The sequence below is a fragment of the Nonomuraea sp. MG754425 genome (assembly GCF_021699195.1).
Lineage (GTDB): Bacteria > Actinomycetota > Actinomycetes > Streptosporangiales > Streptosporangiaceae > Nonomuraea.
Window position 1 is genome coordinate 56,920 of the sequence record NZ_SSXE01000006.1, and the last position, 43,238, is coordinate 100,157.

40 protein-coding genes (1 of these 40 running past the window's edge) are annotated in these 43,238 nt (G+C 71.2%); 21 read left to right on the top strand and 19 right to left on the bottom strand.

Features of this window, described 5'->3' with window-relative positions; all coding sequences use genetic code 11:
- On the bottom strand, positions 1 to 1,369 hold the 5' portion of the coding sequence (locus tag FAF44_RS03710) for a DEAD/DEAH box helicase (RefSeq protein WP_237101554.1). 512 nt of this gene lie to the left of the window's left edge; 1,369 of the gene's 1,881 nt are visible here — the first part of the coding sequence; its start codon is at positions 1,367 to 1,369; its stop codon lies beyond the left edge, outside the window.
- A gap of 350 nt (positions 1,370 to 1,719) precedes the next feature.
- Between FAF44_RS03710 and FAF44_RS03715 the strand changes: the two genes are divergently transcribed.
- Entirely contained in the window at positions 1,720 to 2,364 is a 645-nt protein-coding gene (locus FAF44_RS03715; RefSeq protein ID WP_237101555.1) for a ferritin-like fold-containing protein, read from the top strand.
- Between the two features lie 123 nt (positions 2,365 to 2,487).
- On the opposite strand, the gene FAF44_RS03720 is transcribed toward FAF44_RS03715, so the two are convergent.
- The 5 genes from FAF44_RS03720 to ligD (FAF44_RS03740) all read right to left on the bottom strand — a co-directional run bounded on the left by FAF44_RS03720 (position 2,488) and on the right by ligD (FAF44_RS03740) (position 5,682).
- A complete protein-coding gene (locus FAF44_RS03720; RefSeq protein WP_237101556.1) occupies positions 2,488 to 2,721 on the bottom strand; it encodes a DUF3107 domain-containing protein in 234 nt (77 codons plus the stop codon).
- Between the two features lie 88 nt (positions 2,722 to 2,809).
- Complete coding sequence (locus FAF44_RS03725; protein WP_237101557.1) at positions 2,810 to 3,430, bottom strand: TetR/AcrR family transcriptional regulator; 621 nt, start codon at positions 3,428 to 3,430, stop codon at positions 2,810 to 2,812.
- 218 nt (positions 3,431 to 3,648) lie between these two features.
- Complete coding sequence (locus FAF44_RS03730) at positions 3,649 to 3,855, bottom strand: hypothetical protein (RefSeq protein ID WP_237101558.1); 207 nt, start codon at positions 3,853 to 3,855, stop codon at positions 3,649 to 3,651.
- A 43-nt stretch (positions 3,856 to 3,898) separates the two neighbouring features.
- Entirely contained in the window at positions 3,899 to 4,771 is an 873-nt protein-coding gene (gene ligD / locus FAF44_RS03735) for a non-homologous end-joining DNA ligase (protein WP_237101559.1), read from the bottom strand.
- Positions 4,768 to 5,682: a non-homologous end-joining DNA ligase gene (gene ligD, locus FAF44_RS03740; RefSeq protein WP_308193276.1), complete on the bottom strand. Its 915-nt coding sequence runs from the start codon at positions 5,680 to 5,682 to the stop codon at positions 4,768 to 4,770. The genes ligD (FAF44_RS03735) and ligD (FAF44_RS03740) overlap by 4 nt, the downstream gene beginning before the upstream one ends.
- 48 nt (positions 5,683 to 5,730) lie before the next feature.
- Here ligD (FAF44_RS03740) and FAF44_RS03745 point away from each other — a divergent pair, with 48 nt between their 5' ends.
- Both FAF44_RS03745 and FAF44_RS03750 read left to right on the top strand, forming a co-directional pair.
- On the top strand, positions 5,731 to 6,651 hold the full coding sequence (locus tag FAF44_RS03745) for a Ku protein (RefSeq protein WP_237101561.1): 921 nt from the start codon (positions 5,731 to 5,733) through the stop codon (positions 6,649 to 6,651).
- A gap of 664 nt (positions 6,652 to 7,315) precedes the next feature.
- Positions 7,316 to 7,642 carry a hypothetical protein gene (locus FAF44_RS03750; RefSeq protein ID WP_237101562.1) on the top strand — a complete coding sequence of 109 codons (327 nt, stop codon included), beginning with the start codon at positions 7,316 to 7,318 and terminating at the stop codon, positions 7,640 to 7,642.
- Between the two features lie 131 nt (positions 7,643 to 7,773).
- On the opposite strand, the gene FAF44_RS03755 is transcribed toward FAF44_RS03750, so the two are convergent.
- A complete protein-coding gene (locus FAF44_RS03755; RefSeq protein WP_237101563.1) occupies positions 7,774 to 8,649 on the bottom strand; it encodes an SDR family NAD(P)-dependent oxidoreductase in 876 nt (291 codons plus the stop codon).
- A gap of 84 nt (positions 8,650 to 8,733) precedes the next feature.
- Between FAF44_RS03755 and FAF44_RS03760 the strand changes: the two genes are divergently transcribed.
- Positions 8,734 to 9,330, top strand: coding sequence for a TetR/AcrR family transcriptional regulator (locus FAF44_RS03760; protein ID WP_237101564.1), 597 nt, complete (start codon positions 8,734 to 8,736; stop codon positions 9,328 to 9,330).
- Between the two features lie 130 nt (positions 9,331 to 9,460).
- Here the strand turns inward: FAF44_RS03760 and FAF44_RS03765 are convergent, their stop codons facing one another.
- Both FAF44_RS03765 and FAF44_RS03770 read right to left on the bottom strand, forming a co-directional pair.
- On the bottom strand, positions 9,461 to 9,721 hold the full coding sequence (locus tag FAF44_RS03765) for a hypothetical protein (RefSeq protein ID WP_237101565.1): 261 nt from the start codon (positions 9,719 to 9,721) through the stop codon (positions 9,461 to 9,463).
- A 411-nt stretch (positions 9,722 to 10,132) separates the two neighbouring features.
- Positions 10,133 to 10,438: a hypothetical protein gene (locus FAF44_RS03770; protein WP_237101566.1), complete on the bottom strand. Its 306-nt coding sequence runs from the start codon at positions 10,436 to 10,438 to the stop codon at positions 10,133 to 10,135.
- A 698-nt stretch (positions 10,439 to 11,136) separates the two neighbouring features.
- Between FAF44_RS03770 and FAF44_RS03775 the strand changes: the two genes are divergently transcribed.
- The 9 genes from FAF44_RS03775 (at position 11,137) to FAF44_RS03815 (ending at position 21,032) form a co-directional block, all read left to right on the top strand.
- Complete coding sequence (locus FAF44_RS03775) at positions 11,137 to 12,042, top strand: alpha/beta fold hydrolase (protein WP_237101567.1); 906 nt, start codon at positions 11,137 to 11,139, stop codon at positions 12,040 to 12,042.
- Between the two features lie 43 nt (positions 12,043 to 12,085).
- A complete protein-coding gene (gene moeZ, locus FAF44_RS03780; RefSeq protein ID WP_237101568.1) occupies positions 12,086 to 13,267 on the top strand; it encodes an adenylyltransferase/sulfurtransferase MoeZ in 1,182 nt (393 codons plus the stop codon).
- Positions 13,268 to 13,306: 39 nt separating this feature from the next.
- A complete protein-coding gene (locus tag FAF44_RS03785) occupies positions 13,307 to 14,026 on the top strand; it encodes a hypothetical protein (protein ID WP_237101569.1) in 720 nt (239 codons plus the stop codon).
- On the top strand, positions 14,020 to 15,240 hold the full coding sequence (locus FAF44_RS03790; RefSeq protein ID WP_237101570.1) for a S8 family serine peptidase: 1,221 nt from the start codon (positions 14,020 to 14,022) through the stop codon (positions 15,238 to 15,240). Before FAF44_RS03785 ends, FAF44_RS03790 begins: the two co-directional genes overlap by 7 nt.
- A 158-nt stretch (positions 15,241 to 15,398) precedes the next feature.
- On the top strand, positions 15,399 to 16,199 hold the full coding sequence (locus FAF44_RS03795) for a hypothetical protein (RefSeq protein ID WP_237101571.1): 801 nt from the start codon (positions 15,399 to 15,401) through the stop codon (positions 16,197 to 16,199).
- Complete coding sequence (locus tag FAF44_RS03800; RefSeq protein ID WP_237101572.1) at positions 16,193 to 17,350, top strand: S8 family serine peptidase; 1,158 nt, start codon at positions 16,193 to 16,195, stop codon at positions 17,348 to 17,350. Before FAF44_RS03795 ends, FAF44_RS03800 begins: the two co-directional genes overlap by 7 nt.
- 45 nt (positions 17,351 to 17,395) lie before the next feature.
- A complete protein-coding gene (locus FAF44_RS03805) occupies positions 17,396 to 17,755 on the top strand; it encodes a hypothetical protein (protein WP_237101573.1) in 360 nt (119 codons plus the stop codon).
- A complete protein-coding gene (locus FAF44_RS03810) occupies positions 17,743 to 18,057 on the top strand; it encodes an MGMT family protein (protein ID WP_237101574.1) in 315 nt (104 codons plus the stop codon). The genes FAF44_RS03805 and FAF44_RS03810 overlap by 13 nt, the downstream gene beginning before the upstream one ends.
- 227 nt (positions 18,058 to 18,284) lie before the next feature.
- Positions 18,285 to 21,032: a CDP-glycerol glycerophosphotransferase family protein gene (locus tag FAF44_RS03815; protein ID WP_237101575.1), complete on the top strand. Its 2,748-nt coding sequence runs from the start codon at positions 18,285 to 18,287 to the stop codon at positions 21,030 to 21,032.
- A 55-nt stretch (positions 21,033 to 21,087) separates the two neighbouring features.
- On the opposite strand, the gene FAF44_RS03820 is transcribed toward FAF44_RS03815, so the two are convergent.
- Positions 21,088 to 21,714: an NUDIX domain-containing protein gene (locus tag FAF44_RS03820; protein WP_237101576.1), complete on the bottom strand. Its 627-nt coding sequence runs from the start codon at positions 21,712 to 21,714 to the stop codon at positions 21,088 to 21,090.
- A 242-nt stretch (positions 21,715 to 21,956) separates the two neighbouring features.
- Between FAF44_RS03820 and FAF44_RS03825 the strand changes: the two genes are divergently transcribed.
- The gene (locus tag FAF44_RS03825; RefSeq protein WP_237101577.1) at positions 21,957 to 25,202 is read left to right on the top strand and encodes an ATP-dependent DNA helicase; all 3,246 of its coding nucleotides are present in this window, start codon (positions 21,957 to 21,959) and stop codon (positions 25,200 to 25,202) included.
- A complete protein-coding gene (locus tag FAF44_RS03830) occupies positions 25,196 to 28,477 on the top strand; it encodes an ATP-dependent DNA helicase (RefSeq protein ID WP_237101578.1) in 3,282 nt (1,093 codons plus the stop codon). The genes FAF44_RS03825 and FAF44_RS03830 overlap by 7 nt, the downstream gene beginning before the upstream one ends.
- Here FAF44_RS03830 and FAF44_RS03835 read toward each other — a convergent pair.
- The 4 genes from FAF44_RS03835 to FAF44_RS03850 are packed head-to-tail and all read right to left on the bottom strand — an operon-like array spanning position 28,437 to position 33,695.
- Positions 28,437 to 29,513 (bottom strand): type III PLP-dependent enzyme, encoded by a 1,077-nt coding sequence (locus tag FAF44_RS03835; RefSeq protein ID WP_237101579.1) that lies wholly within the window; start codon positions 29,511 to 29,513, stop codon positions 28,437 to 28,439. The genes FAF44_RS03830 and FAF44_RS03835 overlap by 41 nt on opposite strands.
- Positions 29,510 to 31,042, bottom strand: a complete 1,533-nt coding sequence (locus FAF44_RS03840) for an IucA/IucC family siderophore biosynthesis protein (protein WP_237101580.1) — start codon at positions 31,040 to 31,042, stop codon at positions 29,510 to 29,512. Before FAF44_RS03840 ends, FAF44_RS03835 begins: the two co-directional genes overlap by 4 nt.
- 2 nt (positions 31,043 to 31,044) lie before the next feature.
- Positions 31,045 to 32,559, bottom strand: a complete 1,515-nt coding sequence (locus FAF44_RS03845; protein WP_237101581.1) for an IucA/IucC family protein — start codon at positions 32,557 to 32,559, stop codon at positions 31,045 to 31,047.
- The gene (locus FAF44_RS03850) at positions 32,556 to 33,695 is read right to left on the bottom strand and encodes an acetyl-CoA carboxylase biotin carboxylase subunit family protein (RefSeq protein ID WP_237101582.1); all 1,140 of its coding nucleotides are present in this window, start codon (positions 33,693 to 33,695) and stop codon (positions 32,556 to 32,558) included. Before FAF44_RS03850 ends, FAF44_RS03845 begins: the two co-directional genes overlap by 4 nt.
- Positions 33,696 to 33,843: 148 nt before the next feature.
- Between FAF44_RS03850 and nudC the strand changes: the two genes are divergently transcribed.
- Positions 33,844 to 34,815 (top strand): NAD(+) diphosphatase, encoded by a 972-nt coding sequence (gene nudC / locus FAF44_RS03855; protein ID WP_237101583.1) that lies wholly within the window; start codon positions 33,844 to 33,846, stop codon positions 34,813 to 34,815.
- 5 nt (positions 34,816 to 34,820) lie between these two features.
- On the opposite strand, the gene FAF44_RS03860 is transcribed toward nudC, so the two are convergent.
- Together FAF44_RS03860 and FAF44_RS03865 are read right to left on the bottom strand one after the other, a co-directional pair.
- Positions 34,821 to 35,069: a mycoredoxin gene (locus tag FAF44_RS03860; protein ID WP_237101584.1), complete on the bottom strand. Its 249-nt coding sequence runs from the start codon at positions 35,067 to 35,069 to the stop codon at positions 34,821 to 34,823.
- Positions 35,070 to 35,159: 90 nt separating this feature from the next.
- The gene (locus FAF44_RS03865; protein WP_237101585.1) at positions 35,160 to 36,062 is read right to left on the bottom strand and encodes an alpha/beta hydrolase; all 903 of its coding nucleotides are present in this window, start codon (positions 36,060 to 36,062) and stop codon (positions 35,160 to 35,162) included.
- A 164-nt stretch (positions 36,063 to 36,226) separates the two neighbouring features.
- Here FAF44_RS03865 and FAF44_RS03870 point away from each other — a divergent pair, with 164 nt between their 5' ends.
- The 5 genes from FAF44_RS03870 to FAF44_RS03890 all read left to right on the top strand — a co-directional run bounded on the left by FAF44_RS03870 (position 36,227) and on the right by FAF44_RS03890 (position 40,266).
- On the top strand, positions 36,227 to 38,272 hold the full coding sequence (locus FAF44_RS03870) for an ATP-dependent DNA helicase UvrD2 (protein ID WP_237101586.1): 2,046 nt from the start codon (positions 36,227 to 36,229) through the stop codon (positions 38,270 to 38,272).
- A 99-nt stretch (positions 38,273 to 38,371) separates the two neighbouring features.
- Positions 38,372 to 39,256 (top strand): acyl-CoA thioesterase II, encoded by an 885-nt coding sequence (locus FAF44_RS03875; protein WP_237101587.1) that lies wholly within the window; start codon positions 38,372 to 38,374, stop codon positions 39,254 to 39,256.
- 114 nt (positions 39,257 to 39,370) lie between these two features.
- The gene (locus FAF44_RS03880; protein ID WP_237101588.1) at positions 39,371 to 39,637 is read left to right on the top strand and encodes a hypothetical protein; all 267 of its coding nucleotides are present in this window, start codon (positions 39,371 to 39,373) and stop codon (positions 39,635 to 39,637) included.
- 129 nt (positions 39,638 to 39,766) lie between these two features.
- Complete coding sequence (locus FAF44_RS03885) at positions 39,767 to 40,036, top strand: WhiB family transcriptional regulator (protein ID WP_237101589.1); 270 nt, start codon at positions 39,767 to 39,769, stop codon at positions 40,034 to 40,036.
- Between the two features lie 65 nt (positions 40,037 to 40,101).
- Positions 40,102 to 40,266: a hypothetical protein gene (locus tag FAF44_RS03890; protein ID WP_237101590.1), complete on the top strand. Its 165-nt coding sequence runs from the start codon at positions 40,102 to 40,104 to the stop codon at positions 40,264 to 40,266.
- Between the two features lie 545 nt (positions 40,267 to 40,811).
- Here FAF44_RS03890 and FAF44_RS03895 read toward each other — a convergent pair.
- The 3 genes from FAF44_RS03895 to FAF44_RS03905 all read right to left on the bottom strand — a co-directional run bounded on the left by FAF44_RS03895 (position 40,812) and on the right by FAF44_RS03905 (position 43,082).
- A complete protein-coding gene (locus tag FAF44_RS03895; RefSeq protein ID WP_237101591.1) occupies positions 40,812 to 41,021 on the bottom strand; it encodes a hypothetical protein in 210 nt (69 codons plus the stop codon).
- Positions 41,022 to 41,265: 244 nt separating this feature from the next.
- On the bottom strand, positions 41,266 to 42,600 hold the full coding sequence (locus FAF44_RS03900; protein WP_237101592.1) for an AarF/ABC1/UbiB kinase family protein: 1,335 nt from the start codon (positions 42,598 to 42,600) through the stop codon (positions 41,266 to 41,268).
- Between the two features lie 62 nt (positions 42,601 to 42,662).
- Positions 42,663 to 43,082 carry a hypothetical protein gene (locus FAF44_RS03905; protein ID WP_237101593.1) on the bottom strand — a complete coding sequence of 140 codons (420 nt, stop codon included), beginning with the start codon at positions 43,080 to 43,082 and terminating at the stop codon, positions 42,663 to 42,665.
- Positions 43,083 to 43,238: the final 156 nt, after the last annotated feature.

Below are 43,238 nucleotides of genomic sequence, written 5' to 3' on the forward strand. Positions count from 1 at the left end.
CGTCCGTGGTGAAGATCGCCGGGGTCTCCTCGCTCTTGGCATCCACGAGTTCGACCTCCGGCCTCTCGGGTGCGGACTCCGCCAGCTCCCTCCCGCCGCGGGTGCGGCGGCGCTGGCGGGACGTACGGGCAGGGCGGTCCTCGCGCTCACGCTCATGCTCACGTTCGCGCTCGTCACGGCGTCGGCCGCCACGTGCGCGGACCCGGCCGGTCTCGCCGAGGTCCTCGATGCGCTCCGCCGACAGCCCGGCGCGCGAACGCGCCGCGTGCGGCAGCACGCCCTTGGTGCCCTTCGGGATGTTCAGCTCGGAGTAGACGTGCGGTGAGGTCGAGTACGTCTCCTCGGGCTCGGCGAAGTCGAGCCCGAGCATCTGGTTGATCATCTTCCAGCGGGTCAGCTCCTCCCACTCCACGAACGTGACCGCGATGCCCGTGCGCCCGGCCCGGCCGGTACGGCCGATGCGGTGCACGTAGGTCTTGTCGTCGGTGGGGCAGTCGTAGTTGACCACGTGGGTGACGTCGTCGATGTCGATGCCGCGGGCGGCCACGTCGGTGGCCACCAGGACGTCGATCTTGCCGTTGCGGAAGGCGCGCAGCGCCTGCTCGCGCTGGCCCTGACCGAGGTCGCCGTGGACGGCCGCGACCGCGAAACCACGCGTGTCGAGCTGCTCGGCGACCATGTCGCAGGCCCGCTTGGTCTCGCAGAAGACCATGGTGAGCCCGCGACCATCGGCCTGCAGCAGGCGCGAGACGATCTCGATCTTGTCCATGCGGTGCGCGCGCCACACGATCTGGCGCACCTGCGGCGTGGCCTCGCCCTCGCCGCTGTCGAACTCCGCCCGCACGTGCGTCGGCCGGTTGAGGTACTTGCGCGACAGCGCGACGATCTCGCCCGGCATCGTGGCCGAGAACAACATCGTCTGCCGCTCCGCGGGGATCAGCTTGAAGATGCGCTCGATGTCGGGCAGGAAGCCCAGGTCGAGCATGCGGTCGGCCTCGTCGAGGACGAGGGTGGTGATCTGGCTCAGGTCGAGGTGCTTCTGCTTGACCAGGTCGAGCAGACGGCCCGGGGTGCCGACGATGACGTCGACGCCTGCCTTGAGCGCCTCGATCTGCGGTTCGTACGCGCGCCCGCCGTAAACGGTCAGGACCCGGGAACCGAGCTTGCCGGCCGCGGTCACGAGGTCCTCGCTGACCTGGACGGCCAGCTCACGGGTCGGCACGATGACCAGCCCGCGGGGCTTCTTGCGGTTCTTGCGCGGCTTGCCGATGCTCTGCAGCATCGCGATGCCGAACGCGTACGTCTTTCCCGTGCCTGTGCGGGCCTGACCGATCAGGTCCTGGCCGCTCAGGGCGAGCGGGAGTGCCATCTCCTGGATGGGGAACGGTGTGACGATACCCTCGGTCTCGAGGGCATCGGCGATCTCTGGTGTGACTCCGAGGTCTCGGAAAGTCGTCAGCGTGGCCTGCCTCAGTCTCAAATGAAGGCGGGCCTGCCGGGACCGACGGGCCGAAAACAGCCCCGTTTCGTGGGTCCTCGCGGTAGAGCCAGCCCTCTCGCGTCATCGCGACCGCGCACCCGGGGAATCGGGGGGTAATCGGGGGAAACCCCCGAATTAACACAGTGCGGTCGCACTTTCACAGAGCAGTGTACTCGATACCACAACGCTGGCCGAGCTTGCGTATGTTCCCGAAGATTCACCGAAGTACGCTGCCTTCCATGAAGGAGTCTCCTGGAGTCGTCGACCTGCTGGGTGTGCTGGCCTACGCGGAGCTCAGCGCGTACGCGCGCATGACCGAGGACGCCGCCACGCTCGCGCCGTCGCTCGCCGACCGGGCCGCGCTGAGCGAGCTGGCCGTCACCGAGTACGCCCACTTCCGCCTCCTGCGCGACCGGCTGGCCGAACTGGGGGCCGATCCCGACGCGGCGATGACGCCGTTCGTGGGCGCGCTGGACGCCTGGCACGCGCAGACCAAGCCGGCCGACTGGCTGCAGGCGCTGATCAAGACGTACGTGGGCGACGGCATCGCGCTCGACTTCTACCGCGAGGCCGCCAGGCTGCTCGACCCCTCCATCGTCAAGCTCGTGGACGAGGTGCTGGTCGACGAGGAGCGCTCGCAGTTCGCGGTCGAGCGGGTCAGGGCCGGTGTGGAGGAACGGCCGGCGGACGCCGGGCGGCTGGCCCTGTGGGCGCGCCGGCTGGTCGGCGAGGCGCTCAGCCAGGGCCAGCAGGTGGCCTCGGCGCGGCCGGAGCTGGCGCTGCTGCTGATGGAGTCCCAGGGGGAGGGGCACACCGACATCTCACGCCTGTTCGCCAAGCTCACCGAGGAGCACAACAAGCGCATGACGGCGATGGGCCTCTGAGCCGATCCCGTTCAGCGGGGGGCGTACGGCGGCCGGCGGTTGTGCCCCCGGACCCGGTACCACGCCGGTGCGGTGGGGCGCTTGGGGGTACGGCGGCCTGCCGTACCCCCGCAAGCGCGAGGTCTAGAGGGTGCCGCCGAAGCCGACCGGACGGGCTTCGTCCTCGCCGATCTCGACGAATCCGAGCGCGGCCACCGGTATCACGACCCGCCTGCCCTTCACGTCGGTCAGCGCGAACACACCGCCGCGATCGACCGCCAGGGCGTTTCTGATCTCGTCTTCGACCTGCTGGGCGCTCAGATCGGTCTCGACAATGAGTTCGCGGTGTACGGAGCGTACGCCGATCTTGACTTCCATCGTGGCTCCCTAATGGACGGGGCTGGCTCACCTTCATGGTCGCCGGTCGGGCCCGTGAAAGGGCGGATGATCGCGCCCAGCGAACGGGTTATGCCGTACGCGGAAAACCGCTGATGCCCCGCCAGGCGAGCCGGGCCATGAGTTGCTCGGCCGCGTCCTTGGGGATCGAGCCGTGCGTGGTGACCCAGTAGCGGGCGCTCACCTCCGCCATGCCCACCAGCCCGACCCCGAGCAGGTGCGCCTCGTCGCTGGTGCAGCCGGTATCCTCCTGGATCAGCTCGCTGACCATCTCGGCGCACTCGCTCAGCGAGCGCTCCACCCGCTGGCGCACCGGGGCGACGTTGCGCAGGTCGGACTCGAAGACCAGGCGGAACGCCTCGCCCTGGCTGGAGACGAAGTCGAAGAACGCGCTGAACGTGGCCTGCACGCGCAGCTTGTTCTCGTGGGTGGCGGCCAGCGCCTCGCGGCAGCGGTTGACCATGTCGTCCACGTGCAGGTCGAGCAGCGCCAGATACAGTTCGAGCTTGCCGGGGAAGTGCTGGTAGAGCACCGGTTTGCTGACTCCGGCCCGGTCGGCGATCTCGTCCATGGCGGCCGCGTGATAGCCGTTCTCCACGAACACTTCCTGCGCGGCGCTGAGGAGCTGCCGGCGTCGGGCCAGTCGGGGCAGCCGGGTGCCCCGGGGTTTGGCATCCGGGGTTGCGGTCACGCGGGTCTCCATTGCTCTCTCAGGCTGGCTGTGCGTGTCATGCGTGCGCACGCAGCGCACATCCTACGTGCCGGTAAGCCACGCGGCTGTGACAGCCGACAGGGACGGGACAGCCTACGGCGACGGGCCGCCGTGCGGGTCGCCGTTTCAATCATCGGGCCGGCCGGCATGCGGGTCACCGCCGCCGGGCCGGGCGTCGGGCCGGCATCGCGGGCCGCTCAGCGATAGTCGTCGTCGTCGAGGTCGACCACGCGATCCTGGTCGGTCGCGTCGGCCGGATCCACGTCGAGCGGCAGCTCACGGCGCACCCGGCCGACGGTCTGGAGCACCTCGCGGTGCTGCTCGGCGGCGTCGGCCTCGGGCGTCTCGATCGACCTCTCGTCCTCCTCATCGCTGAAAGGGCCCTCGTCCCCGCGTATGTCCATCTCCGACATCTTCAGGTCCCCTCTCGGTACGGACGGAACCAGCCTACGCCCGGCCGAAAAGGTCGCCGCGTTTCTCGACCCTGGCGAGTACGTCGGGCGCGGTGAACACCAGATCCTCAGGGCGTTCACAATCTTCGACCTCTTTCCACGCCAGCGGTGTCGAAACCGTGGGCCGCTCCCTGGCGCGCAGCGAGTAGGGGGCGACGGTGGTCTTGGCCGGGTTGTTCTGGCTCCAGTCGATGAACACCTTGCCGGGCCGCAGCTTCTTCGTCATCACGCTGACGACCTGGCCGGGGTGCTCCTTCTCCAGGCGCTGGGCCAGCCTCCTGGCGTACGCGGACGGCTCCTCGCGGCAGTCCCAGTCCGCGTAGAGCTGCATGCCCTTGTTGCCGCTGGTCTTCGGTACGGCCTTGAGGCCGTCCCGCTCCAGGGCGTCGCGCAGCATGACCGCCACGCGGGTGCACTCGACGATCGTCGCGGGGGCCCCGGGATCGAGGTCGAAGACGAGCGTGTCGGGGGGCAGCGCCCGCCCGTCGTCGTCCACGCGCCACTGCGGCACGTGCAGCTCCAGCGCGGCCAGGTTGGCGTAGTAGACGAGGGTGGGCAGATCGTCCACGACGGCGAAGTCGATGCTCTCGCGGTTCTTGGTGCTGCCGGGGACGGGCAGGCTCACCCGCCGCACCCAGCCGGGGGTGTGGTCGGGAGCGTTCTTCTCGAAGAAGAACTGGCCGGTGACGCCGTTCGGGTAACGCTTGACGGTCAGCGGACGGCCCCGCAGGTGCGGCAGCAGCACGGGCGCGACGCGGCTGTAGTAGTCGATCACCTCGGCCTTGGTGAAGCCGAAGTCGGGGTAGAGCACCTTGTCCAGGTTGCTCAGGGTCAGCTCGCGCCCGTCCACTTTGACCGGCACCTTCATCGGGTCACCTCCGCGGGGAGTTTGTCGGGGCGCAGCCCGCGCCACACGGTGTGCCGCAGCCGTTGGTCGTGGGTCCACATCGTGTAGGCCACCTCCCCGACGAGATCCGGCCTGACCCATCGATTGCGCCACGGGACGTCGTTGGAGAAGGGGCTGGCCGGGATCTCCATCGGCAGCAGCATCCGGTGCAGCTCGTCCAGGACGGCGTCGGTGAACCCGGTGCCGACGTGCCCGACGTACCTTAGCCCAGCGTCCGTGAACACCCCCATGACCAGCGAGCCGATCCCGTTCGCGCGCCGCCCCTTGCCGGGCTTCCAGCCGCCGATCACGACCTCCCGCGTGGTCAGGTTCTTGACCTTGATCCACCAGGGCGACCGGACGCCCGCCCGGTAGGGGGAGTCGAGCCGCTTGGCGACCACGCCTTCGAGCCCCTGCTCGTAGGTGGCCGACAGCAGGTCGGACTCGCCGGGGAAGTACGGGGGCGCGCCGATGTCCAGCTCGTCGAGCAGCGCCCGGCGGTCGCGGTAGGACAGCTCGAACAGCGGCTTGCCGTCGAGGCAGAGCAGGTCGAACGGCATGTACGTGATCGGGTAGCGCTCCAGCATGACCGGCTCGGGGTCGATCAGGTGCATGCGCCGCTGGAGACGTCCGAAGCTGGGACGTCCGTGTCGGTCGAGTGCCACGACCTCGCCATCGATGACCGCATTCTTCAGCCCGAACCCAGAAATTTCCGGATATCTACGTGTGTATTCAGCTCCATGCCTACCCGTCACCCTCTTCCCACCGTCAAGATGGAGGATGGCGCGGATGCCGTCCCACTTGACCTCGAGGCCGTACTGATCGCGATCGGCGGGTAGTTCGCCGGGTACGGCAAGCATTGGTTCGATTGGGTATGGCATTGGTAGCCCCATGACGGGTATGTGCCCATTGGTGAGCAGAGTCAGAGCTGAGGAGTGCCGATGCGCAGCATCTGGAAGGGTGCGATCTCCTTCGGGCTGGTCACGATCCCGGTCAAGCTCTACTCCGCGACCGAGCAGAAGGACGTGACGTTCCACCAGGTGCACCGCGCCGACGGCGGCCGGATCCGCTACAAGCGGGTCTGCACCCAGGACGGCGAAGAGGTGCCCTACGCCGACATCGCCAAGGGCTACGAACTCGCGACGGGCGAGATCGTCGTGCTCACCGACGAGGACTTCGAGGACCTGCCGCTGAGCACGTCACGCAGGATCGACGTGCTGCAGTTCACCCCGGCCGAGCAGATCGACCCCATCTACTTCGCCAAGTCGTACTTCCTGGAGCCCGACGCCCAGGGGGCCAAGCCGTACGTGCTGCTGCGCAACGCGCTGGAGAGCTCCGGGCAGGTGGCGGTGGTCAAGGTCGCGCTGCGCCAGCGCGAGTCGCTGGCCACGCTGCGGGTCAGGGACGGCGTGTTCGTCCTGGAGACGATGCTCTGGCCGGACGAGATCCGCACGCCCGACTTCGCCTTCCTGGAGGAGGACATCGAGGTCCGCGCGCAGGAACTCAAGATGGCCGAGTCCCTCATCACCACCATGGAGGCCGACTTCGACCCGGCCGAGTACCACGACACCTACCGCGAGGCGTTGCAGCAGGTGATCGAGGCGAAGGTGGCGGGCAAGGAGGTCGTCCCGGCCCGCGAGGAGGAAGAGGCCGGTCCGGCCGTCGACCTCATGGCGGCGCTGCGGGCGAGCGTGGACGCGGCCAAGCGGGAGCGCGAGGGCGGAACCGCCGGGGCGAAGAAGGCGGCGGCCAAGCCCGCCAGGGCGTCCAGGTCCGCGAAGTCCGCCAAGGCCGAGGAGAAGGCCGAGGAGAAGGCCGAAGAGAAGGCCGCTCCCAAGCGGAAGACCCGCAAGTCCGCCTGACGTTCGGCCGCGGCGCTCCGAACACGGGTCAACGGCCATGTGCGGGGCGATCGTGGGTGCTTCACCCGTGGGTCGGCAGCCGGGTGTGCCTCATCTGTGTGTCCCGGCCACGTGCGGGTCGCAACCACGTGCGCGGCACCGGCCCCCGTGCATGTGGCACGGCCTTGTGCGGTCGCAGCATGCCCTGAAAGGTACGCACGGGGGACGCCCGGCGGAGGGCTTGCGGTGCGACCGGATGCGGCGGTCGCCGTCGTGGGCGATGAGCGGACCGGATCGCCGCAGGCATGCCCCGAGGTCGCGTGGTGCCGGCTTGTGCGGCCCGGCCGCCCCCCGGTGACCTCGCTCCGGGCCGTCGGCGACGAGCGAGCCCGGTGTCCGGTGGGCCCTTCTCCGGGGCCTCGGCGGCATGGCCGCCGCCCTTCGTGATCTCTCCGCCCAGCCGAATGCGACATATCCGGATATCTTAGGTTATTTCATTTGATAGGCATTTAATGCAAGCAATAATATTGTTAATGTAGAGCAAAATGGAGTGGTGACCGTTTGCCCGCCCATCTGCCGGAAATGACACATCGTGGATAGCCCTTCAATGGGCGTCCGGTACCTGTTTCCGGGAAATCAGGAAACAGGGAGAACGGGGCAATCGATCCTTTAGGGGGAAAACGCAATGCCCAAGCTCAAGAGTGTCATCGCCGGCCTCGCCATCGGCACCGCTCTGACCGGTGGGGTCGTGAGCGCGGGTGCGGCCACCACCATGGCCAGCGCCGACGCCGCCACCCAGGTCAGCACGGGCTCCTCCGTCCTCGCGGGCTGCGGCAACTGGGGTTGGCGCCGCTGTGGCTGGGGCTGGGGCTTCCGCCGTCACCACCACCAGAGGCTCAACGTCCGGGTGAAGGTGCACAACAACAACTACAACCGCAACCACTTCCCGCATCACGAGCACCGCCATCACCACCGCGAGGCTCCGAGCACCCTTGAGGGTGTCGACAACTGATAATCAGCGGGCGTTGATCGGGGAAGAATTCTTCCCGTCTGAATGGCGCTTCTGAGGAGGGCCCTCCGGCATCGGCCGGAGGGCCCTTTGCCATTCCTCTCGGTCCGGCGCGGAAATCGCCGCCGGGGAATTCAGGGTTCCGGGGGAAGCCCCACGAGGCGGGCGCTTTCGTCCCAGAGTCGATCGCATCGGCCGGCGTCGGTGGTGTGCGGGGCCGTGGGCACCCGCTCGCGGCGGACGAAGAAGCCGCCCGTGACGTCACTGACCTGCTCCGAGGTGGCCAGCCAGACCGGTGTGTCGGCCCCCGTGCCCGGGGCGGGCGTCAGCCGGTTGAGCACGGCGCCGAACAGCCGGAGCGCGCCGCGGTTGTCCCGGCCGAGCCCGGTGTCCCTGATGACGCCGGGGTGTGCGCCGTTCACCGTGATGCGCGTGCCGTCGAGCCGGCGGGCGAGGGCGTAGACGAACATCGTGTTCATGTTCTTGGTACGCGCATAGGCGATGAACGGCCGGAAACTGGGCAGCGCGCCCAGCCCGCGGCCGGCCCGGCAGTTCAGGTCCGCCAGATCGACCGGCGTCCGGGCCAGCCCCTGGGGAGAGGCGCCCACGACGACGAAGCGCGCGGGGCGGGAGCCGATGGGGCCGATCAGCGAGCGCAGCAGGAGGTAGGGCGCGAGGTGGTTGGTGGCCAGGGTGCGTTGGATGCCCTCCGGGGTGTAGTCGTCGAGTTCGGCGATGACGGCCGCGTTGCTGATCACGATGTCGGGCGCGGGCTCCCGGGCGAGCCGTTCGGCCAGGCCGCGGACGTCGGTGAGCAGGGACAGGTCGGCGAGTTCGAGGCGCAGGTCGGCGTCCGGGACGGCGGCGAGCACCCGTGCCCGCGCCTCGTCGAGCCGCCGGGCGCTGCGCCCGACCATGACGACGGTCGTCCCGGCCGAGGCGAGCGAACGCGTGATCGCCTCCCCGATGCCGCCGCTCGCCCCGGTCACGATCGCTCGTTGCTGGTGCATCTTCGTCGCTTCCGGTCGATCAAGGTTGACGTTGTCAACCTAACGCCCGTGGTTGACAACGTCAACCGCGGTTAGGATGGCCCGATGCCGCTGAACACCCGTGACCAACTGGTCGAGATGGCGGCCCGCCTCCTCGACGAGGGCGGTGTGGAGGCCGTGACGCTGCGTGAGGTCGGCCGGCTGGCCGGGGTGTCGCACAACGCCCCGTACAAGCACTTCGCCGGCAAGGAGGCGCTGCTCGCGGCGATCGCCGCGCGCGAGCTGGCCCGCCGGCACGTGGAGCTCGCCGAGGAGATCCGGCGAGGCCGCTCGCCGGAGGAGGTCCTGCGCGCGGCGCTGCGCGGCTACGTCGCCTGGGCGCGGGAGCGTCCGGCCCGGTTCAAGCTGACGTTCGGCGCCTGGACGATCGACGCCGAGGACCTGCGCGTGGCCGCGCACGAGGCGCAGGAGATGCTGGTCGGCATCGTCGCGGCGGCCCAGGAGGCGGGCCTCCTGCCTCCCGGCGATCCGGTGCGCATGGCCTCGCTGGTGCGTGCGCTGGCCCACGGGGCGGCCGACCTCGCCTCGGCCGGGCACCTCGCGTCCGACGGCAAGGGCCACGCGAGCCCCGGCGACCTGGTGGACGACCTGCTGCGCTACCTGCGCGCCGCCGCGACCGCGCGTCACGGCCGCACGCCGTAGCGACCCATCGCCTCCGGACGGTTGGTGCGGGCGACGCCAAAGTGCCCGCGTCCACCAGGTGGACGCGGGCACCTCATAGGCATGGCCGGAGCTCATCGCCCGTCGGCGGGCTCGTCAGCCGGATGCGCTATTAGTCGAAATCACGGTCCCCGCGACGGTGCTCGTGGCCGTGGTTGTCGTTGTGGTTGTAGTTCCGGTTGACGATGACGACCCGGACGCGGCCGTGGCCGCCGTGGCGGTGGCCCCTGCCCCAGCGGTTCCAGCCCCAGCCGCGGCCGCCGCAGCGACGCCAGCCCCAGCCGCCGCAGCGGCCGTTGAGGACGGACGTGCCGGTGCTGACCTGGGTGGCTGCCTCCGCGCTCGCGACGGTGGTGGCGGCACCAACGCTCACCGCTCCACCGGTCAGCGCCGTGCTGATGGCGAGGCCTGCGATAACACTCTTGACCTTGGGCATTGCGCTTTCCCCCTAAAGGATTCGATTGCCCTGTCGCGGAGGACGACTAGCATGTTCTCCGCACAGTGCATATTTCCTGCCTAAAGGGCGAAAAACCGGACTTGTCCTTTTTTGTCCAGTACCAGACCGGCGCAAAAGAAAAAGCCGTCCGCGATGTCGCGGACAGCTCAATGCCCGGCCCTGGAAGTCGGGCCGGGAAACGACGCAGCGAGGGCCCCCCGGCTGCCGCCGGGGGAGCCCTCACCAGGTTTCCGTGGAGACGAGGAGAAATGAAACCTCAGGTGCGATCGCGACCGAAGAACGGACCGCTCCCGAGAAATCTCTGCGCCATCAACTCACGGTTGTTGCTCAGCGCTCGTCACGGTGCTCGCGCTCGTGCTCGTGGCGCCCGCCCTCGTTCTCGTTGAAGTTGTCGTTGCGGATGACGATGCACACCCGGCCGCTGTTGTGGCGACCGCAACGCTGGTGGTGGCGGTTGTTGTGGTGGTGGTGGTGGTGCTCACGGCCCCAGCCCCAGCCGTCGTCGGTACGGACGGACGTGCCGGTGTTGACCTGGGTGGTGGCGCTGGCCGTGGTCGTCGCAGCGCCCACGAGACCACCGGTCAGCGCGGTGCTGATGGCGAAACCTGCGATGACACTCTTGAGCTTGGGCATTGTGTTTCCCCCTAAAGGATCGATTGCCCCGTTCTCGCCGTTTCCGGATTTCCCAGGAAACAGATCTTGGACGGCTGCTGAAGGCTCATCCACGGAATGTCATTTCCGGGCCGGTGGGCGGGCAAACAGATACGACTCCATTTTGCTCTGCATTAACAATCTTATTGCTCGCATTACATATTTATCAAATGAAATGAGATGATATGTCCGATTGCGCTGCATATGGAGTGGTGGGCGCGCGAGACATGCGGTGGCTCACCAGGTCGTTTCCGTGCGCCGCCGTTATGGGGCGGTGTGACGCGCGTGCGGCGGGCGGCCCTCCGGCGCGAAAGTCGAAAAGCGAAAAGAAATGCCCGGACGTCGGCCGCGGTCATCATGAAAGCGGGCTGTATTCCGGCCCTCTCCGATGATGCTCCGCCGCATTGCGGTAATTCCCGACGATGACGATGGTCCGGCCCGCGGATCGACGACGGCCGCCTGTCACGTTCGGTATCGGGATGCTTTCCGAGGGTGACCAACGCAAACGGCGGGCGGCGACATTTGCCCCGTCCTTGGGGTGTCATATCCAGATTTGGGGCGTTGGTTCCGGTCGATCTTCCTCGGCGGGAGTGTCCGAGGGACAGCCCGCCGGACCCTGCCCGGAGGCGATGGTTATCGTGGAAAGACCGGGAAGAGACGTTCGACGAGGAGGACGGCCGATGACCGCGGCGCCGATCCCGCACTGGCCAGGGAAGATGATCGGCTCGGTGCACGTCCGCAGCACGCCGGGCGACGGCCCCGCCGAGCAGGCGGTGTTCGTGCACGGACTGGCGGGCTCGGCCACCAACTGGACCGACCTCATGGGCGAGCTGAGGGAGACGGTCACCGGCCACGCCATCGACCTGCCGGGCGCCGGGTTCTCACCCGCCCCCGCCGACGGCGACTACTCGATCGCGGGCCACGCCGGGGCGGTGATCGGCCTGCTGGAACACACCGGCCCGGCCCACCTGTTCGGCAACTCGCTCGGCGGCGCCGTCGCCGTCAGGGTCGCCGCCGCCCGTCCCGACCTGGTCCGCTCGCTGACGCTCGTCTCGCCCGCCCTGCCCGACCTGCTGCCCCGCTACGGCCCCGTCCACGTGGCCGCCGCCGCCGTGCCCGGTGTCGGCGAATGGGTGGCCGCCAGGCTGCGCCTCATGGTGCCGGCCGAGCAGCGCATCACCGCCTCCATGGCCAGGGTGTGGGCCGACATCGGCGCCGTGCACCCCCTGCGCCTGCGCGACGCCATCGAGGAGGAGCGCAGGCGCGACGACCTGCCCTACGTCGACGCCGCCGTGATCGGCTCGGCCCGCGGCATCGTCGCCGAGTACTTCCGCCGTGGCCAGGACACGCTGTGGCACCAGGCGGCGAAGGTGCGGGCGCGCACCCTGATCATCCACGGCCGCCGCGACCGCCTGGTGCGTCCGGCCATGGCCAGGAAGGCGTACCGCACCTTCCACGAGGTCCGGCTCGTGCTGCTGCCGATGGCGGGACACGTGGCGATGATGGAGATGCCGCAGGTGGTCGCGGCGGAAGCACGCCGTCTGATCGGTGAGACTCGATTGGGGAATGCCCCACTGCCGGGCTAGGTTTCACAGTGAGATAAGACCCCTGAAACGGGAGCGTAGAAAAGTGTCGTTGCCACCGCTGGTCGAGCCGGCCGCAGAGCTGACTGTTGACGAAGTGCGCCGCTACTCACGCCACCTGATCATTCCCGACGTGGGCATGGCGGGGCAGAAGCGGCTGAAGAACGCCAAGGTGCTGTGTGTGGGCGCCGGGGGCCTGGGCTCGCCCGCGCTGATGTACCTCGCGGCGGCGGGCGTCGGCACCCTCGGCATCATCGACTTCGACGTGGTCGATGAGTCCAACCTGCAGCGCCAGATCATCCACGGCCAGTCCGACGTGGGCAGACTGAAGGCCGAGAGCGCCGCGGCGTCCGTCCGCGAGATCAACCCGCTGGTCGACGTGGTGATCCACAACGCGGCGCTGACCACCGAGAACGTCATGGAGATCTTCTCCGGGTACGACCTCATCGTTGACGGCACCGACAACTTCGCCACGCGTTACATGGTGAACGACGCGGCGGTGCTGCTCGGCAAGCCGTACGTCTGGGGCTCGATCTACCGCTTCGACGGCCAGGCGAGCGTGTTCTGGGCGGAGCACGGGCCGTGCTACCGCTGCCTCTACCCGGAGCCCCCGCCCCCCGGCATGGTGCCGTCGTGCGCCGAGGGCGGCGTGCTCGGCGTGCTGTGCGCGTCGATCGGCTCCATCCAGGTCAACGAGGCCATCAAGCTGCTGACCGGCATCGGCGACCCGCTGGTCGGCCGGCTGATGATCTACGACGCCCTGGAGATGAAGTACCGCGACGTCAAGGTCCGCAAGGACCCCGAGTGCGTCCTGTGCGGCAAGAACCCGACGGTCACCGAGCTGCTCGAGGACTACGAGGCGTTCTGCGGCGCGGTCTCCGAGGAGGCCGCCGAGGCCGCCAGCGGCTCCACGATCACGGCGCTCGAGCTCAAGGGCATGATCGACCGCGACGAGAACATCTACGTCGTCGACGTCCGCGAGCCCAACGAGTACGAGATCGTCTCGATCCCCGGCGCCACGCTGATCCCGAAGGGCGAGTTCCTGAACGGCTCGGCCCTGGAGAAGCTGCCGCAGGACAAGAAGATCGTGCTGCACTGCAAGTCCGGAGCGCGCTCGGCCGAGGCGCTCGCGGTCGTCAAGAACGCCGGCTTCGCCGACGCCGTGCATGTCGGCGGCGGTGTGCTGAGCTGGGTAAAGACGGTCGACCCGAGCCTGCCCAGCTATTAAGCGGGTTTCTGCCGGGAGCTCCCGGTTAAGGTCGTTGCCGTGAACTCCGACCGTCCCTGGCCGACACTCGTGGTGGCCTCCGCGCTGACGCTGATCTGCGCGGTGGCCGCCGGGGTGGCGGGCAGCGCGGCCGGTACGGAGCTCACCCGCGGCCCCACCACGGCCGAGTTGCAGGCGGCGGCCAGGCACGAGGTCGCCGACCGCTGGCATACCTGGCCCACGGGCCGTATCTTCCCCGCCACACTGCCGTACTCCGCCGAGCAGGGCGGGCGGGAGCACGCGAGCCGCATCGGCATCTCCCCGCGCACCTCCTGCGGCGACTCGGTGGACGCCAAGGCGGTCAAGGCCCTGCGCAAGGCGGGCTGCCGGGGCGTGCTGCGGGCCACCTACATCGACGCGCTGCGCGGGGTGCTCGTCACGATCGGCGTGGTCGCGCTGCGCGACGAACTGGCCGCCGTACGGGCCAGGACCGCTTTCGCCGAGACCGGCAAACCCGCTCCCGGCCTGCGCCCGCTGGCCTTCCACCACACGGTCTCCGACCGGTTCACGGCCGCCGTACGGCAGTCGGGCTCGGTCCGGCAGGCGGGTCCGTACGTGGTGCTGACCACGGCCGGGCAGGTGGACGGCCGGCCCGCGGACGCGGCGGGCGAGCCCCGGCCGGCCATCTTCGCCTTCGCCGCCGAGTTGTCCGAGCACGTGCTGTCCGAGCTGAGCACGCCCAGGCTGCCCGACTGCGCGGCCGAGGAGTGGCGGTGCTGACGGCGGGCCGGCGGCTGGTGGCGGTCGCGGCGACGGGGATGCTGCTGTTCGCGGTCCTGCCCGCGCGGGCCGACGACGTACGCGGCGGGCAGCGGGCGGTGATCGAGACGTTGTCGCTGACCGAGGCGTGGCGCACCAGCAAGGGCGCCGGCGTGACGGTGGCCGTGCTGGACTCCGGCGTCGATCCGGGCCACCGCGACCTGGCCGGGTCGGTACGCGTGGGCAGGGATTTCACCGAGGGCGCGAACCCGCCCGGCACCCCTCCCAGCAGGTTGCACGGCACGTACATGGCGTCGCTGATCGCCGGGCACGGGCACGGGCCGGGGCGAAAACTGGGGATCATCGGCGTCGCGCCCGAAGCGGACGTACTGTCGGTAAGGGTCATCCTCGAGGACGAGGAGCCGGGCTTCCGCGAGTTCAACTCGGCCGAGCGCTTCGAGGACGTGGTGGCCCGGGGCATCCGCTACGCGGTGGACGAGGGGGCGGACGTGATCAACATGTCGATCTCCAAGGAGCTGGCGACCAGGGAGGAGCGGGCGGCGGTCCGCTACGCCATCTCCAAGGGCGTCGTGCTCGTCGCCGCCGCGGGCAACGACGGCGAGCGGCGGATCGACAGCGACTACGCCCCCTACTCCTATCCGGCGGCCTTCCCCGGCGTGGTCTCGGTCGGGGCCACCGACCTGCGGCTGCGGCGGGCCGCGTTCTCCAACTGGAATTCCTCGGTGCTGGTGGCCGCGCCCGGGGTGGACATCATGGGCGCGGGCCCCGGCGACGAGTACTGGGTCGGCAGGGGCACCTCGCAGGCGACCGCGCTGGTGTCGGGGGTCGCCGCCCTCGTCAAGAGCCGGCATCCGGACCTGTCGCCGCCGCTGGTGGCGCGGGCCCTGGCCGCCGGAGCCACCGACCGGCCGCCGGGCGGCTACGACATCGCCACCGGCTACGGCGTCGTCAACGCGGCCAAGGCGCTGACCGAGGCGTCCAGGCTGGCCCGGCACACCGAGACGGCCACGGGCGGGCAGGCCCAGGACCCGGCCAGGCCGGTGTCCGCCGGCGGGCAGGCGGGCCCGGTCCGGGTGATCACCAGGGACGAGCAGCGGGTCACCGTGTTCGCGGCCATCGCGGGCGCGGCGGCCCTCGGCGCGCTCGCGTCGCTGAGCGTCATATTCATCCTGGTCAGGCGGGTACGACGGGCCCACAACGCGCAAGAGGCATGAAGCGCCCCCGTACGGGGACGAAAGAGACACGAAACGATCGCGGGAACGAGGCCGTGGTGAGGGCACGTAGGTCGACCACAGGGCTACCGCGCGCCGGGGAGGACGCCACGCCGGGACGGAGGAATCCGCTCGGCGCCGCCACCGGCCGCCGATCACGTGTGCGCTCGTGGCCGGCGGCGGACTCCCGCAGGCGCACGGCCGCCAAGGAGCGGGCCGAGCTGTACGCCCTGCAACAGGGCATCCGCTACCGCCGCGCCTTCGTGGTGCTGCTCGGCGTCGTCATCGCCGTCTCGGCCGTCGTCGTGCTGCTCGGCACCGTCGGGCTGTTCGCCGAGACCCGTTCGCGCCCGCTCACCTCCGACGAGCAGAACCAGTACAAGCAGGAGGAGATCGCCCGGCGCTGGCAGGCGTGGCCCGCCACGGGCGTCTTCCCCGACGAGGTGAAGTACGTCGGGCTCGACCGCGCCCAGCAGTACGCCAGGCGCGTCGGCATCGCCCCCGAGACCGACTGCGGCAAGGCCGTGGACGCCTCCGTCGCCGGGGTGCTGCAGAGCCACGGCTGCGTCACCATGCTGCGGGCCACGTACGTCGACCAGACGGCCTCCTTCGTCTTCACCGTGGGCGTGGCCGTGCTGAAGGACGAGGAGTCCAGGATCTCGGCCGGCGAAGAGCTCACCCAGGACGACCGCGTGGGCGTGCTGCCGGTGCCGTTCCCCGCCACGGTCGCCGAACGTTTCGGGCCCGACCAGCGCCAGCGCACCGGCTGGGTGGGCGCGGGGCCGTACCTGGTGTTCTCCACGGGCGGCTACACCGACGGGCGCACCAGGGCCGCGATCCCGCCGGAGGAGATCCTGCACAGCGAGCTGTGGCCGGCCGCCAAGTCCATCGGCAACCAGATCGCCTACTTCCTGGCGGACCCGCCCAAGGTGCCGCCCTGTACCCAGGGGAACGTGTGCTGACTGCCGTTCGCGTGCTCACGGCCGCGATCCTCGCCCTGTCCGGGACCGCCGCCGACCCCGTCAGGGAGCAGCAGCAGTGGGTGCTCGACGCGCTCAACGTCGAGCAGGCGTGGACGGTCACCAAGGGCGAGGGCGTCACCGTCGCCGTCGTGGACAGCGCCGTGGACACCGGGGTCAAGGAGCTGAAGGCCCGCGTGGACAGCGGCCCCGACATGACCAGCGGCACGAGCACGCGCGACCTGCCGCCCGGCAGGCACGGCACCGCCATGGCCGGGCTGATCGCCGGCTCCGGCGCGGGCGGCGGCTTCGTCGGCGTCGCCCCCGGCGCGCGCATCCTGTCGCTGCCCATGGTCATCGACGACGAGCCCGCCGTGAGCGTGCCGCCGCTGGACAGCGAGCAGACGGTGACGGAGAGCCCGCTGGCCCGCGCCCTGCGCTACGCCGCCAACCACGGCGCCCAGGTCATCAGCATGTCGATCGGCTCCTACGGGCCGCTGCGGTCGGAACGCGAGGCCGTCTCGTACGCGCTGGGCAAGGGTGCGGTGCTCGTCGCCGCCGTCGGCAACGACGGCCAGACCCAGTACGCCAAGGAGAAGAGCACCTCCTACTGGAGCTTCCCGGCCGGCTACCCCGGTGTCATCGGCGTGGCGGCCACCGACAAACAGGGCAGGCGGGCCACGTTCAGCAGCGACAACCTCTCCGTGCTGGTCGCCGCGCCCGGTGTCGGGGTGCCCGTGCTCAAGCGCGACAGCGGCTACGAGCTGTCGGAGGGCACCAGCTCGGCCGCCGCATTGGTCGCCGGGGTCGCCGCGCTGGTCAAGTCGCGCTACCCGGACCTGCCGCCCGAGCAGGTCGCCCAGGCGCTGGCGTCTAGCTCCCGAGGCCGGCCCGCCACCGGATACGACGACCAGATCGGCTTCGGGGTCGTGGACGCCGCCGCCGCGCTGAACGCCGCCGACCGGCTGACCGGGGCCAAGCGCAGCATCGTGCCGGGAATGGAGCACTTCGGGCAGGGTGCGGACTCTCCCGTGCCGACCCCGCCGGGGCCCGATCCGCTGCGCCTGTGGCTCTACGGGGGCGGGGTGCTGGTGGCGCTGGTCGCCTTCTGCGGCGCGATCATCGTCCTCAACCAGCGCAAGGAGCAGGGATAACGACCGGTTTCATGATGAGGAGAAGATCCGCTATGGTCCCCCGTCATGGGATACGAGCTGCGGGTGGTGCGCGAGTCGCCACTCGCCTTCGCGGAGCTTGCGAAGGCCATCGCGCCGGCCGGTTTCGAGCTGCACGGAACTGACGAGATCGTGATCGGTCACGGGGGCGACGCGCACCTGGTGGCCCGCTGGCAGGGCCAGCTCGTCGGCGAGCCCGGCTCCGACTGGCAGGTGGCCCAGCTCCTGCGCCTGTCCACCGCGCTCGGCGCCCGCCTGGTGGGCGAGGACGGCGAGGTGTACACGCTGAACGACGGCGTCATCGAGGTCTCGGCGGCCGGCGGCGTGGTGGAGATCGGCAAGTTCGAGGAGATCATCGACGCCGGGCCGGCGGCGTGGAGTCCGTGAACCCCTTCGCCGAACGGGTGCTCGACCTGGTCGAACGCATCCCGCCCGGCAAGGTGCTGGCGTACGGCGACATCGCCGAATACCTCGGCGAGGGCGGCCCCCGCCAGGTCGGCAAGGTGATGTCCACGTGGGGCGGCGGCGTGCCGTGGTGGCGCGTCGTCCACGCCGACGGCACCGCCGCCGCCCCCGACCACCTGCGACGATGCCTGGCCCACTGGCGCGAGGAGGGCACTCCGCTGCGCGGCGAGCGGGCGGACATGCGCCTGGCCCGCTGGGACGGGCGCACAGGGAATGTTCAGTAATTCAGTAGATTTTCAGTAACCCATCTGACCTGCGGTTTCGCTGAACGGGCGATTCTGTGACATGTGACGGCCCTTACCATGGGCAGAACACTGATGGCGGCCCGAAAGGCGGTGCCTCCCTTATGGCAACCGGCGTCACAGCCCAAAGCCAGGGCGGCGATTCGCTCGCCGACCGCCTGAAGGCTGTCCAGGATCTCTGCGATCGTGGCGAGCCTCTCGAAGCGGTCATGCGAGCGGTCGGCCCCGGCGGCCGCGACGCGGCGTTCGACACCGAAGTGCTCAGCGGCCCACTCGGGAACCGCATCGAGCTGGCGGTCAAACGCGGCGCCGCGCGGCGGCGGGAAATGCTCGACCTCGTGCGTCCTTATCTCAAGGGCGTCGACTCGGGCGTCAAACGCGACCTGCCGGTCGCCCGTCGCGTCCTCTGCCACCTGATCGAGCACCGCCCCGACGGCGAACTCGTCGAGGGCGAGACGCTCGCGACGGTGGTCACGGCGGCGGCGGAGCCGTCCAAGCGCATCCGCAAGGGCCTGCGCTGGTACGCCGACCTGCCCTTCCGCGACGAGCTGCCACCCGATCTGTACCGTCTGCGGCGCGCCGACCTGGTGCCGGTGACCCACATCGACGACATCGTCTGGGCCGACGGCAAGCTGCGCGTGACCGGCTTCGCCTACCTCGCGGGCCTGTCGGTCCGCAGCCGCAGGTTCAACTGGGCCACCGTGGTGCTGCGCGGGCCGCGCTGGCTGCCGCCGATCCGCATGCGCACCCGCCGCGTCCTCGCCCCCGAGGCCACCCACGGCGCGCGCGAGCCCGGCTGCAACTACGACTGGTCGGGCTTCACCGCCGAGCTGAGCCCGTGGCCGCTGCGCTGGCGCGGCGCGGTGCGCGGCGTGGTGCACGGGGTGCGGCGGCGCATGCGGCACCGGCCCTCCGTGCCCGACGCGACCACGTGGCGGGCCGAGATCGTGTTCTGGAGCCGGGGCGCGCGGGCCACGGGCCTGCTGCGCGGCTCCTCGGCCGGCCGTCCCGAGCGGCCCTCCGGGCTCAGGCTGCGGCCCGGCTGGTGGGTGCGGCCGGTCTGGACCTCCGACCGGGCGCTGCAGGTCGTGCTCCAGCCCAACCGGGCCGAGCTGACCGGCGTGCGGCTCGACGGCGACCGCCTCGAACTGAAGATCTCCCTGCCCGGACGGCAGGTCACCAAGGGTCACGCCCGGCTGGGCGGCCACCGCATCGCCGCCGACTTCACCCCGTCGGGCGGCGGCACCGAGGTCCTGGTCGGCCTGGCCGTGCCCGCCCTGCTCCAGGAGAAGGACGGCCGGCGGCTCTGGGTCGAGCCCAAGGGCGACCCGGCGGCCTCCGTCATGCTGGCCGACCTGGTCGAGACCCGCACGCCCGTGGGCGACCGCGAGATCACCGTGCTCGGCGACCGGCGCGACCGCGTCGTGGTCTCCGCCCACCGCATCCGTCCCGTGATCACCTCAGCGGTCTGGGAGGGGTCGGCGCTGGTCCTGCGCGGCGACTACCCCGACGCCCCCGGCCCGCGCGCGCTCACGCTGCGGCACCGGTCGGGGCTGTCCTACCTGCTGCCGATGGAGCGCTCCGGCGCGCAGTTCTCCGTGCGGGTGGAGCCCGGGGGCATGGACCGCTTCGGCGAGCCGGTGCCGCTGTCCTCCGGCACGTGGAACATGTCGCTGCGGCATCCGTCGGGCGAGATCGTCCCGCTGCGGGTGGACCACGCGGCCCTGGCCGGCCTCGACGAGGAGCCGCGCACGATCGGCGGCCACGTCTTCCGCATGCTCTCGACCCGGTTCGACGTGCCGGTGATCAACGTGGAGGAGGCCCGGCCCGCCGACGAGCGCGGCGTCGCGGGCACCCACGTGCTGCGCCGCGTCTTCTACCCGGCCCAGCGCACCGAGCCGCTGCGCGACTCGACCGTCTACGTCGTCAACGACGGCCGTCACTACTCCGACAGCGTCCGCGCGATCTACGAGGAGCGGCTGCGCAGGGGCGACGACCGTGAGCACATCTGGATCGTCAAGGACGGCGCGTTCGTGCCGCCCGGCGGCGCCACCGTTGTCCGCGCGGGCAGCCGTGAGCACCATGAGGCGCTCGCCCGCTCCCGCCACATCGTCGCCAACTCCTTCCTGCCCGCCTGGTTCCGCGCCAGGGAGGACCAGGTGGTGCTGCAGACCTGGCACGGCACGCCGGCCAAGACGATCGGCAACGACCAGTCCCACATGAACCGCGACCCGAAGCCGCCCATCTGGCACCGCCAGGCGGCCGAGGTGCGCGGCTGGGACCTGCTGCTGTCGCAGTCCGCCTGGGCCACGCCGGTGCTGCGCAAGGCGTTCGGCTACAAGGGCGAGGTGCTGGAGAGCGGCCTGCCGCGCAACGACGTGCTCAACGCGCCCGACCGCGACGCCCTGGCGGCGGCCGTGCGCGAGCGGCTGGGGCTGGCCGAGGGCAAGCGCGTGGTCCTGTACGCGCCCACCTGGCGCGACTACGACCGCAAGAACGCCATGGTCAAGCTCGACCTGGCCAAGGCCCGCGAGGCGCTGGGCGCCGACCACGAGATCCTGGTCCGCGCCCACCCGATGCAGGCCATGCCCGCCGTCCCCGACATCGCCCACGACGTCACTTCTTATCCGGACATGGCGGATCTGCTGCTGGTGGCCGACGTCCTGGTGACCGACTACTCCTCGGTCATGATCGACTTCGCCTGCACCGGCAAGCCGATCGTGCTGTACGGCTACGACCTGGCCAAATACTCCGCCAAGCGCGGCCTCTACCTCGATCTGCCCGAGCTGGCTCCCGGGCCGCTGCTCTCGACGTCGGCCGAGGTGGTGGCGGCGCTGCGGTCGATCGACGAGGTGGCGGCGGCGCACGCCGACCGCTACGACGCCTTCCGCGCCACGTTCGCCCCGCGCGACGACGGCAAGGCCACGGCCCGCGTCGTCGACCACCTGTTCTCCTGAGCCGCCCCTCTCCCGCTCCGGCGGGGGAGGGCGCGGGAGGGCGCTGCCGGGCGCGTCAGAAGAGGTCGGGGAGGTTCCCCGGCAGCGGGTAGGTCTTGTTCGGGTCGTAGTCGAACAGGAAGCTGAGGTCGGCGGTCTTCAGCAGGATGTCGTCCGGCAGGCTCTCGACGAACAGGTAGAGCAGCGCCGACAACGTGGTGCCGCAGACGATCTCCCCGGAGCCGATGAGCTTGCGGATGTTGGCCAGCGGCACCCACTCCACCCGCTCGGCCTCCCAGGGGTCGGACGGCGGGCCGATGCGGGTGGCCGACTCGGCGCGGTAGAGGTGGTTGAGACCGTCGGAGAAGCCGTTGCTGGGCTGCACCGACAACATCGGCCGCAGCGGGCCGGGACGCCAGCCGGTCTCCTCCTCGACCTCCCGCGCGGCGGCGGCCATCGGCATCTCGCCGTCCTCCACCCCGCCGAGCGGGATCTCCCACCCCCAGGTGTCGGTGATGAACCGATGCCGCCAGATCAGCAGCACGCGGTCCTTGTCGTCGGTGACGACGGCGCCCGCTCCCGGGGCCGTGCGGACGAGGCGGTGGTCGAGGCGGCGCCCGTCGGGCAGCTCCACGTCCGCGACCCGTATGTCCAGCCATTGGTCGAGATAGAGGGACTTCTCGGAGTGGACCTGCCAGCGCATCTGATCAGCTCCCGCGCGTGTAATGTTTACTCTACGTTACTAGTCATTACGCTCCGTGCGCGACCGATCGGCGTGACTCCCCTGCACGGCTCGCCGGACGGCTCCGGTGAAGCTCCTGGCGAACAAAGCGCCCGGCGTGTCACGAGAAAACTGGCATTTGCCTAGATACGGTAGGCGGATCGCTGGAGGAGACCGGGCAAGTCGGCACGATCTACCCCTGTGGTCTGGTGGAATCTAGTGCTGTGAGTGCTCAGACCTGGCGGTTGGTGCGAAGAGGCAGTGGCGGGCCCGATGTGCCCCCTGCGCTGGATGAGCACCAGCGTGCCGTGGTCGAGCACGAAAGCGGGCCGCTGCTCGTCCTCGCTGGTCCGGGCACCGGCAAGACCACCACGATCGTCGAGAGCGTGGTCCACCGGATCGAGCGGCGCGGCCTCGACCCCGAGCGCGCGCTCATCCTGACCTTCAGCCGCAAGGCCGCCGAGGAGCTGCGCCGCCGCGTCACGGGCCGGCTGCGCCGCACCACCCGCACCCCGGTGGCCATGACCTTCCACTCCTACGCGTACGCGATGCTGCGCCGCGAGTGCGTGCTGGCGGGCAAGGCCCCGCCGCGCCTGCTCACCGGGCCGGAACAACTGCTGGAGATCCGGCGGCTGCTCCACGGCGAACTGGAGCTCGGCGCGCCCGACTGGCCCCCGTCGCTGCGCGAGCCGCTGCGCACCCGCGGCTTCGCCGAGGAACTGCGTGACTTCCTGTCCCGCGCCCACGAGCGGGGGCTCGACGCCGCGCGGCTGATCGCGCTCGGCCGCGTGCACGGGCGCGCCGACTGGGCCGCGGCCGGGCTCTTCTACGAGCGTTACCAGGACCGCTTCGACCTCGCGCCGGAGGAGACCTACGACTACGCCGAGCTGGTCGGCGCCGCCGCCGCGCTGCTGGCCGCGCCGCAGGCGCGCGAACGCGAGCGGGCCGCCCACGACGTCGTGTTCGTCGACGAGTACCAGGACACCGACCCGGCGCAGGAGATGCTGCTGACCCAGCTCGCCGGCGACGGCCGCGACCTGATCGCGGTCGGCGACCCCGACCAGTCGATCTACGGGTTCAGGGGCGCCGACGTGCAGGGCATCATGAAGTTCCCCGAACGCTTCCGGACGCTCGACGGCCGCGAGGCGCCCGTGGTGGCGCTGCGCGTGTGCCGCAGGAGCGGATCCGAGCTGCTGGCGGCCTCCCGCCGGGTGGCGGCCAAGCTGCCCGTGGCCCCCGCGCCCGAGCACGACCAGCGTCACGGTCACCGCGACCTCGTGGCGCCGGTCGAGGCCGAGGCCGGCGAGGCACGCGTGCTGCTGGCCGACAGCACCAGCCAGGAGGCCGCGATCGTGGCCGACACGCTGCGCCGCGCCCACCTGATCGACGGGGTGCCGTGGCACCGGATGGCGGTGCTGGTCCGCTCGGCCAGGCGGCAGGTGCCGCTGCTGCGGCGAGCGCTGGTCAACGCCGGGGTGCCGACGATGATCGCGGGCGACGAGGTGCCGATCGCGCAGGAGCCGGGCGTGCGCCCGCTGCTCACGATGTTGCGGGTGGCGCTCGACCCGCCCTTCCTCGACGAGGGGGTGGCCGAGGAACTGCTGACCGGCCCGCTCGGGGGCACCGACATGATCGGCGTGCGCCGCCTGCGCCGCGCCCTCAAGATCGCCGAGAACGAGGCCACGGCCGTGGCCGCCGCCGAGGCCGCCGCGCACCCCGAGGACCCGGTGTCCGGCGAGGTTCCCGAGGAGGTCGAGGGGCTGCCGTTCAAGGCGCGCTCGTCCGGTGAGTTGCTCGTGGCGGCCGTCAAGGACGTGCGCGAGCTGACCCGCGTCGAGCCGCACGTCGCGCTCCCCGCCGAGCGCGTGGCGAAGCTGCTGACCGCCGCCCGCGAGGCCGCCCGCCAGGACGGCACCGCGGAAGACCTGCTCTGGAGGATCTGGCACGAGAGCGGCCTGGGCTCCCGCTGGAGCGAGCAGAGCCTGTCGGGCGGCCCCAGGGGCGCGCAGGCCGACCGCGACCTCGACGCGGTGGTGGCGCTGTTCGACCACGCGGCCAGGTTCGTCGACCGCATGCCGATGGCGGGCCCCGAGGTGTTCCTCGACGACCTGGCCGCCCAGGAGATCCCCGGCGACACGCTGGCCGAGCGCGCCCCCGACGGCGACGCCGTCCGCGTGCTGACCGCCCACCGGGCCAAGGGCCTGGAATGGGACGTCGTGGTGGTGTCGGGCGTCCAGGAGGGCGTCTGGCCCGACCTGCGCCTGCGCGGGTCGCTGCTGGGCGTGGAGGACCTCGTCGAGGTGGTGGAGGGCGGTGAGCCGAACAAGACGTCGCTGGTCTCCAAGCTGCTGGCCGAGGAGCGCAGGCTCTTCTACGTGGCCGCCACCAGGGCCAGGCTCCGGCTGGTGGTCACGGCCGTGGGCGGCGAGGACACCGACGAGCGCCCGTCGCGGTTCCTGTCGGAGCTGCTGCCGGGCGCGGTGGAGTCGGCCACGGTCGACGACCACGCCCGCTGGCTGAACATGCCGGCTCTGGTGGCCGATCTGCGCAGCGCGGTCACCGACCCCACCAAACCGCGCAGGGTGCGCCACGAGGCCGCGCGGCAGCTCGCCCGCCTGGCCGCCGCCGGCGTGCAGGGCGCCCACCCCAACGACTGGTACGCGCTCACCCCGATCTCCGACGACCGCCCCCTGAGCTGGCCCGGCGACGTCGTGAGCATCTCGCCGTCGGCGGTCGAGAGCTTCACCAAGTGCGGCCTGCGCTGGCTGCTGGAGACGGCCGTCGGCGCGGCGGGCACCAGCACCGCCCAGGGCCTGGGCAACATCATCCACGCCCTGGCCGTGCTGGCGGCCACCGATCTGCCCAGCGAGGACCTGCTGGGCGAGCGCCTCGACCGGATCTGGAACGACCTCGACTTCGGCGGCGTCTGGTACAACCGCAAGCAGCGCCAGGTGGCCGAGCAGATGATCGGCAAGTTCCTGCGCTGGCACAAGGAGAACCCGCGCGAGCTGGTGGCCCTGGAGGAGGCGTTCACGGCGATGGTGTCGGAGGGCGTCCAGATCAAGGGCCGCGTCGACCGGGTCGAGCGCGACTCCGACAACCGCGCGGTGATCATCGACCTCAAGACGGGCGGCTCCAAGCCCAAGGCGGGCGACATCGAGCGCCATCCGCAGCTCGGCGTCTACCAGCTCGCCGCGCTGCTGGGCGCGTTCGCCCGCCACGGCATGACCGAGCCGGGCGGCGCGGCGCTGGTGCAGGTCGGCAAGGCGGCCGGCAAGAACGACGCGCTGGAGCAGAAACAGGGCCCGCTGGGCGACGACAAGGACCCGGGCTGGGCCGGAGACCTGGTCGACACCGTGGCCACCGGCATGTCGGGCCCGTTCTTCCAGGCCAAGGTCAACGACGGCTGCCGTACGTGCGCGGCCAGGGCGAGCTGCCCGGTCAACGACAGCGGGGGTCAGGTGTGCTGAACCCCGCCGAACTCGCCGGCAAGCTCGGCGTCCTCGCGCCCACCCCCGAGCAGGCGACGGTCATCGAGGCCCCGCTGGAACCGATGGTCGTCATGGCCGGGGCCGGCTCGGGCAAGAGCGAGACCATGGCCGGCCGGGTGGTCTGGCTGGTCGCCAACGGCCTGGTCAAACCGGAGAACGTGCTGGGCCTGACCTTCACCCGCAAGGCCGCCGCCGAGCTGGCCACCAGGGTCAGGGAGCGGCTCGCCGGCCTGGCCGAGGCCGGGCTGGTCGAGCCGGGCGCGCTCGACAACGAGCCGACCGTGTCCACCTACCACGCCTACGCCGCCCGCCTGGTCACCGACCACGCGCTGCGCGAGGGCATGGAGCCCACCATGCGGCTGGTCACGCCCGCCGTGTCGTGGCAGCTCGCCTCCCGCGTGGTGGCCGGGTACGACGGCCCGATGGACCGCGTCGAGCTGGGCCCGCCCTCGGTCACGGCCGCCCTGCTGGAGCTGGCGGGCGAGCTGTCCGAGCACCTGCGCTCGCCCGCCGACGTGCGCCGGATCGGCGAGTGGCTGCACGGCGCGCACGAGCTGCTCCCCGGCCGGACCACGCTGGCCCAGCGCAAGCCGCTCAACGTGCAGGCGGCCAGGCAGCAGTTGCTGCCGCTGGTGGAGGCGTACGAGCGGCTCAAGCGCGCCCGCGAGGTCATCGACTACGGCGACCAGATGTCGCTGGCCGCCCGGATCGCCGCCAACCATAAGGAGGTCGGCGAGATCGAGCGCGGGCGCTACTCCGTGGTCCTGCTCGACGAGTACCAGGACACCAGCCACGCCCAGCTCGTCCTGCTGCGCGCGCTCTACGGCGGCGGCCACCCGGTCACGGCCGTGGGCGACCCGTGCCAGTCGATCTACGGCTGGCGCGGCGCCTCGGCGGGCAACCTGCGACGCTTCGCGCGTGACTTCCGCACCGCCGCCGGCGACCCGGCCCCGGTCCGTCAGCTCAGCGTCAGCTTCCGCAACGGCGACCGCGTGCTCGACGTGGCCGCCCGCGTGCAGCTCCCGCTGCGCATGGAGGCCCGCGAGGTGCCGGTGCTGGTCCCCGGCGCCAACCGGGTCGAGCGGGGCCGCGTCACCTGCGCCTTCCACGAGACCGCCGAGGACGAGGCCAGGTGGATCGCCGACGGCGTCGCCCGCCTCCTCGGCCAGGAGACCGCCCCCGACGGCCTGCCCTGGGGCGAGAAGGAGCGCAAGAAGACGCTCGCCCTGCAACCCCAGGACGTCGCGATCCTGGCCCGCAAGCGCTCGCAGTTCCCCGCCCTGCGCCGGGCGCTGGAGGATCGCGACATCCCGGTCGAGGTGGTCGGTCTGGGCGGTCTGCTGACCGTGCCCGAGGTGAACGACATCGTGGCCACCCTGCGCGTCCTGTACGACCCCACGGCGGGCGACGCGCTGGCCCGGCTGCTGGCCGGGCCCCGCTGGCGGATCGGCCCCGCCGACCTGCGGGTGCTCGGCGAGCACGCCCGCACGCTGGCCCGCGAGCTGAGCGAGAGCGGGCGCGAGTCGGACCCGCTCGACCAGGTGGTGGCCGACCTCGCCGAGGAACGCGGCAGCCTGGTGGACGCCCTCGACGAGCTGCCCGACCGGGAGGAGTGGCTGGAGCCGTTCTCGCCGCTGGCGCGCACCCGGCTCGTGGCGCTCGCCCAGGAGCTGCGCCACCTGCGCGCGCACACCGCGCAGCCGCTGCCCGACCTGATCAGCGAGGTGGAGCGCAGGCTCGGCCTCGACATCGAGGTGGCCGCGCGCAGCGGCGCGGTGGGGGCGTTCGCGGCGCGGGCCGACCTCGACGCGTTCCTCGACGCGGCCTCCCGGTTCGCCGGCGACGCGGAGGACCCGACGCTGGGGGCGTTCCTGGCCTACCTCCAGGCGGCCGAGAGCGAGGAGTTCGGCCTGGAGGCGGGCCGGGTCGGCGAGAGCAACAGCGTCAAGCTGATGACCGTGCACGCCTCGAAGGGCCTGGAGTGGCCGGTCGTGGTGGTGCCCGGCCTGTCGCAGCTCGTCAGCTCGAAGGGGACGATCGCGATCGGCAGCATCTTCCCCGCCACGCCGGTCATGAACAGCCGGTGGACCGAGAACCCGCGCAAGCTCCCGTACGCGCTGCGCGGCGACGTGGCCGACCTGCCCAGGCTGTCCGGGCTGAGTAAGGAGGAGCTGGCGGCGTTCGACGAGCACTGCCGCGAGCGCGACCTGATGGAGGAGCGCCGGCTCGCGTACGTCGCGGTGACCCGCGCCCACTACCACCTGATCGCCTCCGGCTACCGCTGGGGCAGCGCCACCAAGCCGCTGGAGCCGTCCGACTTCCTGCTGGAGATCCGCGACACCGCCGACCGTGTCTCGGTCTGGGCCGCGGACCTCGAGGAGGGGGCCTCCAACCCGCTGCTGGCCGAGCCCGCGGAGGCCACCTGGCCGGTCACCCCCGAGGGGCTGCGCTACGAGTCCGTGCTCGACGGCTCCCACCTGGTCGAGGCCGCGCTGGCCGGCACGCTGGGCCCCTACCAGGACGAGCCGATCAAGCCGTTCGAGGAGGAGCGGCTGCGGGCCTGGGAGCGCGACACCGAGCTGCTGCTGCGCGAGCGGGAGCTGCACCGGCGCAGGCCCGCCACCACGGTCGAGCTGCCGATGAAGCTGACCGTGTCCTCGCTGGTCACGCTGGCCGCCGACCCGCGCGAGCTGGCCCGCCGGATCCGCCGGCCCGTGCCGGTCGAGCCCGCGCCGCTGGCCCGCCGGGGCACCTCGTTCCACAAGTGGCTGGAGACGCGGTGGGACCAGCAGCGGCTGATCGACGACCTGGAGCTGTACGACGAGGAGCTCGAAGAGGCCGACGTGCGGCTGGCGGAGCTGCAGGAGCGGTTCGAGGAGAGCGAGTGGGCCGACCGGCGGCCGCTGGATCTCGAGGTGCCGTTCGAGACCATGATCGCCGACCGGCTGGTGCGCGGGCGCATGGACGCCGTCTTCGAGCGCTCCGGCGGCGGCTACGAGGTCGTCGACTGGAAGACCGGGCAGCCGCCCAGGGGCAAGAAGGCCGCGAAATCCGCCTCCGTGCAGCTCGCCGCGTACCGGCTGGCCTGGTCGCACCTGGCGGGGGTGCCGCTGGAGGAGGTGGGGGCGGCCTTCCACTACGTGCGCGCCAACCGCACCGTCCGCCCGGTGGACCTGCTCGACGAGGCCGGCCTGGTGGCGCTGATCGAGCGCGTCACGCCCGCAGATAGGCGAAGGCCGGCTTCGGGTGCATGAGGAAGTCGTGGTGGGAGATGTTCCAGGCGTAGGCGCCGGCCATCTCGAACACCACGGTGTCCCCGACCCGCACCGAGGTCACGACGTTCCGGGCGAGGACGTCTTTCGGGGTGCAGAGCTGGCCCACGAACGTGACCGGCTCCCCGCCGAGCCCGGCCCCGTCCGCCGCGCCCGTGGGCAGCACGGTCAGCGGCTGGTCGTGCCCCTTGGTCGCCGGCGTCCGCAGGTGGTGGGTGCCGCCCAGCAGGATCGCGTACGCCTGGCCGCGCACCCGCTTCACGTCCACGACCCTGGTCACGTAGTAGCCGCAGTAGACGGTCAGCGCCCGTCCCGGCTCGATCCGCAGCCGCCTGCCCCGCCCCAGCCCGGCCAGCCCCGCCCCGTACGCGGCCCAGTCGAAGCGTGACCCGGGCGACTCGTACGACACCGCCATCCCGCCCCCGAGGTTGACCTCCTCGTAGGCGTCGATCGGCAGCCGGCGCGCCAGATCGAGCAGGGGCCCGGCGTCGAGCCCGCTGGCCAGGTGGGTGTGCAGGCCGCGCAGCCGGACGCGGTCGCCGAACAGCGGCAGGCACTCCGCGACGCCGTCCTCGTCCATCCCGAACGGGCCGCTCATCGTCAGCGCCGCCCCCTCGACCGGCAGATCCGGGTTGAGCCGCAGCAGCACGTCGGCCGCCAGCCCGGTGGCCACGAGGCGGCGCAGCTCGTTCGGGGACTCGACGTGGATGCGGTGGTGCGGCAGGCGCAGCTCGGCGTCGGTCTTGCCGGGGCCGCCGAGCGCCACCCCGACGTCCGGGAACAGGCCCGTGACGTGCGCGTGCTCGCCCGCCGACGACACCTCGAACCCGTCCACGTGCCCGGCCAGCACCCGCAGCACCTCGGCGTCGGGGTTGGCCTTGACGGCGTAGTACAGCTCGGTCGCCCCCAGAGCGCGCCGTACGGCCGTCAGGTGCGCGTCCAGCGCGGGCAGGTCGTAGAGATAGGCGGGTACGGCGGGAAGGGCCGCAGCGGCCTCCAGGACGCCGGAGCCGATCATGCGAGGGGGTTCGCGATCGGGACGTAGCCGGCCGCGCGGTCGGCGCTCCTGGCCCAGCGCACCCCCAGGTTCGCCTTGGCCGGCAGTGGCGCGCCCGCGAGCAGGTCCGACAGGGGCAGCGGCCACCCGAGTCCGGCGGCCTGCCGGGCGATCAGCTCACGGGCGTCGAGCCACAGCTCACGCAGCAGCAGGTCGTCCGGGCCGGCGAGGGTGGCGGCGATCTCGGTGAGGTGGTTGACGAGCAGGCAGTAGACCACGCGGGCCCAGCCGCGCTCGGCGTCGTGGGTCAGCGCGCGGGCCACCTCGGGCTGCAGCCCGCCGAGGTCGTGGCGGCCCGCGACGAGCTTGGTGCCCTCCAGGTCGCGGAAGACGGCCTGCGTGGGCGTGTCCGAGTCGTCCAGCCCGACCAGCACGTTCTGCAGGTGGGGCTCCAGCACCACGCCGTGCGCGAAGTACAGGTCCAGGACCGGCAGCGCGACCACCGTCACGTACGCGCGCCACCACGCGCGCGGGTCCTTGGCCGGCGCGTCCACCGCGAGCGCCCCGGCCAGGACCGGGGTCACGCCGGGGGAGCAGACCGCCCAGGGGCTCTGCCTGACGATCACCCCCAGCCCCTCGTGCAGCCGGCTCCCGGGCACGGCCGACCGGTACCCCGGCTCGGGCAGCCAGCGGGTCTCGGGATGCCTGGTCGCGATCTCGGCGAACACCGGCCCCAGCCGCTCGGTCAGCTCCACCGCCCCGGTCAGCTCGTACCAGGCGTTCTTCCGCACGCAGTTGGTGATCCGCACGTCGAGGGAGAACTTCAGGCAGACCTCGGCCTCCGGGACGTACACGGTCCGCACCGACGACGTCGGCACCGCCACCGGGCCCGGCCCCAGGTCGATCAGCTCGTCCCCCAGCGCGGGCCTGAGCAGGTCGAGCTGCCACGGATGCGCGGGCAGCACGCGGTACCCGTCGGGACCGCGGCCGATCCCGTCCAGCGCCGAGGTGTCGCCGCCCTCGGCCAGCACGTCCTCCCGCACGCCGAGCAGCCTGAGGGGGAAGCGGGCGTGCGCCTCCGGCGCGTAGGCCAGCCAGCCGGCCCCGCCCCGCGCCTTGGGGCTGGGGTGGAACGGATGCCCGTACACCAGCGCCTGCTCCGAGGCCAGCCACGGATCGGCGGGCGGCACGGCCCCCGCCCTGGCCCGCAGGATCGCGGCCACGGCGTCCCTGCTGGCCGCCACCTGCCCGGCGAACTCGCCGTTGTGCCCCTGCAACTCCGTCTCGACCAGCCGGATCAGCTCGCCGGTCGAAAGCGGGCGCCAGGAGCCGTCCTCCAGCCGCTCGGGCGGCCCCTCGAAGCGCAACGCCGCCCCGCCGTGGGTGCGGGCCCGCAGCAGCGTGCCCGCCACCCGCAACAGCACGTACGGCGGCGCCGGCCACACCAGGCCGCGCGGCCCGGCCACCTCCCGCACGCAGCAGCGCAGCAGGGCCGCCAGCGTCGCCTCCTCGGCCGGGCCGCAGGGCGCGTCGATGGCCAGTCCGTGCATGTTCAGGCTCTCCTCAGGTAGTTCGGCCCGCTGGTGCCGTAGAACTTGTTGACGTCGCCCGCGCCGGAACGCTCCCTGGCGACGAGCGTCCCAGCGGTGATCATGGACTTGCCGGTCAGCCTGGCCGCGTCGAGCGTCCTGGCGCGCAGGAGCCTGGCCATGGGGTCGTCGCCGTACTCGTCGAGCGCCTCGGCCAGCGTGTCCCGCAGCAGCGCGGACGCCCGGTCGTGGGGCAGCGCCCCGAACACCACGGCGGCGGCCGACAGGTGCAGCGTGATGGTCACGAAGACGTCGGCCAGGGCGTGGGGGTCGTCGTTCAGCATGCGCCGGTCGGCGAACTCCGGCACCCGGGCCCCCGACGCCCGCAGCCTCGACGGGGAGGCCAGCAGGCCGTCGTTGTCCTTGACCAGCAGCCGCATGCGCCCGCCCTGGAAGAGCAGCGCCAGGTTCTGCTGGTGGGCCTCCAGGGCGACACCGTGGCGGACGAAGAGCCGCACGTTCCAGCCCAGCAGCAGCCGCAGGTAGTCCGGCAGCACGTCGCCCGGTTCGCCGCCCGGTTCGTCGGCCAGTTCGTCGAGCACCCCGGGCACGCCGAGCGCGGCGACGGGCACGATCTTCCCCTCGGGCAGCCGCCTGACCATCCAGGCGAGGTACTCGTGCCCGCCGTGCGCGTACGTCTGCTCGTCGGCGAGCACCACGCCGGGCCCGGCCAGCTCCCGCAGCAGCAGTTCGGCCCGCGCGCCGTCGGCCAGCGTGCCCGGCTTGATCGAGCGCCGGTTCCTGACGCCCAGGGTGCTGATCGGCAGCGGCAGCTTGACATGCAGGCGCGGCCCCACCTCGACGGTCCGCATGGACAGGGTCGGCCGCACCGTGACGGCCGCCCGGTCCAGCATCCGCACCCCGCCGATCCGGCGCACCTCGGCCACGGCCAGTGGATGCACCGGGAACAGCACCTCGTCCGGCCCGGCCAGGCCGGCGTGCCCGTCCGGCAGGACGTCAGCCGGCAGGCACGCGGCGGAGCCCGGCGCGAGCGCGGCGCGCGGGACGGCCGCCCACCGCAGCTCGAAGGCGGGCCCGAACTCCGGCGCGTAGGCGAGCAGGTCGCTCTCGCCCAGCCCCATCCGTGCCCGTGACGTCGGATAGACCGGATGGTCGACGGCCGCCGCCGACGTCTCGTACGAGGGCCGCGCCACCTGGTGCCCGCGCTCGTCGTGCAGCTCCAGCGCGGCCAGCGCGGTCAGGCACTCCTCGAAGAAGGCCGCCACCCCTTCGGCGTCGGCCGGGTCGGCGACCTCGGCCAGCGTCTCCAGCACCTGTTCCAGCCCCAGCCGCTCGTCCGCGGCCACCACGAAGTCCTGGAACAGCACCCCGGGAGCCAGCCGCACCCAGCGCCCGTCCGCCAGCGGCAGCCCCACCCCTTCCTTGGTCCTGGTGACGCGGGAGGCCATGCCGCCGTAGTTCTCACGCAACAGGGCGTTCAGCACCCGGGCGGCGAGGTAGGCCTCCCGGGAGCTCATTCGACCACCCACGGCCGCGCGGCCCGGTACTCCTCGACGGCGGCGTCCACCCGCGCCCTGGAGGGTCCCACGGCCCGGATCACGCCCAGGTAGTCGCGATTGGTGCCGGTCAGGGTGACGACGTCGCCCACAGACCGCAGCGGACGGTGCCACAGCCGCACGTCCCCGTCGGTCACGGTCTCGTGGACGGGCGCGTCCTTGATCGTCCCGGCCCGGTCGGCGACGAGGCTGACCGCGCACCCGAAGCCCGTGGCCCGCGGCGGGGCGGGCACGGCGGACCCGAGGTGCGCCCGCAGGATCCACTCGAACAGCGGGACGCCGAGCACGTCCCCGAGCAGGAAGTCGCAGTGGTCCCCGATCGCCCGGTAGTTGACCTCGACGATCCGGGGCCCCGCCGCGGTGAGCACGTACTCGGTGTGGCAGGCGCCGAACCCCACGCCCAGCGCCCGCAGCGCCGCCAGCACGTGGTCGCGCGACTCGTCCGGCCGCGCCCAGTCGAGCCGCTCCTCGACGAAGTGCGGCAGCGCCCCCAGCGTGGTCTCGAACCCGCCCAGCACCCGGGGGCCGTCCTTGTCGCCCAGTGTCTCGAGCGTGCGCAGCGGCCCTTCGAGGTACTCCTCCACGACCAGCGCCGCGCCGGGCCGCCGCCGCCTGATCTCGGCCACGGCCCGGCCCAGGTCCCGCTCGACCAGCATGACGTCCTCGCTGGCCACGCCCTCGCGGGGCTTGACCACGACCGGGTACGGCACGTGCGCGGGCACCGGGTCGAGCGGCCCCAGCCGTACGGAGAAGACCCGCTCGATCCCGGCCTCCGCCAGCCTGCGCCGCATCAGGAACTTGTTCTTGGCCGCCGCGCACGCCCGCCAGTCCTTGCCGGGCAGCCCGAAGTAGTCCGCGGCCAGCGCGGTCTCGGTCTGGAGGTGGTCGGAGTTGGAGAAGATCGCGTCGGGCCTGCCGAGGTGCTCGATCGTGTCGATCAGGGCACGCGGATCCCGTACGTCGCAGAGCACCGCGGACGGATGCCGTCGCGGCCGGTCGGTCAGGATCGTCACCTCGCACCCGAGTGCCTGCGCCGCCGGGAGGAAGCCGTCCGTCACGGAATCGGTTGGTTTGAGCGCGGTCAGGTAGAGCCGCAACGCGAAGGCACCCCCGATGGATCAGGTAAGGCTAACCTAACCCGTCGAATCTTAGCCCCACGGAGATCACTACGGGGCCGGGAAACCGTAATCGTCGGCTAACTGCGAGGTCATAGGATGGCATGGGACTCAGGAGGGGGCGGCACCAGTGGAGACCGCGGAAGAGCAACTCATCGGCCCGCTACTGCTCGCGCGGGGCACCATCGACCGCTCCTCGGCGCTGCGCGCCGACGGCCGGTGGCTGGAGCGGGCCTGGTCGGCGCCCACGACACGGGTGCTCGTCATCGACAACGGCCACACGCTGGTCCGGCGGGTGGCCGACGACGTGCAGGCGGTGCTGTTCACCCCTGACGACGCGCCGCCCGGCCAGCGTTACCTGCTCGGCGTCGAGGACGACGTCGCCTACTTCGCGGTGGCCGCGCCGCTGCCCGGCATCCCCAAGGGCGACGTCAACGGCCGCGTGACGATCCCCATGTCCCTGCTCGACACCCCCGAGGGCGAGCCGGTCGCGGCCGGGCTGCGCCAGGTCGGCGGCCTGCTCGGCGACCGCGACGCCGGCCTGCTGGTCTACGCGGTAGCCCTGGAGGCGTGGCACGCGACCCACGAGTTCTGCCCGCGCTGCGGCGCGCGCACCGACGTGCAGGCCGGCGGCCACATCCGGGTGTGCCCGCGCGACTCCAGCCAGCACTTCCCGCGCGTCGACCCGGCCGTGATCATGCTGGTGCGCGACGAGCACGACCGCTGCCTGCTGGCCCGCGGCCCGCAGTGGCCGGAGGGGCGGCTGTCGATCCTGGCGGGCTTCGTGGAGCCGGGCGAGTCGCTGGAGGCGGCCGTCGTGCGCGAGGTGGCCGAGGAGGTCGGCGTCGTCGTCGCCAACCCGCGCTACCTCGGCAGCCAGCCCTGGCCGTTCCCGCGCAGCCTCATGCTCGGCTTCTTCGCCGAGGCCACCACCACCACGATCACGCCCGACACCGAGGAGATCGCCGAGGCGCACTGGTACTCCCGGCAGGAGCTCGCCCGCGCGCTGGAGTCGGGCGAGCTGCGCCTGCCGCCCCCGGTGTCGATCGCCCGCCGCCTGATCGAGACGTGGTACGGCGGCGAGCTGACCGGCGACTGGTGAACGGCTCAGGCGGCGTCGATCAGGGCCTTGACCTCCGACGCCGACGGGTTCGTCCGCACCACGCGGCCCTTGGCGGTCTCGATCACCACGGTCGGCACCACCTGGTTGCCGTTGTTGACGCTCATCACGAACTCGGCGGCGGAGGGGTCACGCTCGATGTCGACGTCGTCGAAGCTGATGCCCTCGCGGGTGAGCTGGGCCTTGAGCCGCTTGCAAGGGCCGCACCACGTGGTGCTGTAGACCGTGAGCGCCATGTCGGGAGATCCCTCCGAGATCGGGTTACGAAGCGATCCGTGCAACAACGCGCGACGCGCGTCTAATCCCTTCTGCCGTTCGCCGGAGCCCTACCCGATCCGCGAGGCGATCCACGCCTGCACCCGCTCGGCCACGCCCGGCTCCCGGTACAGCGGCGAGCTGTGGTTGGTGCCCGGCTGCGTGAACACCGTCACCGGCACGCCCACCTGCCCGAGCATCTGCTTGAGCAACTGGCTCTGCACCGGCGGCACGAACTCGTTCTGCGAGTGGATGGTCAGCATCGGGGCGTCCTTGCGGCTGGCGTGCCAGGCCACCTCCATGCTGGCCCACACCCGCGAGCACTTGCCCTTGGGCTCGCAGCCGCCGGCCAGCTTGATCGCGGCCTTGCGCAGCCTGCGCTTGTCGGGGTCGGAGGAGCCCGCCCCGTCGGCGTAGGCCCGCAGCGGCGAGATGATCGGCGACAGCCCGACCACGCCCTTGAGCCCGTTGACGCCGTCGCCGTACGTGCCCACCGCCGCCGCGATGTGGCCGCCGGCCGAGAAACCGACCAGCACGTAGTTGCCCGAGTCGAGCGCCCAGCGGTCGGCGTGCCGGCGCGCCATGGCGATGGCGGCCAGCGCGTCGGTGCGCTGCGCGGGCCAGGCCGCGTCGCCGGACAGGCGGTAGTTGAGGTTGAAGACCGTGTAACCCAGCTCGGCGTAGCCGCGGGTGATCTCCTTCATGTACTTCTTGTCGCCGCCGGACCACCAGCCGCCGTGAATGAGGAAGATGCCCGGCCGCTGCTGCCCGTCGGGAGTCCACCAGACGTCCATGGTCTGGCGCTTGTGCGAGCCGTACTGGACGGTCTCCACGGACAACCCGCCGATCCCGTTGGCGTCGACCGGGTTGTCCACGGTGGGGGCGGGAGCCGGGTCCATGGACGCGCCCGCGCTGACGGGTGTGAGCGCGACGGCAGCGAGCGCCAGAGCGCTCACGAAAACCGCAGTTCGCACGGCCTTCCTTTCCCCCATGCACATGGTCGGGCCCCATTGTGGGGGAAAAGACCAGTTCTTTGCACCTTCATGACGACGTACCTACGAAGCCCGGACGAACATACGTCGGGCCGCATGTTGCCAGAATAAAGTGGTTCACCGCCAGCGGCTGGGAGGATACACGGGTGAGCGACGCGGACGACGTACTGATCGGACTCGACCCCGAGCAGCGTGCGGTGGCCGAGGCCGTGCGCGGTCCGGTGTGCGTGCTGGCCGGGGCGGGTACGGGCAAGACCAGGGCGATCACCCACCGCATCGCGTACGCGGTGCGCAGCGGGGTGGCCGACGCGCAGAGCATCCTGGCTGTGACATTCACCACGCGTGCGGCGGGGGAACTGCGCCAGCGCCTGCGCGCGCTCGGCGCGCCCGGGGTGCAGGCCCGCACGTTCCACGCCGCGGCGCTGCGCCAGCTCACCTACTTCTGGCCGCGGGTGATCGGCGGCTCGGCCCCGTCGATCATCGAGTCCAAGCTGCCGATCCTCGGCGAGGCGTGCCGCCGCCTGCGCCTCACCCCCGACCGCTCCGAGCTGCGCGACCTCGCCGCCGAGGTCGAGTGGGCCAAGGTCATGCAGATCGGCCCCGAGGACTACCTCGCCTCCGCCGGCAAACACCACCGCACACCGCCGCTGCCGGCCGAGCGGGTCAGCCGCGTCTACGAGGCGTACGAGCAGATCAGGCGCGAGCGCCACCTCGTCGACTTCGAGACCATCCTGGAGCTGACCGCGGCCGTGATGACCGAGCACCAGGAGGTGGCGGCGCAGATCCGCCAGCAGTACCGCTACTTCGTGGTCGACGAGTACCAGGACGTCAACCCGCTGCAGAAGCTCCTGCTCGACACCTGGCTGGGCGGGCGCGACGACGTCTGCGTGGTCGGCGACCCCAACCAGACGATCTACTCCTTCACCGGAGCCAGCCCGCGCTACCTGACGGGGTTCGGCGTCGAGCACCCCGACGCGGCCGTCATCAAGCTGGTGCGCGACTACCGCTCCACCCCGCAGGTCGTCGACCTGGCCAACCTGGTGATCGCCAAGGGCCGCTCCCCCCACCGCCTGGAGCTGGTGGCGCAGCGGCCCGACGGGCCCAAGCCGGTCTTCGACGAGTACGACGACGAGCCGGCCGAGGCCGCCGGGGTGGCCCGCGCCATCAGGAAGCTGCTCGACAAGGGCGTCCCGTCGCGCGAGATCGCCGTGCTGTTCCGGGTCAACTCCCAGTCGGAGTCGTACGAGGAGGCCCTGTCCAAGGCCGAGATCCCGTACATCCTGCGCGGGGCCGAGCGCTTCTTCGAACGGCCCGAGGTCCGGCAGGCGGTCGTGCTGCTGCGCGGTGCGGCCCGTGCCGCCACCGGCGAGCCCATGGCGTCCGAGGTGCACGTCATCCTGGGCGGCGTCGGCCTGACCCCTTCGCCGCCCGGCGGGGGCAAGGCGAGGGAGAAGTGGGAGTCGCTCAAGGCGCTGGCCGACCTCGCCGAGGACATGGCGGCCAACGGGGCCGACCTGCCCGCGTACGTCGCCGAGCTGGAGCGCCGCGCCGCCGAGCAGCACGCGCCGCCCGTGGAGGGCGTCACCCTGGCCTCGCTGCACGCCGCCAAGGGCCTGGAGTGGGACGCCGTGTTCCTCGTCGGGGTCACCGACGGCATGCTGCCCATCATCTACGCCGAAGGCCCCGAGCAGATCGAGGAGGAGCGCCGCCTGCTCTACGTGGGCATCACGCGCGCCAGGGAGCACCTGTCGATCTCCTGGGCGCTGGCTCGCGCGCCCGGTGGCCGCAAGGGCCGCCGCCAGTCCCGCTTCCTCGACGGCCTGACCGGCCGCGGCTCGGCCCCGCCGCGCCTGACGCCGTCCGGCCGCGAACGCCGCCAGGTGGCCACGCCCGTGAGCTGCCGCGTGTGCGCGAAGACGCTGGTGAACGCCACCGAGCAGAAGCTCGGCCGGTGCTCGGCCTGCCCGGCCGACTACGACGAGGGGCTGCTCGAAAGCCTGAAGTCCTGGCGCACGGCCACCGCGAAGGAGGCCAAGGTGCCGCCGTACGTCATCTTCACCGACGTGACCCTCCAGGCCATCGCCGAGCGCGCCCCGACCACCGAGCAGGAACTGCTCTCGATCGCCGGAGTGGGCAAGGTCAAGCTCGACCGGTACGGCGAGGCCGTCCTGACGCTCTGCCGGGCCGCGTAACCGCCGCGAAACCGAACCGGGCCATCATCGAACAAACCAGACCCCCACTTGGGGTGGGATGGGTGGCAAGTCAAACTTGTCCCAGGGACCGGAGACCACATGGGGGGCGGACGCGTGAACTCGGCGCTGAAAGAGCTGCTGGACCTGCTCGACCTGGAGCAGATCGAGCTCGACATCTTCCGTGGCAGGAGCCCGGAGGAGCGCATCCAGCGGGTCTTCGGCGGTCAGGTGGCCGCGCAGGCCCTGGTGGCGGCCGGCCGTACGGTCCCCGGCGACCGGAACGTGCACTCCCTGCACGCCTACTTCATCCGTCCCGGCGACCCGGCCATCCCGATCGTCTACAACGTCGAGCGGCTACGCGACGGCCGGTCGTTCACCACGCGGCGGGTCGTCGCCGTCCAGCACGGCAAGGCGATCTTCACGATGTCGGCGTCGTTCCACGTCTTCGAGGAGGGGGTCGCGCACCAGGCGTCGGTGATGCCGTCCGTGCCCGACCCCGAGACACTGCCGATGTTCCAGGACAAGATGTACGATCTCGTCGGCGACCACCCTGAGCTGCGCGAATGGTTCACCCGCCCCCGGCCCGTGGACGCCCGGTACGCCTCACCGCTCACGTGGGAGGCGTTCCAGAACCCGGAACTGCGCAGCGCCGAGACGAACGTGTGGTTCCGCTACCACGCCGACCTGCCCGACGACCCGCTCCTGCACGTCGTGCTGGCCGCGTACGCCTCCGACTTCACGCTGGTCGACACCATCCTGCTGACCCACGGCCTGGCCTGGGGCGCCTCCAACGTCATGGGCGCCTCGCTCGACCACGCCATGTGGTTCCACCGTCCCTTCAGGGCCGACGACTGGCTGCTCTATGCTCAGGAGTCGCCATGGTCTGCGGGGGCCCGCGGGCTCGCCCGTGGTGAGATGTTCACCGCGTCGGGTGACCTCGTGGTCTCGGTCGTCCAGGAGGCCATGATCCGCCTGACGAAATAGGGGAAATCGCAGGTAGAAAATATGTTGCCCCCTCCTGGGTTCCAGGTTTAGGGTCATGGTCAAGCGAGTCGGACAGTCCTGTTCCGACGATCCAAAGAGCGGAGGTGAGTCCCAGTGATCAGCATCGAGATGTCGGCCACGCAGTGGCTCGCCGCCGCTTGCCGCGTTTCGGTGAGGCTCGCCAATGGGCCCGCCAAGCTGCGGCAGCAGAAGTCTGTTCCTAGCCAGATCACCGCCTCCTTCCCGCGCGTCCACCTTCCTGTGGCCGCAGCAGCAGGCGCTCCTGTCTACGACGGACGTATCGAACTGCCGGCTTACCAGCTCACCAAGGGTGGACTGTGCGGTCCGCAACCCTGGAGGGATGCTCCGGTCATAACCTGACCGGCAGACAGCAGCCCCCAGGCCGCGGATCCACAGACAGGATCCGCGGCCTTCTTGTATGTCCGTGACTCCCCACCACCTACGAGGTGCCCGACCAAAGATCAAAAGATCGATCGAAGGAGAAAGCAGATGGGGGCGAAGACGATCATGGACCTGATCGACGAAGCCAAGATCCCCTGTCGTACCGACCCTGACCTGTGGTTCGCCGAGTCGCCGGAGGACGTCGAGTTCGCCAAGGCGCTCTGCGGCAACTGCCCGATCCAGAAGGCCTGCCTGGCCCGCGCGCTCGAGCGCGAGGAGCCGTGGGGCGTCTGGGGTGGCGAACTGGTCCTCCGGGGAACGATCGTTCCCCGCAAGCGTCCGCGCGGGCGTCCCCGCAAGCACCCGGTCGCTGCCTGAAACTCGCACCTACGCACCAGAAAGTGAACACGCCGATGACGACTCGACCGACCAGGAGCCGAGCAGTGCCGGATCTCATCCATGACTTGGTGAATGACCGAATACAAACCCTCCACCGCGAGGCGGAGGAGCAACGCCTCATCATGCGCGTCACGCGCGTGCAGCGGGCGCGGCGCGGGGTCAAGCGGGCGAACGAGCGCCTGCACCGGGCCCTGAACCGCCAGTTCTGACCCGGGAGATCCTGCCGCCGGCGCAGGATCTCCCCTTGGGTCGGATCCTTATAAAGAGCCGGGCGCAACCAGCGCCCGGCTCTTCCCTTTTGCCGGGCACCGGTGTGGCGGGATGCGGCGGGCTCGCGGTGCCAGGGGCGCGTCTTGTTCGCGTCGGCTGTCGGGATGTGGTCGGCTCGCGTCGGCCGAGGGGTGTGGCTGGTTCGGGTCGGCTGGTGGGTGGGGCGGTGTTAGCCGGAGGGTGCTGGCCCGACTTGGGCTGGTCTGGGGTGGCGGGCCTGGGTTCGGTTGGTTGGGTTGCGTTGGCCGAGTTGGGCTGGCTGGGTTGCGCTGGCTGATGGGGCACATGCGAGCGCGTGCCCCACCAGCCAGCCAACGAGCTGCCCACCCCAGTCACCCATAAGGCCCGTGCGGAAGATCGAAAACCTGATGGGAACAGTGCGGGCGGACAGCTCTGCTCATTCACCAACCCGTGCGTGCGCCGACCTCACGACGCCACCACGGTGCCGACTCACCGCACCACGACGGCGTCGGTCCTGGACGGCTCAGCGGGCGGCGACGCAGCCCAGGGCCGGAACCTCCACGGGCTTGCCCCGTACCGATGGATTGACCATGGTGGTGAGTTCACCCGCGCCGGTGGCCAGGCACTCCGCGGCGCGAACCGGATCGACGACGGCACCCGCGGCGGTGCCACTCGTGAACACCCCAACCGTGGCAAGGGCAACGACGGCCAGCAGGCGTGCGGGTCGGCGCATCGGCATCCTCCCAAGAAAAGGTAACTGTGTGCACTCGAATAATTACACAGAGTAGTCATCTGGCAACAGGTCAGTGCACAAATTCCCGCCTCTCCTTCGCCGCCCCCCACCCCGAAAACCAACAAGCTCGACATTCCGCACCAAGCAACCGGCTCCGACGCGTCAGCAGGCCCGCCATCGACCCCGACACGTCGGCAGGCCGGGCACGGGCAGGTCGTGTGCCCAACCTCACAGGACAGAACAGCTAGCCGATCGGCAGCGGTTCATCGTTCGGGTCGTCGGCGAAGCCGGGAACCCAGCGGATCACCTCGTCCCGGAAACGGGCCGTGGCGCCGAGCTGGCAGAGCACGCCGATGCCGGCCGCGTGGACGCGGTGGATGAGCGCGTACGAGGGCGGCAGGTTGAGCTGGCGGACCACGTTCGTCGGGCGCAGGTCCGCGACACTGGCCGCCTGGGCCTGCAGCCACTCCCGGCTGAACGTGAACTCCTCCACCGCCGTCGGCTCCACGTACGGGGCGAGGAAGGCCCGCAGCGCGTCCGCGTCGATCTCGACGTTGTGGCGGATGAACCCCTCCTCGCGCAGGCCCGCCGTGACGGTCTCCATGTCTCCCTGGTTGAAGATGCGCGTGAGCTGGCCGAACGCCGGGGGATAGCCGCCGGGCAGCCGGTTGACCGCGCCGAAGTCGAGCACCCCCAGCTTGCCGTTGGCCAGCATCCGGAAGTTGCCCGGGTGCGGGTCGGCATGGAGCATCTTGACGCGCGCGGGGGAGCAGAACAGGAAGCGGACGAAGAGCAGGCCGGCCTGGTCGCGCTGCTCCTTGGTGCCCTCGAAGATGATGCGGGACAGCGGAGTGCCGTCCATCCACTCGCTGACCAGCACCATCTCGTTGGCCGCCACCACGTCGGGGACGTGGAAGTCGGGGTCCTCGTTGAACTCGGTGGCGAAGGCGTGTTGCGCCTCGGCCTCCTTCAGGTAGTCGAGTTCTTCCGCGATCCGCTCGCGCAACTCGCCGAGCAGGGCCTTCATGTCGAGACCGGGCAGCAGCGCGCCGAACAGCTTGCCCAGCCGGGCGAGCTGGGCGAAGTCGCCGAGCAGGGCCTTGCCCGCCCCTGGGTACTGGATCTTGACGGCCACCTCCCGGCCGTCCTGCCACACTGCTTTGTGTACCTGGCCGATGGAGGCCGCGGCCGTCGGCTGGTCGTCGAACGACAGGAAGTGCCCGCGCCAGCCGTCGCCCAGTTGCTCTTCCAGAACCTTGTGGACCGCCGAGACGGGCAGCGGGGGAGCGGCGTCCTGGAGCTTGGTCAGCGTGGCGCGATAGGGCCCGGCGATCTCCTGCGGCAGCGCCGCCTCGAAGATGGACAACGCCTGGCCCAGCTTCATGGCGCCGCCCTTGAGCTCGCCGAGCACCTTGAAGACCTGCTCGGCGGTGCGCTGCTGAACCTCTTGGGCCACGATTTCCGCTGACTTGCCGCCGATGCGCTTGCCCAGCCCAAGGGCGGCACGACCGGCGTAGCTGAGTGGAAGGGTGGCCAGCTTGGCCGAACGCGTGACAGCACGGCGCGGGAGATCGCTCACACTGATGCGCGGAACCTCGGCGAGATACCGCTTCCCCCCTTCGTGGTCGTCCTCTGAGCACGTCAGTCGCGGTCAGGTGCCATGACCATTCTTAGCGAATATGGATTGTTTCGCATACAACGACATTGCGGATGGATCTTCCACGACCGTCTTCTCCAGCGCCAATCAGGCGTTACTTCCATTGTGCCGTTGGTCACAGAGGGCATTCTGCCGTCGAGATAGGCGAGTGCGTGCCCGGCTGCCGCCGCCGCGACGACGGCGGAGAGCGCCACGTCACAGGCGATCTCGCCCGGTGGATAGCCGCCCAGCCGGGCCGTGACGATCGGCCAGTTGGCGTCGCGATCGCGCCGCGTCAGGTCGAGGCAGTGCAGGCAGGCGGTGTCTCCGGGCAGGACCAGCGGGCCGACGGTGCCGTGCCCCTCGAAGGCGGACACCAGGAGGTGGGGGATGCGCAGGGCGTCGAGATCGTTGACCAGCAGCATGTCCAGCGGGCCGACCGGGGCCAGGACGACGAGGTCGGGACGGTCCGACTTGTCACCGAGGAACGGGCCCCCCGCCACCGCGTGCACGGTCGGCCCGCTGGACATGCTGCTGGTCAACGATCTCGACGCCCTGCGCATCCCCCACCTCCTGGTGTC

What these genes read in the sequence shown, in the direction of transcription:
- FAF44_RS03715 (WP_237101555.1), top strand. Translation starts at nt 1,720, where the DNA reads ATGAAGGAGTCTCCTGGAGTCGTCGACCTGCTGGGTGTGCTGGCCTAC.
- FAF44_RS03720 (WP_237101556.1), bottom strand. Translation starts at nt 2,721, where the DNA reads ATGGAAGTCAAGATCGGCGTACGCTCCGTACACCGCGAACTCATTGTC.
- FAF44_RS03730 (WP_237101558.1), bottom strand. Translation starts at nt 3,855, where the DNA reads ATGGACATACGCGGGGACGAGGGCCCTTTCAGCGATGAGGAGGACGAG.
- ligD (WP_237101559.1), bottom strand. Translation starts at nt 4,771, where the DNA reads ATGAAGGTGCCGGTCAAAGTGGACGGGCGCGAGCTGACCCTGAGCAAC.
- ligD (WP_308193276.1), bottom strand. Translation starts at nt 5,682, where the DNA reads ATGGGGCTACCAATGCCATACCCAATCGAACCAATGCTTGCCGTACCC.
- FAF44_RS03745 (WP_237101561.1), top strand. Translation starts at nt 5,731, where the DNA reads ATGCGCAGCATCTGGAAGGGTGCGATCTCCTTCGGGCTGGTCACGATC.
- FAF44_RS03750 (WP_237101562.1), top strand. Translation starts at nt 7,316, where the DNA reads ATGCCCAAGCTCAAGAGTGTCATCGCCGGCCTCGCCATCGGCACCGCT.
- FAF44_RS03755 (WP_237101563.1), bottom strand. Translation starts at nt 8,649, where the DNA reads ATGCACCAGCAACGAGCGATCGTGACCGGGGCGAGCGGCGGCATCGGG.
- FAF44_RS03760 (WP_237101564.1), top strand. Translation starts at nt 8,734, where the DNA reads ATGCCGCTGAACACCCGTGACCAACTGGTCGAGATGGCGGCCCGCCTC.
- FAF44_RS03770 (WP_237101566.1), bottom strand. Translation starts at nt 10,438, where the DNA reads ATGCCCAAGCTCAAGAGTGTCATCGCAGGTTTCGCCATCAGCACCGCG.
- FAF44_RS03775 (WP_237101567.1), top strand. Translation starts at nt 11,137, where the DNA reads ATGACCGCGGCGCCGATCCCGCACTGGCCAGGGAAGATGATCGGCTCG.
- FAF44_RS03805 (WP_237101573.1), top strand. Translation starts at nt 17,396, where the DNA reads ATGGGATACGAGCTGCGGGTGGTGCGCGAGTCGCCACTCGCCTTCGCG.
- FAF44_RS03815 (WP_237101575.1), top strand. Translation starts at nt 18,285, where the DNA reads ATGCGAGCGGTCGGCCCCGGCGGCCGCGACGCGGCGTTCGACACCGAA.
- FAF44_RS03820 (WP_237101576.1), bottom strand. Translation starts at nt 21,714, where the DNA reads ATGCGCTGGCAGGTCCACTCCGAGAAGTCCCTCTATCTCGACCAATGG.
- FAF44_RS03835 (WP_237101579.1), bottom strand. Translation starts at nt 29,513, where the DNA reads ATGATCGGCTCCGGCGTCCTGGAGGCCGCTGCGGCCCTTCCCGCCGTA.
- FAF44_RS03840 (WP_237101580.1), bottom strand. Translation starts at nt 31,042, where the DNA reads ATGCACGGACTGGCCATCGACGCGCCCTGCGGCCCGGCCGAGGAGGCG.
- FAF44_RS03845 (WP_237101581.1), bottom strand. Translation starts at nt 32,559, where the DNA reads ATGAGCTCCCGGGAGGCCTACCTCGCCGCCCGGGTGCTGAACGCCCTG.
- FAF44_RS03860 (WP_237101584.1), bottom strand. Translation starts at nt 35,069, where the DNA reads ATGGCGCTCACGGTCTACAGCACCACGTGGTGCGGCCCTTGCAAGCGG.
- FAF44_RS03875 (WP_237101587.1), top strand. Translation starts at nt 38,372, where the DNA reads ATGGGGGGCGGACGCGTGAACTCGGCGCTGAAAGAGCTGCTGGACCTG.
- FAF44_RS03885 (WP_237101589.1), top strand. Translation starts at nt 39,767, where the DNA reads ATGGGGGCGAAGACGATCATGGACCTGATCGACGAAGCCAAGATCCCC.
- FAF44_RS03895 (WP_237101591.1), bottom strand. Translation starts at nt 41,021, where the DNA reads ATGCGCCGACCCGCACGCCTGCTGGCCGTCGTTGCCCTTGCCACGGTT.
- FAF44_RS03905 (WP_237101593.1), bottom strand. Translation starts at nt 43,082, where the DNA reads ATGCTGCTGGTCAACGATCTCGACGCCCTGCGCATCCCCCACCTCCTG.